Here is a 57,671-nt window from a genome sequence, read left to right as displayed (position 1 = left end):
AAATGACGGCAAAACTTCTATAAGCTACCTGCAACGCCGTCTTAAAATCGGCTACAATCGCGCTGCAACTATAATAGAACAGCTAGAAATGACAGGCTTTTTAAGCAAACCTGACGCCAAAGGTCAAAGGGAAATTTTAAGGTAAACACTTATTATGCCTATTTATATGTATTATTTAATTTTAAAGTAAAATTCTTGTTTTTTATCATAAACAAATATTTTTTTATCCATTTTATTTGCTTCAAAATAATCAAGTAGCTCGGTAACTTCCGAAAGCATATCTTTACTAATTTCCATATATGATATTTCTTCATTGTGATTTAAATGTTTTTGTTGCACTTCATAAGAATACATTGCAGGCATATTAAAAAACATTATATGAGCCTTTTTTTTAGTAATTAAATGATATTCATCATTGATTTTAATAACTTTTTGCAAATCCGAATATAACTTTTTAGTTTCATCGTCAAATTTGCAAGTAACATAAAAATCTACAAAGTCCAAATGCGAAAGTGTATAGCTAACATACTTTTTACAAGTTTTATAAAATTTATCTCTTTGTTTCTCTAAAATCTTATCATACTCCTTTGTTAGCTTTTCTATCTCATCATCGCTTTTATCTAATGCTTTAAGTTTAGCGTTATAATGGCTTTTTAAATAATACAACTCATAATTTATCAAATCATCTTTCATTGCTTTTATAATAAAAGGTTCTCTAAAAAATAACAAAACTATCGGTAAAAAATATATCATCGCCAATATAGTGATAAATTTAAAAAATTTTTTAACAAATTTACGCAAATTTTTTTCCTAATATTTAAATGACAAAATTCTGACCCTTAATTCACCCTTCGATATAGTTTTTAAGTTTTCGTCCGACTTTTGGGTGTTTTAGTTTTTTGATTGCTGAGCTTTCGATTTGGCGAACGCGTTCTCTTGTTACATTTAGCTCTTTGCCGATTTCTTCAAGTGTTCGGTCGCTTTCATCGTCCAAAAGCCCAAATCTCATACGAATAACCGCTTTTTCGCGTTCATTTAGCTGATCTAGCACTTCATCGATTTGCTCTTTTAGGTCTGCTTTTAAAATTTGATCTATCGGCGAAACCGAGCTTTTATCTTCGACAAAATCGCCAAATTTGCCGTCGTCTTCGTTTCCGATAGGCGCTTCAAGGCTGATTGGCTCTTTTGTGATTTTTATCACCTGTTTTACTTTATCTATGCTAAGCCCCACTTCATTTGCGATAAGAGCGATGTCAGGCTCTTTGCCTTCTTCTTGCATATATTTTCGCGTGATTTTGTTTATTCGGTTTATCGTTTCTATCATGTGGATTGGAATTCGAATCGTTCTTGCTTGATCGGCTATCGCCCTAGAAATGGCTTGACGAATCCACCATGTCGCATAGGTAGAAAATTTATAACCCCGTTTGTATTCAAATTTATCCACAGCTTTCATAAGCCCGATATTTCCTTCTTGGATCAAATCCAAAAACGGCAAACCACGATTTGTGTAGCGTTTTGCGATACTGACGACTAAACGCAAATTTGACTTTGCCATACGGGCTTTTGCGTCATCGGAGATTTTTTTGCCCCGTTTGATTTGCTCTAAAATAACTTTTAGCTTTTCAGGCTCTAAGTCAAAGCCTTGCTTGCTAGCTTCTTTTGTAAGGAAAAGTTTTTTAATATCCACATAGGTTGATACCATTGTAGCTTCCGGAACACGCGCGATAATGTCTTCTTTGCTTAGTTTTGTAATATCTTTTAAAATGCTTTGGTGATTTTTTTTCAGCTCTGCGCTAAACATAGGAAGTTTGTATTCCAAGCGTTTTAGCTCTTTTTCAAATTCGCTATCGCTTTTTAGCGCTGTTTCCATTGATTTTACGATTTCTGTTATGAGTTTGCTAGTAGGACCCAAATCCATTAGTTTTTCTTTTAAAACTTTCTTTTTGAAAGCTAAATTTAGTTTTGCTGAGATACTATCGCTTTCTTGAATTTCGATTGCATTTTTATCGGCAAATTTTTTCCAGTCTTTTTTTGCTTTTTCGAGTGCCTTAAAGCTTTCTATAACCTTTTCGGCTCGTTTATCGTTTTTGCGATTTAGTTTTTTCTTTTCTTCTTGATTTTCTTCTTCGTCTTCGGCGTATTCGTCTATATCGATGTCTTCTTCTTCGTCTTCTTCGCCTTCATCAAAGCTCTTAAAAAGCTCTTTTACGCGGCGTTCTCTGTTTATCAAAGGCTCTTTGTATTCTAAAATAAAATCTATCAAAAATGGCACAGAGCAAAAAGCATCGATGATAATATCTTCGCCAAGCTCGATTTTTTTGCTGATTTCGACCTCTTCTTCTTTTACGAGAAGCGGAATTTGACCCATTTCGCGTAGATACATACGCACCGGGCTATCAGAACGGCTCCACTCCATAAGCTCACTATCATTTGTTAGGTCAAATTCGCCGTCTAATTCGTCATCAAGTAGCTTTCTTTGGGCGTCTTGGCTGTTTTTAGCGTCTTCAAGGTTTTTGATTTTTGCTACTTCTGCCGATGAGATTAACTCAACATCGAATTCTTTGGCTAAAATTTCGATTTTTTTAACATTTGTCGCAGTCGGTGCTTTGTCAAAAAATTTGATAAGTCGTTCGTAGGTAATGTAACTTTTTTGGTTTTCGCTGAAAAATTGTTCCACTTTTGAAAAAAAATCTTTGGAAGTTGCCATGTAAGATTGCTCCTTTTTTGCAGTAAAAAAAGGCTATTATACCGAAATATTTTTAAATTTTATTAAATTAATTAAAATTTAGGAATTTAATTAAAATTTCAAAATTTCAAAATTTATTAAATTTGGTAATAAATTTAGCAAATTTAAATTTTTAAAAGGTTATAAAAAATTAAGTTCAAAAGTGTTAGAATTCGCCGAATTTTTACCGGAATTTGGCGGAATTTATGGATTATTTTTTATTTATTGCAACTTATGCTCTTATTTCTATTTTGCCCGGAATCAACATGATGTTTGCGATGAGTATCGGACTTAGTTTTGGCTTGAAAAAAGCGTTGATTGCGATATTTGGTCTGCTTATATCACTTGGAATTTTATCTTTTATCTGTGGCGTTGGTATCGGTGTATTGATAGTAAAAATTCCGATTTTTATGTTTTTGATTAAAATTCTAGGCGGGGCGTATCTTTTGTATATGAGTTATAAAATTTATAAAAGTTCTGCAAATTTAACGCTTCAAACTATACCAAATTTAAGCAAAAAAGAGCTTTTTACGCAAGGATTTATCTGTAATATGGCAAATCCAAAAGCGTGGATTTTCATCGGCGCTTTGCTTCCGAAATTTTTAGATAGCCAAAATATCTTAAGCGCAAGGCTTTTTATTTTAATCGCAATTATGCTTATAATCGAGTTTTGCTCGTTGATGATTTATGCTACGGGCGGGGCAGCATTTCGCAAATTTATGAGCGATAAAATTTCTATTATAAGCAAATTTTCTGCGATTTTAATCGCACTTGTAGCGATTTTGTTAATTTTTGAGTAGAATTTAATATTTTTTTAGTTAGAATAGTTGCCGAATTTTAAATTTATAAGGTTAAAAAATGTCAAAAGTTTGGAAATTTAAAGACAATATCGACACCGATATTATCATTGCGGCTCGTTATTTAAACACTTCTGATCCTGCGATTTTAGCAAGTCATGTTATGGAAGATGCAGATAAAGATTTTTCTAAAAAAATTTCACCGGGCGACATTATCGTCGCAGGGGAAAATTTTGGCTGTGGAAGTAGTAGAGAACACGCTCCTATCGCTTTAAAAGCAGCAGGAATTTCGTGCGTCATAGCAAAGTCTTTTGCTAGAATTTTCTACCGAAATAGCTTTAATATGGGATTACTTATTTTAGAATGCGACAAAACAGATGAAATCGGCGAAGGCGATGAGCTAGAAATCGACCTTGATAATGGCATTATCAAAAATTTAACGACAAAAAAAGAGTATAAATTCTCTCCAATGCCGCCGTTTATGCAAGAACTTTTGCAAACGGGCGGTTTGATAAATTATGCAAAATCAAAAATGTAAAAGGAAAATTTGTGAAAACTTATAATATTTGTGTTATCAAAGGCGACGGAATCGGCCCTGAAATCATCGAAGAGGCAATTAAGGTTTTAGATACCGTAAGCCATAAATTCGGCTTTGAGTTAAATTATGATTACAAGCTAATGGGCGGAGCAGCGTATGATGTTTTTGGTGAGCCACTCCCTGATGAAACGCTAAATGCAGCAAAATCAAGCGACGCCGTGCTTTTTGGGGCGATCGGTGGCGAAAAATGGGACAATTTACCACGCCATTTGCGACCTGAAAGCGGTCTTTTAAAAATTCGAAAAGAGCTCGGCGCGTTTGCGAATTTACGCCCTGCGATTATTTTTGATGAGCTTGTAAATGCTTCATCATTAAAGCCTGAAACAGTTAGCGGTGTTGATATTATGGTTGTTAGAGAGCTAACGGGCGGAATTTATTTTGGACAACCACGCGAAAAACGCGAAAACGACGCATTTAACACGATGGTTTATAGCCGTGATGAAATCGTGCGTGTTTCAAAAGTCGCTTTTGAAAGTGCGATGAAACGAAATAAAAAAATCACAATGGTCGATAAGGCAAATGTGCTAGAAACTAGCCAACTTTGGCGTGAAGTAGTAAGCGAAATGGCAAAGGATTATCCGCAAGTGGCATTAGAATTTATGTATGTGGATAACGCTGCAATGCAGCTTGTGCGCGATCCAAAACAATTTGATGTTATTTTAACAGAAAATCTTTTTGGCGATATTTTAAGCGATGAAGCAAGTATGGTTTGTGGCTCGATCGGACTTTTGCCAAGTGCTAGTATCGGTGGCAAGGTAGGAATTTACGAGCCTATTCACGGCTCAGCGCCTGACATAGCCGGGCAAGGAATAGCAAATCCGATTGCGACAATTTTAAGTGCTGCGATGATGTTAAGATACGCATTTAACGAAAACGAAGCAGCAGATGCGATAGAAAAAGCGGTAAAAGCAGTTTTAAAAGACGGATATAGAACGAAAGATATTGCGAGATTTGACGCAAAAGAGGTCTGCTCGACAACCGAAATCGGCTCAATCATCGCAGATTACGCAAATAAAATATGAACGAAATAATTTTAAAAGCACTTAGGTGCGAAGCAAACGGCAGATTTTACGAAGCTTTGGCGATTTACCGAAGTTTGATTCGTCGTGGAGACGAACAAGCAATGCAGTATTTTGATAAACTAAAATCAAAAATGCTTATGAAAAACAAGGTAAATTTAAAAATGCTAGATCTTTTTATGAGTAGCGATAAAAAGGATACTAGCGAGTTTAAAAGGTGGCTTTTACAACTATGAAACTAGAAGACATTGCAAAAACCGTAATCAAAGATTTAGAGAAGTTGGAGCAAGAAAAAAAAGGTTTAAATGAAAATTTGCAAGTTAAGAATTTTGAGCAAAATTCGGCGAATTTTAGTCAAAATTCGGCAAATTCTAACGATAAATTTTTAGATGACGATTTGGAAATTTATTCTGATATTGTGTTGCCAAATACCAAAAAAAGCGACCTAATAGCTTTTAATTTTCATTTTGAAAGTCTAAATTTTGGCTCTTCAAAAGATGAAGAAAAAAATCAAAACAAAAACGAAAGCTCAAATCTTGAAAATTCGAATTTAGCAGATGAAAAATATGATTTTGCCGATGAAAAATATGATTTTGCCGATGAAAAATATGATTTTGCCGATGAAAAATATGATTTTGACGATGAAAAAATAGATGAAACTTTACAAAATGTAACCCAAATTTCAAAAGATGAAAATTTGCAAAATGAGTTTGAAATTCCAAAAAACGAAAGTTTAAAAAGCGAATTTGAAATTTTTGAAAATGAAGATTTTAGCGAGATTTCTGACAATGATATTATAAATGATTTTGATGATGAAAAATTGGAAATCATAAGAGATGAGAATTTTGAAAATTTAGAAGATATGGATTTTAGTCAAAATCTGCAAGATCAAATTTCGCAAACGGAGCAAATTTGCGATAGTGAAAATTTGCAAAATTTAAATGCCGAATTGTCTGCTTCTATATCGAAAATCAACGAGCTTTTGGCAAATTTGAGCGAAGTTAAAAACGACGAAGTTCAGTTTTTAAGCGCCTTAAAAGAGCGAATTTTAGTGCTTTTTGAAGGCTTAAATGCTTTTGAAGGCGATTTGGAAGCTAGGGTTGAATTAAGTATCAAATTTATGGAATTTTTACTTGCAAGTATCGACAACAGAGTTGAAAATTTATCAAAATAGCGATTTTAAGGCTATTTTCAAACTTTTAAAAAAACACACAAAAAGAGCGTATTTTGTCGGTGGTTTTGTGCGTGATTTTTTCTTAAAGCGTGAAACCAGCGACATTGACATTGAAGTTTATGATATAAATCCCCAAAAATTCGATGAGATTATGAGTGAGCTTGGCGCACAAGGCGTAGGAAAAAGCTATTTTGTCTATAAATTTAAAAATTTTGACATTTCCCTGCCACGCACCGAACGCAAGGTCGGAGTAGGGCATAAGGCGTTTGAAGTCGAAATCACAAATGACGAAAAAATCGGTGCTAGGCGTAGAGATTTTACCATAAATTCGATGATGATAAATATTTTTTCGCTCGAAGTGCTGGATTTTTACGGCGGCGTGGCTGATTTGCAAAACCAAATTTTGCGCATGGTCGATAGCAAAACCTTTGTGGAAGATAGTTTGCGCGTATATCGTGGCGTGCAGTTTGCGGCAAGATTTAATCTAAAAATCGAACAGCAGAGCTTTAAATTTATGCGTAGTATCGATACGAGCGATTTAAGTGTCGAGCGAATTCGGGGTGAGCTAATGAAGCTTTTTGGTGCTAAATTTGCTGGTTTGGGGCTAGTAATCTTGCATGATTTGGGGCTTTTTGAGAAAATTTTTGGCGTGAAAATTTCTGGGGAGCAATGCGAAAAAATCGCAAAATTTATCGACAACGGACGAAAATTTGTAAAAGATGAAGCGTTTTTTTTATATGCTGTTTTAAATTTGCTAGGCTTAGACAAAAAGCAAATTTTAGAAAATTTAAAGCTAAATTCGCATTTCAAACGCATTTTAACCGAGCCGTTTCATAAAAAAATCGACGATGAAAAACTAATGCAAATCGCCTTGCAAATGCCTATAAATTCGTGGCTTGGAGCATATAATAAAACTCGCATAAATCGCGCTAAAAAACTTGGAATTTATGAGAAAAAATTTGCTTCAAAAGTAGGAAGCGAAGCCGTTATAAACGACGGATTTAAAGGTAAAGAAATCGCAAATGAAATCAAACGCCGTCAAGAAATAGAGATAAATGAGTATTTGAAAAATGTCAAATTTTTCTAAATTTTTATTTTATAGTGCTTACTCCATATATTTTTTAGCTATTTTGGCTTTATCCGCGATTGCTTTTATTGCAGTAGCTATATTGCTATTTTTTACAATCTATATAACAAGCATACATGAAACCAACTTTGTTAATGTAAGGCATAATAATTTATATGAAATTCGGCAATTAGGTAATTATAATCCAAAAGAACTTCTTTTGTATCGCAGAAAAATGCCTTTTAAACATGATAATATCAAAATTTGCTATGTAAGTTATATAAAATTAGATAAAAAACATGATATAGTGTCATCTAAACTGGAACAAAATGGTTTCGTGCAAGTTGAGCGGTCGGATTGTGTTGCAGATGCCAATGATTTGGCAAACTTAAATTCGAGTTTTATTACTCCAAATTTTCACTATTTGGGAACCGATGCGTATAAAAAAATGTTTTTAGTCTATGGTTCCATGAAAAATTTAAATATTACTTCCATTAGCGATACAAAAATACAAATTTGGCAGAAAAAAGGTTATGAAATTATATTTTATCCACAAAAAGATATTATTAGGGTCAATCGATTTGGCTTTGATTGTTTTAATCCGTCTGGTCTATGCGACTAAAAGCGTAAATTTAGCCTTTTTTAGCTAAAATAAAAGCTTTGTAAATAAGGGCAAAAATAATGAAAAAATATATTTTAAAAATCGATTGCAATGACGAAAAAGGCTTGATTTATCGTATCGCTGATACTGTTTTTAAATTTAATCTAAATATCGCAAAAAACCACGAATTTGTCGATCACGGCGTGGGGCGATTTTTTTTTAGAGCTGAGATTGACGCTGATGAAAAGCTCGATGTAGCAGGATTTTGCGGACTTTTAAATGCAGTGCTTGGTGGAAAAGCAAACATTAATTTCAAAGAAGCAAAAAAGAAAAATATCATCGTCCTAGCGACCAAAGAAACGCACTGCTTGGGCGATTTGCTTATCAAAAATCAAAGCGGCGAAATAAACGCAAATATCCTAGCGGTCGTGGCAAACCACGATGATTTGCAAAGCTTAGTTGAAAAATTTGAAATTCCGTTTTTTTGCGTTAAAAGCGACGGCATTGAGCGAGAAAAGCACGAAAAAATGGTGCTTGAAGTGATGAGCAAATTTGATTTTGATTATGCAGTTTTGGCAAAATATATGCGAATTTTAAGCCCTGAGTTTGTCAGCCATTATGAAGAAAAAATCATAAACATACACCACTCGTTTTTGCCTGCTTTTATCGGTGCAAACCCTTACAAACAAGCCTACGAACGGGGCGTGAAGATTATCGGTGCGACGGCTCATTTTGTCAATAACAACCTTGATGAAGGACCAATCATCACCCAAGATGTCGTGCGTGTTAATCACGAGATGAGCTGGCAAGAAATGCGTCGAGCTGGGCGAAATGTGGAGAGAAATGTCTTAGCAAGCGCGTTAGATCTTGTTTTTGATGATAGAATTTTTGTTTATAATAACAAAACGGTGATTTTTTAGATGTTTAATATAGTCTTAGTTAGCCCACAAATTCCGCAAAATACAGGCACTATCGGGCGTTTGTGCGTAAATGCAAATTTGAAACTGCATATCATTAAGCCAACCATTTTTGATTTAAGCGATAAAGCTGTAAGAAGAGCAGGGCTAGATTACTGGAAAAAGCTAAATCCCACTATTTGGGAGAGTTTAGACGAATTTATGAGTGCGAATTCGCATAACCTGCACCGATTTTTTTTCGCCACGACCAAAAGCGAAAAGCCTTATTTTCAGGCTGAATTTCAAAAGGGAGATTTTTTGTTTTTTGGCGGTGAAAGCACGGGACTTCCAATGGAGCTAATGCAAAAAAACTGGCAAAATGCCATAACAATCCCAATGGGAAAAGACGGCAGAAGCCTAAATTTGGCTATAAGTGTAGGTATTGTGGCGTATGAAGCGATAAGACAAAATTTTAGCGAATTTGGAGCAAATTTATGAAAAAGATTATCGTTTTTTTGCTTTTTAGCGTTTTTGCGTTTTGTGGTGAGCTAAAAATTGCAACCTACAATGTCGAAAACCTTTTTGACGGCGAAAACAACGGCAACGAATACAGCGATTATAAAGTTTGCAAAATCAAAACAAAAGAGTGTTTTTCCGAGTGGGACGAAGCAAAATATAATAAAAAATTAAAGCAAACTGCCGAGATAATAAAAGAACTAAATGCCGATATAATCGCACTTCAAGAGATAGAAAACAAAGCAGTTTTAAAAGAGTTGGCAAATTTAAGTGGTTATGAATTTTATGAATTTTCAGCTTCTAAAAATTCGCCAGTTGGCGTTGGATTTTTATCAAAAATAAAACCTAAAAATAGCAAATTTTATAGAAGCAAAGAGATAAAAACAAGAGATATTCTAAGGCTTGATTTTGAGTTTGAGGGCGTGGAAATCGCCGTATTTACGACACATTTTTTAAGTGCGAAAAACTCATTTTTAGATCGACGAAAAAATACGATTTTCTTAGGCGATAGCGTAAGCGGTATCAAAAATGCCGTTATTTTGGGCGATTTTAATACAGATTATGGTAAAAGTTCGCTTTTAAGAGAGATTATCGATACGCAAAATTATACTGATTTGTGGGATTTTATCTGGTTTAAAAAAAGCTCACATATCACAGGCAGGGCGTTAGATCATATTTTGCTAAGTTCTGAGCTTTTTGGTTTTGCAAGACTTGGCTATAAAAAAGATAGTTTTAAGGTTTTTAGAAGTAGCAACAACTCTTCCGATCACGACCCGATTTATTTTGTTCTAACGAGCGATAAAGATAAGGTTGTCAAAAAAGAATTTAAACAAATCATAATTGATGAGCAAAAAACGCAACCAAAAAAGGAATTTTCGTTTTTCAAAAAATCGCCAAAAAGTGTAAATATCGATGAAATTTACGGACAAGCGAATTTGAAAAATGAAGTTAAAATTCAAAATGCTGTGGTTAGTTTCATCGACAAAAAAGGCTTTGCTATCGCAAAAGACGGACGGGGCGTTTTTGTTTTTGGCGATAATAAAGCCGTGCAGGTTGGCGATAAAGTCGATATTTTGGTAAAAAAAGCTAAAATTTATAATTCAAATTACGAAATAAATGAATTTGAAATTCTTAAAAATCACGGAAATGACGGCGATTTAGAAAAGCATTTATTTAAAGGCGATTTTGCGAATTTGCGAAGCGGCGATGTTGTTGGCAAACTAAAAGGCGATGTTGAAAATGGAGTTATAAAAACCAAATTTGGCGAATTTTTGATTTATGGAAAAAACGGAAAGGTAAAAAACGGCAAAAATTTGGAATTTGAAAACGCATTTTTTACGATTTACAAAGGCAAAAAGGAATTTATTGTTCAATGATACATAAAATTTTACTGATTTTATTTGTGATTTTTATGATTTTTTTGGTTGTGGGTTTTAACAAACAGATGATAGAAAAAAAAGAAAAACGAAAACAAAATAAAAAGGACGAAAATGGAACTATTGATTGAAATCGGAGTTGAAGAGCTCCCCGCGATTCCCTTTTTAAAGGAGTTGCCAAATATCAGGGGCAAATGGGAAAGCATTTTGGATAAAAATTTGCTTGGTAGTGAATTTGAATTTGAGTATTCGCCTCGCAGACTTGTGATTTTTCACAAGGATTTTATGGAATTTGCACCCGATAAAGAGATAGAAAATATCGGTGCGCCAAAGGCTGTGGCGTTAAAAGACGGCGAATTTACAAAAGCGGCACTTAGCTTTGCCGCAAAATGCGGAATAAGCCAAGACGAGCTTAAATTTAAAGAGATTAACGGCAAGGAAGTTTTGTATCATAAATCGATTCAAAAAGGCGCAAAAAGCCGTGAAATTTTACCTGTTATGATAAATGAATTTTTGCAAAGTTTAAATTTTGGCAAATCTATGCGCTGGGGGACGGGCGAGTTTGAATTTATTCGCCCTGTACGGAGTGTGGCTTGTCTGCTTGGAAGCGAATTCTTAGACTTTGAAATTTTTGGCGTAAAGTCGCAAAATGGCTTTTTTCCACACAGAAATTTTGGCTATGATTTGATTAAATTTAACTCTTCTAGCGAATATTTTTCGCTTTTGGCTAAAAACGGCGTGATTTTAAAAGATATTATGCGAAAAGCAAAAATTTTAGATGAATTTGAAAAAATAGAGCAAGAAACCGGCTTTAAAATAGAAATCGATGAAGATTTGCTTGATGAAGTTGTAGCTATTACTGAGTATCCGACTGCCTTGCTTGGGGAGTTTGAGAGCGAATTTTTAAGTGTTCCAAAAGAAGTAATTATCACTTCGATGAAGGAAAATCAACGATATTTTCCTGTGTTTAAAAACGGCGAGTTAAGTAACCACTTCGTCGTCGTCAGCAACGCAATCAGCGATGATAGCGAACTTATCGTAAAAGGAAATGAAAAAGTTTTAAGAGCGCGTTTAAGCGATGCGAAATTCTTTTGGGAGAGCGATTTAAATGCCGAATTTAACGCAGAAAAGTTAAAAAGCGTGGCTTATTTAAATGAGCTTGGTAGCGTTTATGATAAAGAGCTACGCGAAGTAGCTGTCGCAAAAGCCCTTGCCGGGCGTTTTGATAGCGAGCTTAGGGCTGAATTTGGCGGAGATTATAAAGAAGCGTTAGAGCGAGCCGTAATGCTTAGTAAAGCAGATCTTACAAGCACAATGGTTGGCGAATTTAGCGAACTTCAAGGCATTATGGGAAGTTATTACGCAAATGCTAAAAATGAACACGCTCTTGTGGCAAAAGCTATAAAAGAGCAGTATTTGCCTAGTGGCGAAAATAGCGAGTTGCCAAGCGGAATTTTTAGCTCGGTTGTGGCAATGGCGGTGAAATTTGAAACGCTTTTTGCGCTTTTTAGCATTGATAAAATTCCAAGCGGAAACAAAGATCCTTACGCGCTTCGCAGGGCAGCTTTGGGGATAATAAAAATAGCGTTAAATTCGGATTTAAACTTAGATATTAAAAGCCTAAGCGATGAAGTTTTGGCTGGTTATAAAAAATTTGATACGCAAAAACTGCTAAATTTTATCAAAGATCGCCTTTATACGCTTTATGATTTTAATCCGTCTGTGGTAAAAGCGTGTATAAATAGTGGCGAAAATGATATTAAAAAGCTTGATAGCGCGATTAACGCACTTGGCGAGATTAGCGTTAGTAGCGAATTTAAGGACAATTTCGCCACTTTTAAACGCCTTGCAAATATCATAAAAGATGAAAAAATCGGTTCGCTCGATGAAAGTTTGTTTGAAAATGACGCAGAAAGGGCATTAAATTCGGCGTTTAAAGAGATTAAATTTAACGGCGATTACAAAGCTTATCTAAATTCGCTTTTTGGCTTAAAAGGCGTGATTGACGAGTTTTTCGATAAAGTTATGATAAATGTAAATGACCCAAAAATCAAAGCAAATCGCATAGCAAATATCGGTCAAATTTACAATGCGTTTTTGAAAGTCGCTGATATTAAAGAGATTAGTTTTTAAATTTTTAATAAAGGAGCAGGTATGAAAAAGCTATTTTTAGCAATTGTTGCAATGCTGTTTTTAATCGGTTGTGGCGGCGGCGGTGCCGAAAATGTGGCAAAAAGCTTCATAGAAGCTGCTTATAAAGGCGATACCAAAACAGCTGTTAGCCTAGTATATCTTAGCAAAGAGGATATGGAAAACGAGAGTGCCAGACCTACATTAGAGGGCAAAGTGGGTATGTTGGTAGGTGATGCTATGCAAGTAGCCAAAAAACATAACGGTCTAAAATCGATTGAAATCGTAGATAAAAATCTCGGCGAGGATGTCGGCACGGTGAAAGTGCGGATAGTTTTTAAAGACGGCAAAACGATAGATGATATGATGAAAGTGCGCAAAAATCACAAAGGAGCGTGGAAGGTGGATATTTTCTAAATTTATGAAATTCAAAATTTCGCTTCTTATTTTTTTGGGATTTGTGCTGTTTTGTGTGGTGCAAATCCCACAAATTCGCCAAATTTTTCCAAATTTTACTCTTTTTAAAAATTCAAAATCTAAAACCCTAACTCGTGAAGATTTGCAAAATTTGCCAAATTTTGAAGTAGGGGATTTGATTTTTCGGCTTGGTGATGAGTTTGATAGTTTGCTAATCGCACGCATCAGCGACTTTCGTTACTCGCATATTGGTGTGGTGATAGATACTGCCCCGCTTACTATCTTGCACGCTACTGTGGGCGGCGGCGAGACAGACAAGGAAAATGGAGCCGTGATAAAAAGTAGCTTTGATGAGTTTTTGGCACACGCTAGAAAAATTGGCGTGGCTAGGATAAATTTTTTAACTCAAACGCAAAAAAACGAGCTTGTGCAAAATTTAAAAGCCAAGCTTGGCGAAAAATTTATTTTAGCAAAATCGACTGAGCCAAATTTATACTGCACCACGCTCATTGAGCGTGAAATTTTTAAAATTTATCCAAATTTTACCCCAAAATATACACAAATTAATGCACCTATTTTTAAAGGTTTGTATCTTACACCAAAGGCTTTTTGGGAATATGACGGAGTGGAAATTTTATACGAGAGTTGGTAAAAGAAATAAAAAAAGCCGAGATTTCTCTCGGCTAGATTTACAAAACGATAAAAAAAGAAAATTATTTTCTTACGCCTTTATTATATGGGCGATTTGAAACAATCGGCTTTCCGTTTTGATATTTTTTAGCAACGGTATTTATAGGTGCTACGGCTTTTGCGTCACCTACATTGTAAGCCTGAGCGTTTGAAATATATTTTCTAAGTGTATCTTTTAAATTTCTAGTATATTTTGTAGCTTTTGGAGAATCATTTAAAATATCTTCATAATCATAAATTCTACCATAATAATCATTTGTTAGTTGATCGTCGATTACGATTCTAGCGTGATCTAGTGAAGCACCAACAAAAACACCTGTTTGTTCGCCAGGACTTACCATCCATGCTGAAATGTCAGGTAAATCAGTCGCTGCACCACTTCTATAACCTTCACCGATAGTTGCACCAGCATTTACTTCTAGTGTTTCCATGCCGTTAAATATGTCTTGATAAGATTTTGTAGTTTGAAAAAGCATTACAACATCACTTGTTTCATATCCTGCTTGAATTCCTGCGCCAAAACCGCGATATTTGATGAAAATCGGAGCGCTCCACTCGCCGTCTTCGCCTTTTACGCTAAAAATTCCGTCGCCGTATTGGATAGAAGCACCGGCTGCAAGGCGTTTAACATCGGTTAAAATAGCAACGGCTTTTGCATTTTTAATATATTGTGCAGAAACCCCAAAATTTTTGTCATGTGCAAACGATTTTACAACATTTGTAGCTGCAATTACTTCTTGGTTTGCGCTTACATCTGCATGTAAGTAACCACAAAGAACTAAGATTGTAGAAAGTAAAAGTTTTTTCATTTTTAATCCTTTTAAAATAATGCTTTCGCTATTATAGCAGTAAATTTGCGTTTTTGCGCCAATTTTTGAATAAAAATTCAACAAAAAATAACGAATTTAGGAAATTTTATGAAAAATTTAGTGATTTTAGCCCTTTTTTTAGTAAATTTGTTTTCGCACGAGATTATAAACGGCGATGTTTTAATACTTAAATTTGACAAAAAAAGTGTCAAAAGTGCCTTTTTGGACAAAAAAAAGATAAATTTGACTATAAATCCGCAAAACGATAGCGAATTTATCGCAATTTTACCTGCAAATTATCGCCAAAAAGATGATTTAAATTTAAAAATCACTACGATTTGGGGCGAAGAAAATGAAGTTGTTCATTTAAAACAAGGCGAGTATAAAAAAGAAGTTTTAAGTGTCGAACCAGCCAAAGTAAATCCGCCAAAATCCGTTCAATCTCGCATAAAAAAAGAGTATGATGAAGCTGTGGCGATTTATGCAAAAACCACGCCAAAATATCTATTTAACGAGCCTTTTATCGTGCCTTTGGATAGCAAAATCACTTCGAATTTTGGCAACGGACGCATTTTTAACGGAAGCGTAAAAAGCTATCACTCAGGCACTGATTTTCGCGCTGCTATCGGCACCAAAATCATCGCTGCTAACGACGGCATTGTAAAAATCGCAAAAGATAGGTATTATGCGGGCGGTTCTGTTATCATCGATCATGGCGGTGGAATTTACTCGCAGTATTATCATTTAGATAAAATTTTGGTTAAAGTTGGCAATAGCGTAAAAAGGGGCGATTTAATAGGACTTAGTGGCGCAACAGGGCGTGTGAGCGGTCCGCATTTGCATTTTGGTATCGCCATAAACGGAACTAGTGTCAATCCGATAAATTTCGTGGAAAAAATCAATAGAGCGATTTTTGAGGAGTAAATTTGCTAAATTTTAAATCAAATTTGTAAAATTTTAATAAATTTGGCAAATTCAACGCTAAATTTAGCTAAAAATCAAATTTGCTAAAACCAAAACCCAGCAAATAACTGCAATTGTAATGCTTAAAAAAACCCCTGCTGAACCGGCGTCTTTGGCTTTTCCTGCTAGTTCGTTCCACTCGGGGCTTACTAAATCTACAATCCGCTCGATAGCAGAGTTTAAAATTTCAGTTATCAAAACGCCAAAAAGTGCCATTTCAAGCACCAAATGAAGCGTTAAATTTATCGGCAAAAATAGATTTACAATGCTAAAAATCACGACAAAAACAAGCTCTATGCGAAAGCTCATTTCTGTTTTTAAAACATCGCCCAAGCCCTTCATAGCATAGCCCCAGTTTTTAAAAAATTTATATTTTATCTTCATAAAGTTTGCCTTTTTTAGATCGAATTATAGCAAAATTTCGATTTTAAACACTTAACCGAGCTTTAACAAAAATGATTTATAATTCGACTAATTTTTTACGAAAGGATAAAAAATGAAAACAAAATTTTTAGTTTTAGCTGCCGTTTTGGCTACTTCGTTAGTTGCGGCTGATTTTAGCGGTAAAACAAACGCAGAAGTTATCGCTTCAACAGATAGCAAAAGTCCTGCTTCACTAGCAAATTCAGCTTTTGAGTTAGATAAAAGAATCGGCGCTCAAAAAAAGGAAATAATGGAAACTTGTTTTAAATTTCATAATTTAATGAAAAATGAGCTAAACGGCAAAAGCCCGGAAGAAAAGAAAAAATTTATGAACGAGTTTCGCAAAGCTTATAATGCACAACTTGATTCGCTTTCAAGTGCCGAAAAAGCAGAATTTAATACACAGGCTTGTAAGTTTGGTTCAAAAAATGATAAAATAAAACATTTTAAAAAGGACGGTAAAGGCGGTTTTGGACATGTGCCAAAATTTGGAAAAGATTTTAACGGCACGAAGCCGGTAAGACCAAAATTTGGTAAAGGTGATGCTGAAATTCCGCCACAACCAAAACCAAAACTTGAACCAAAATAAGGCTAAAAATTTAAAAAGGAGACCGGGATGAATAAAATTCTTGTCTTGGAAGATGAAAATATGTTAAATGATATGATATGTGATTATCTATCATCAAAGGGTTTTGTTGTAACAGGGTGTAAAAGTTACGATGAAGCCCTTGACTTGGCTTACGAAGGAAATTTTGATCTGTGGATTTTTGATGTTAAGATTATCGGTGGAAACGGCTTTGAGCTTTTGCGTGAGCTAAGAGATGCCGAAAAACTCACACCTTGCATTTTTGTAACTTCCTTAAATAGCTTGGACGATTTAAACAAGGGCTTTTTAAGTGGTTGTGATGATTTTTTGAAAAAGCCGTTTGAGTTAGCCGAGCTTTTACTTCGTGTAAATAATCTTTTAAAGCGAAATTTTGCTCACAAAATTAACAAAAAAGATGATTTGGGCGACGGATATGTTTTTGATATTTACGACAAAATTCTCTACAAAGACGGAAAAATGATAAAACTATCCAAAAAAGAGCTTGATTTGCTTGCACTTTTGCTTCAAAAACGGGGACAATTTGTCAGCAGAGACGAAATTTTCAATGCCATTTGGAGTTACGATGAAATTCCAAGCGAGTTAAGTTTGCGCGTTTATATACGCAATCTTAGGCTCTATCTAAAAGATAAAATCGTATCTAAATCAAAGGTCGGTTACTCTTATGCAGATTAGAAAAAATCATGCTTTGCCGATATTTTTGTTATATATTTTGACAAGTTTGGTCTTTTTGGTTGCTTGTTCGTGGTTTTATTACTCATCGGCAAAACAAAATATCCAAAGAGAATCGGCAAAAGAGATTTTAAGTGCGCTTAGAGAAGTCGATATAGGGCTTAAAACCGGTGGAATAGAAAATATAAATTATGACGAAATTGACGATGACTTGCGTATTGATATAACGCCTAGTTCAAAAGAAAGCCCAAAACTAGGGCGTTTAAGTAAGGACGAATTTAAAAAGATAAAAAAATCTGAAAAAACCGATAAATTTAAAGTGGAAGACGGAAAAATGACCTTTAAGACATTTATTCCGCTTAGGCACGGCAGTAGTTATGAAGTATATATCGAAGATAGCGAATACGGCGAAGAAATTCGCGAAGTAATCGTTCAAATTGCCATTTTTGCGGTGGTTTGCGTGGTAGCATTTTTGCTTATTTCATATTTTATTATTCGTCTTTCATTTCGTCCGCTTTATCATCAAATAAATTCGCTAAAATCGTTTATCACGGACGCTACGCATGAAATAAATACGCCGTTAAGTGTCATTTTAATGAGCGTAGAAATGTTTGAAGCCAATCCAAAAAAATATCTTGCAAACATAAAAACTGCAAGTAAAACGCTTTCAAATTTGTATGATGATTTGGTAAATTTAAATCTTAAAAACGAGCCAAATGAGTTAAAATCGGTTGATATTAAGGTTTTGATAGAAGAGCGAATTTCGTATTTTAATATTATGCTAAATGATAAGAATTTGCAAATTAAAGCAAATTTAGAAGAGCTAAATTTACAAACCGATGAGAATAAATTTAAGAAAATTTTTGATAATATTTTATCAAATGCCATAAAATACTGCGATGAAAACAGCGAAATTTGCGTAAATTTGACAAAGAAATATTTTGAAATTCAAAACACAGGCGAAACCATTTCACAAGAAAATCAAGCTAAAATTTATGAAAAATTTGCCCGTTTTAATAAAGAAAAGGGCGGTTTTGGCATAGGACTAAGTTTGGTTAAAAAATACTGCGACGAGTTAAAATTTAAAGCAATCTGTCAAAGCGAAAATAAAATTACTAAATTTAGAATTGAATTTTAAATTTAATGTGTTTGTCGCAAGAATTTGCTAGTTTGCAAATTCTTGCGAGATGAAATTTAAAATATACTTGAATTTGAGTTTGGATTTAACGGGTCTGGTCCGTAATCATTTCTGCCGTTGTCGCCTTTTAGAATTTCCATAACCAAAATATAAATCGAAAATCCTATACTTGCAACAGCTAATATTAGCGCTAAAATAGGAATTCCGGCAAGTATCGAAGCAACAATCAAAAGAATAAACGGCACAAATATATACCAGCCGGGTAAATTTCTATCATGCAATCTTCTAAAAGTCACGGCAAAGCATGGCAGAAGTAGTGCTAAACTTACGATAGTGGTGATGATGCCAAGTATTTGTGGATTTCCGTATTTATCCACACCAAGTAAAATCTCCGTGCCAAAAACAGCGTCCAAAATGCTAGTTACAATACCAACTAAAACCATAAAAAGCACAAACCACCAATACTCGCTTCTACTAGCTCTGCCGCTAAATGTTAGAAATTTCTCTTTAAGGCAAACCCTAACTGCCTGAGTAAAACTCATCATTTTTTCTCCTTGTGTAAAAAATTATCTATTAAGTTCTGAAAAGTGAAAACTTAAATTTTTTAAATAATAACTATTGTTTGAAGCGTTAAATTCATCGCTTTCTTTTGTCGCTGCGATGATAAAGAGCGAATTTGCGATACTAGCAACGCCAGATAAAATAAGAGCTAAATTCGCGTTAAAAATGCACAGCGCAAAATGGGCAATCGTAAAAAACGCACATACAAAAAACGCCTGAGTGAAAATTTTGCGCCCCGAGCAATCATATAGCTCTTTATAAATAAACATTTCATAAATCACTATTAAAATGGTAAAAATCGCTCCAAAAGCTAGATATATCGCACTTTTATTGCCAAATAAAATCATCATCAAAGGGACTATGTTTATTAGTTCGATTATATTTAAAATGATAACATTTCGCATAAGTGTGCGAGAGCAAATTATATCGCTTACAAACCAAATTCCAACAGCACAACACACATAGCCGATGATTTGCGTAAATTTAAGAGTTTGAATTTCTATGCTAAAAAGCCTCAAAACAGCCATTAAAATCAAAATTCCACAACCGATATAAAGCAAAGTTTTAGCTGAACTTAGTTTGCTTTGCGTTTCGTTTTGGCTGAATTCATAGTGCAAATTTTGCAAATTCTCACTCGTCTTAACCACGCCTTTTTGGGCATTTGATTCATTTACCATATTTTCCAAACGAAAAAAATCGCTAATAATCCAAAGCAAGTAGATTAAATTTGGCAAGGCAAAGACGGTGGTTGATTTGATAATCTTACTTACGAATTTTTTATCTTCGGGGTTATTTAAATCAAAATTTAAATTAGGAATTGTGCTATTTAAAAATTCGATTGTATCGGGACTTGAAAATAAAAAAGCCACAAAAATAAAACCACTCCAAATCAAAAAACCAAATGCGCCTAACATTTGAAAAACTGCACTCACGGGACGACTCAAATAAAATCTATGTGCGCTAAAAAATCCCAAAAGCAAGTAAAACATATAAGCCGTATTTAGGCTATATTGTGCCGGATTTTGAATTCGTTGGCTTTGAATTTGCGAGTTTTGATTATTTTTGTCAAGGGGCAAAGAATTTTCTTTATTGTTATCAAAGGACAAAGAGTTGTCCTCGTTTTGCTCGTGCATTTGACTTCCTTTTTGTATTAAAGGCGAAATTCTAGCGAATTTAGAGTTTGAAATATCTTAAAATTTTTATTTACTTCAATGCAAATTAATTGGAAAAATTTAAAAATTTACTTCTTTTTCGGTCTAAAAACTTTCATTTTGCTTTCGTCTGTTATTATGTATGCTCCGCCGATGAGATCTATGCAGTATGGCACGGCAGGGAAAATAGGCTCTAAACACTCTTTTATCGCTTTTGGCTGACCGGGTAGATTTATGATGAGCGATTTGCCACGCACTCCTGCCGTCTGGCGTGATAAAATCGCCGTCGGGACAAATTTTAAACTCTCACTTCGCATTAACTCACCAAAGCCGGGTAGAATTTTATCGCACACGGCGACGGTCGCTTCTGGTGTTACATCTCTTGGAGCAGGTCCGGTGCCGCCTGTGGTAACGACCAAATCGCACCCAAATTCATCGCAAAATTTAATCAAATTTGATTTTATACTCTCAAAATCATCGCTGATTACTTCGTAAAAATACTCGTGTTCGCCGACAAGCCACTCATCTAAAATTCTCTTGATTTCAGCCCCGCCTAAGTCTTCGTAAATGCCCTTGCTGGCTCTATCACTTGTGGTTAGTATGCCGATTTTTACCATTATTCATCGCTTTCTTTTTGATTTTCAATTTCATTAGTGAAAATTTCTTTGACTTTTTCGTAGTCGATATACTCATAAACAAAAATTTGCTTTGAAATTTGAGTTAGTTTGCTTTGAGAATTGCGTAAAATCTCGCTAACTTCGTCAAAGCACTCATATAAAATTTTTGTTACATTTTCGCCGTTTGGTATGAAACTATCGCCCATTGCGTATTCAAAAACCATTTTTTGGGCTAGATATGTTGCGTATTTTATATCTTCGCTTCCGTTTGTAAATGTGTCGTTTTTATGAATTTTAAGTGCCGCGACACCGCTAAGTAGGACTTTTATTTGATTTAGTATTTGTGTTTTTGACTCGATTTCAGCTTCAAAACCGATGATTTTATCTTCCAAAAGTCCAATTCTATCAAAATCAAGCGAAAACCAAAACGCACTAAGAGCCTTTGCGCCTTGGTAAAAGCTTTGAATTTCCTTTTCGTATTCGCTTAAAATTTGCGACTTTTTGCTACCGAAAAGCACCTTTGTTTTTACATTTTCAAAATCGATTTGCTCGATAGTTTTGCTTTTGCGTTTTAGCGCGTTTATGGCTGCTTCATTGACAAGTGTAGCGATCCCTGCGCCACTAAAACCGACACTCATACGGCTGATTTTTTCTAAATTTACATTGCATTTTTTATCTTTTAGATAAATTTTCAAAATCTCAATGCGATCGTGGTAGTTTGGAAGAGAGATAAAAATTCGTCTATCAAATCTGCCTGAGCGAAGTAGGGCTTCATCGATCATATCGATTTTGTTTGTTGCAGCGATGACGATAACTCCGCTGTTATCTTCAAAGCCGTCCATTTCTGTTAAAAGTTGATTTAGCGTAGTTTCTCGCTCGTCGTTGCGACCCTCGCCACGACTTTTTCCTACGGCGTCGATTTCATCGATAAATATGATAGAAGGCGCATTTGCTTTTGCTTTGGCAAAAAGCTCTCTAACTCTTTTTGCGCCAACGCCTACATAAACTTCGGCAAATGTAGCTCCGCTTTGGTAAAAAAACGGCACCCCGGCTTCGCCTGCGACGGCTTTTGCGATGAGAGTTTTTCCAACTCCGGGAGGTCCGGCCATAAGAATTCCTTTTGGAAGTTTTATGCCGAAATTTTTGTATTTTGACGGATTTTTTAAGAAATCAACGATTTCTATAAGCTCGTCTTTAACTTCGCTAATGCCTGCAACATCTTTAAATTTAACTTCTGAAATGACGGAATTTATGACGGTAGTTTCGCTATTTTTCATCATTTGAGATTGAATTTTTTCCATTTTCGCCATTTCTAGCTTTCGGCGTTTTGCATTTATCGTTTCAAAATAATAAATCATTAAGAAAAAGAAAAATGTTATCAAAATGAGTTCAAATATCAAATACGAAGTATCCGAACTCTCGCTTTTTGTGATTAAAACATGATTTCCAAGCTCTTTTAAATCGACAATATCTTTTAAAATCGAGTATTTTCTGCCGTTATAAACGATTTGCAAAGTGTCGCCGTCGATATTGGCTTTTTCAATCAAATTTGATTCTACTAGCTTTTGATAATCTTCAAATTTTATATAATTTGTATCATTTTTAAAATAAACAATGCTAAGCAAAACAACCAAAACAAGGGAAAAAAATAAAATTATGTTTAATTTGTTAAACCTAAATTTCTGCCAAATTTGCGTTAGTTGTGATTTCATATTTTTTAATCTCCACCCATTTTTTTGCTAAATTTTGATTAGATTTTACCAAAATTTTATTATAAAATTGATCAAAACCTTCGTAAAATTCACCATTTTTACGCTCGATTAAAACATCTAAAAATTTATTATAATGTTTTTTTCTGAATTCTAAATTATTTAAAAGCACGATATTTTGAAGCATTTTTAGCCGTTTTTTAGCCGTTTCGCCGTTTATGTCGTGCGGAAGTGTCGCCGAGTGCGTGTTATCGCGTGGCGAAAAGATAAAAGCGTGGATATGCGTTATCGGAAATTTTTTGAAATTTTCGACTGCTTCGCTCCAAATTTCTTCGCTTTCTCCCGGGTGAGCGACGATAAAATCAGTCCCAAGAGCAAATCCAAGCTCTGCTAACTCGCAAAAAAGTTCTAAGTCTTTTAGCGCTTTATTTCTACGGCGCATTATGCTTAGCATTTTTTGCGAAGTGTGTTGAAGTGCGATGTGTAGGTGCTTTTCAAACCAACTCTCACGCAAAATTTCTCTAAAACTGCTATCGATTTGACTTGGCTCGACGCTTCCAAGTCGGATTCTTTTTACGCCTTGAATTTTGCCCAAATTTGCAATTAATTTTCCAAGAGTGGAGTTTTTATCTTTGCCGTAACTACCGATATTTGTGCCTGTTAGCACGATTTCAGAAAAACCATTTGCGACTAGCTCTTTTGCTTCGTTTATGATTAAGCTTTCATCGATACTGCGAGATTTGCCACGCACGGACGGGATAATGCAGTAAGCGCAGTTAAAATCGCAACCTTCTTGAATTTTGATAAAGGCTTTTGTGTGATTTTCGTAGCTTGTTACCAAATTTTTATCGCTGAATTTTAAATTTCCAAGCTCAAAAAATTTCTTTTGCGAATTTACAAATTCGCCGACTTTTTCCTTTTCGCTCATGCCAAAAACGCCAAAAACGCTACCTTTTTCAAAAAGCTCTTTTCCGCGACTAACTACGCCACAACCGGTTAGTAAAACCTTTTTGCCAAGCCGATTTGCTCTGTTTATGTAGTTTCGTACATCGCTATCTGCGCCGTTTGTAACGGTGCAAGAATTTACGATGATAATGTCGGCTTCTTTTTCATCGTGCGTTAAAACGGCACTTGTAAGCTCTTTTTTTATAAGTTCGCTATCATAGATATTTGTGCGACAACCAAATGTTTTTACAAAAACTTTCAAAAGAGCGTTCCCATATTTTCAGACATTTGCGCTATTTCGGGCGGAATTTTTTCTTTTTTTCCACGCCAAAGTGTGTAAGACGGATAAGCGATAGTTATGTCATCTTCTTTTTGTAGGGCTTCAAGGATTTCGCTAGAAATATTGCTTCTAAGTCCCAAAGTAGCGTATGAATTTGTCATATACCAAACTGAAATTTGAATTCCATAAGGCTCAAAAAAGCTAAAAATTCTAGGCTCCACATTTGGATTTTTTATGCTATATTGCGAACGCAGTTTTGACATTTGTTTTTTGGCTATGTCGGTGTAACCTTTTGAATATTTTCTTGCTATATTTTTTATTATATACATTGCTTTTTTGTGATTGCTATCAAAAGTTAGCATTATATCAATGCCGTCCCAAACGGTTTTCATACCGCTATGAGAATAATTTGAAATAAGATCTGTAAAAATATAGTTATTTGGTATAAAAATTATCCGTCCGGCTCTTTTGTTTTCCTTCCAAGTCGTATAGGTAATATCTTCATAAATGGTAATCCTAAGCACGGAAATATCGATAATATCGCCGACATACACAACTCCGTCTTTTTTGACCTTTATGCGATCGCCGACTCTAAATTCGCCCCCAAAAACGATAACAATCCAGCCAAGCGAACTCATAAACATATCTTTCATCGCAATAGCTAAACCAGCAGATGCAAAACCAAGCACAGTTACAAAATAGCTCATATTTTCGATATACGAAAGCAATAAAATAAGCGCAATTACCGAGAAATTTATGACATTTATGATTTTATTTGCGAGATAGAAATTTTCGTTATCTTTGATATATTTTTTCGCAATCGCCTTAAATAAAAATGATATTAAAATCGTTGCGATTATCAAAATAGCGATATTTAAAGCTCTTTTTGCCTGAGTTTTTATATCGCTTGTAAGAGTTGAAATTTGCTCATCGATTTTCTTTTCATACACGCTGTAAGTGGTATTTCCAAGCCTAAGGGCTGATTTAAATTCGCCAAGTTCAAATTTTAAATCCGAATATGCTTTTGAATTTTGAGAATTTGGTTCAAATTTAAGCAGTTGAGCAAAAATTTCTTCTTTTTGTTCTAGTCTTTCAGTTACTTGTTTTAGGCTTTCTATGCGGGATTTTTGTTCATTTTTAAGCGATTGTAAATTTTTGATATTCGAATAACCTGAAATAATAGCAAAAGGGTTTTTTATGCGTGAAATTTCATCGATTTCAGGCATTTGTACTACGCTTGAAAACGGAGTTTTTTCAAATTCGCTAAGAAGCGAAATTTGCTCTTGTAGATTTTGAATTTTGCGTTCTAAATCCGCTGCTTCTTCTTTATCTTTGGTGATTTCAAGTTTTTTTTGGCTTTCATTTAGAGAGTTTTCAAGCTCGTGATAGTTAGAAAAATTTGCAAATCGTATCAGCCAAACATCATCTTTTAGCTTTTCATCTATCGCTTCTATTTGTGTTTTTAATTCAGAAATTTGCGTAGCATATCTATTTTGCGTATCATCGCTTTGATTTTCATCAGCGTGTAAAAAACTAAAAAAAATCAGACCAAAAAATATAAATTTCAATGCTCTCATGCAAAATCTCGCAATACTTCTTTTACTAAAACTTCGCTAATATCATCTTTTATGATGAAATTTCCTATGCCATTTGGCAGGATAAATTTGATTTTTTTATTTTCGCTTTTTTTATCTAAGAAAAATAAATCATAAAATTCATCGACATTTTCTACTCTAAATTTACTCGGTAAATCAAATTTTTGCAAAACTTTGCGAATTCTTTCACACTCATTTTGAGTGATTAAATTTAATTTCAAAGCTAGGTTATTTGCCATTACCATGCCGATTGCGACTGCTTCGCCATGCAGAAATGTTTTGTAATTTGTCAAATTTTCAATCACATGAGCAAATGTGTGTCCATAGTTTAAAACGGCACGAATTCCTGCTTCTTTTTCATCTTTTTCGACGACACTGGCTTTGATTTTAACGCATTTTGCGATTAAATTTGCGATTTGCGAACTATCTTTTAAATCAGATTTTTCAAAAAATTCAAAAAATTCTTTATCAAACATAACTGCCATTTTAACGGCTTCGGCGATTCCTGCTGCAAATTCTCGCTTCGGCAAGGTCGATAAAAATCTGCTTTCGCAAAAAACGGCTTTTGGTTGATAAAATGAGCCGATTAAATTTTTGCCAAATTTGCAATTCACGCCTGTTTTACCGCCCACACTGGCATCGACTTGCGCTAAAAGCGTTGTTGGGATATTTATAAAATTTATTCCCCTTTCATAAATACTAGCGCAAAATCCAGTTATATCGCTGATAACACCACCGCCAAGAGCGATAAGTGTGCTTTTTCTATCTAGGCGAGAGCTAAAAAGTTGTTCTAAAATTTGACTAACGCTACTCATGTTTTTATACTCTTCGCCGTCGGGAATGCTAATGATAAATTTTTCATCGCACTTTAAATTTGATAACAAAAAATCAAGCCACAAACCACTTACTTTGGGATTTGTGATGATTGCGACTTTGCCTTTAAACTCTAAATTTTTAAACTCATCTATAAAAACGCTGTATGAATTTTTGCCTAAATCTATTTTAACTTCCATTTTTATGCCTTAAATTTTAACAAAATTGTATCATAAATTTTCATATTCATACCCACTTGGGATAAAAATTTGATAATTATTTTTAAGTTTTGGATACATTAAATCCAAATCTTTGCTAAATGCTGCTGTTAAATTTTTGCCTAAAATTTTCTCATCAAACGGGACGAATTGTAAAAATTTACTATCTTTGCATAGTGTTAAAATCGGATTTTTGTTGCTATCATCGCAGATATGAAGCTTTTGCCTGAAAAGCTTTGCTAAATTTTTATAATTTTCTATAAAAGCCTGTTTTGTATTTAAATTTTGATTGAAAAAATATAGATAAATATCTAAATTTAATTGAGCACTAATGTCGAAAATAACGCTAGATTCCTCCGTTGCGTTTGCTCCTGCTGTAACTACAACGCTTTTTGTAATATCCTTAAAATCGCACTCGCCGGTTGTTAAAATCGGTATGTTTAAGATATAAAATTTATCTTTAAACATTTCAAATAGCGAATTTTCTGTGATAATCAAACCGATGTTGTATTTTTGTGTTTCATTTAAAAAATTTAGCTTTTCTTTTGTGGAATAATCGATTAGAATTTCGATTTTATCATTATCTTTAAGCATTTTTAAATTTTCAAATGTTTCATTTATGGTCGGATTTAAAATTCGCACAAAAAGTTTATGATTTTGTAAATTTTCGTTTAAAAGTTGTGCTGTTTGTAAAATTTTTTCGATTTGAGATTTGCTTATATTTTTCATATCAATCAGTGCGTATAAATTTAGCCCAAAAGGCGAAGGAAACTGCCCGATTTGCTTTTTAATCGTTCTAAAAAGTGTTCTAAGCGCACTTGGCTCGCCCACAACCAAAATGCTATCATTTGGCATAATGACTGTGTTTGCGTTTGTTACGATATAGCTATTGTGGCGATAAATCATAGGAATTTGAAATTTTCCCTGAGCTGTTAAGAGACCGACTTTTTTATAAGCATACGAGCTTCCGATTGGCACCTTTACTTCCATTATCTCGCCCTTTCCTATGCCTATATTATCGGCATAAACGGGGCTATCCGGTAAAAAGCCGATTAGGCGAGAGCTACAAAGCGAAAGAGCGTTTAAAACTTTTATATGATCTTCGTTTTTATACTCTTTTGCAAAGCCCCAAAAATCGACTATATAAAGCTCTAACTCAGGCGAGATTTCTTTTAAATTTGCAGTGGTTATTTTAGTATCAAATTCGCTTTCCATAACAACAATACACTGCATAAATTCGCTCTCAATTACTATTTGGCGCAGTTTTTCAAGGCTTGTAGGATCAAAGCTGTGAATTAAAAAATTTTCACTATCTTTTAACTTTTGTGGCACAAATTCGTCGCTTTTTGCGATTATTACATAATTATGCAAAACATTTTTTATCTTAAATACTCTTTCTAAGAAATGTTTTGCTAAAATACCGTCGCATATAATTAAAATTTGCTTCATAAAAACTCCAAAAAATAAAGGGAAATTATACAAAAAATGGAATTTAAAATAGATAAAACCGACGGAAATGCAAGGGCTTGCACTATCAAAACCGCTCACAGCGAAATTTTGACGCCTGTTTTTATGCCTGTGGGGACAGTCGGAGCCGTAAAAAGCCTAGATGCCTTTGATATGAAAGAAATTTTGGACGCAAAAATAATACTCGGAAATACTTATCATCTGTATTTGCGACCCGGTTCTAAAATAGTGCGTGAGTTTGGCGGACTGCATGGATTTTCTAAATTTGATAGAAGTTTTTTGACTGATAGCGGCGGATTTCAGGCATTTTCTTTGAGAGCCAATACCAAAAACGATGACGGCGGGATTAAATTTAAAAGCCATATTGACGGAAGTTTGCACTATTTTACGCCAAAAAGTGTGCTTGATACGCAGTATGATTTAAATTCAGATATTATGATGATACTTGACGATCTTGTCGAGCTTCCAAAAAATCCAAATTTACTTGAACCATCTGAAAAAGCAAAACTAAAAAAACGCATTGATTTAAGCGTCAAACGCACGGTGTCTTGGGCAAAAGAAGCGATTGAATATCATAAATTTAATCAATCTCGTGGCATTGGCGTAAATCAAAATATTTTTGGCATTATTCAAGGCGGAACGGACTACGGGGCTAGAAAAATTTGCACCGAAGCTTTGTGCGAAATGCCATTTGATGGCCTTGCAATCGGCGGACTTAGTGTGGGCGAAAAAAATGAAATAATGTATGAAGTGGTCGAAAATTTAATGCCATTTTGTGATAAAAATCGCCCAAGATATTTAATGGGGGTCGGCACGCCCGAAGATTTGGTCGAAAATGTGGAGCGGGGCGTTGATATGTTTGATTGCGTTATGCCTACAAGAAATGCAAGAAACGGCACTTTATTTACTAGTTTTGGCAAAATTTCAATCAAAAACGCTAGCTTCATAAACGACCACGAGCCAATCGATGGTGAGTGTGACTGCTACGCGTGCAAAAACTATTCGCGTGGGTATTTAAATCACCTTTTTCGTGCAAAAGAGCTTACTTTTTATCGTTTGGCAAGTTTGCATAATTTGCATTATTATCTAAATTTAGCAAAATCTATGCGAGAAGCGATTTTAAATTCAAAATTTAGTGAATTTAAAAAGGAATTTTACGCAAAAAGAGCAAAAAACTCTTAATTTTAAATTACCTAAAAATGGTGGTTTGGAATTTAGGCAAAATTTTGCTAAAAATTTGCTTAATGTTACACCTATATGTGAATAAAATTCAATTTTGATAAAAGCCCATTTTTAGGGCTTTTGTGTAAATAAATTTTAAAAATTTAGCGAATTTACGGGAAAGTTATTAACCGATTTATTCACATGTGAATATCTGAATTTTCTCTTAAAATTTTAGAATTTAAAAACTAAATTTTATGACTTTTATCGAATTTGCTAAACTTATGAAAAAATTTATGATAAAAAATATAAAAATAATCAACACAAGCGTTTTAAACGATTTTTTATTTTTTAAATTTTCGGATTGTTGCATATATTCTTGCGTTGATTTTTGCATATCATTTTCGTCCCAAAAGTCGTCATCTTCGAATTTATCGCTATTTTCTTTGTAGTTGTTTAAATTTAGGCTTTCAAAAGCGTTTTGTTTTTCTTTTTTGTCTGAATTTTCAAATTTATGCGAATTTAAATTGTCGTATCTATTTTGCCAAAGTTTTTCATCTGATGAATTTATCGCAGAATTCGGCTTTTGAGATGGGGCGGATTTTTCTATTAGTTTTGTTATTATCGCTCTGCTACCTTTTGGCGTAAATTCGACAATGTCGCCAAAATCCGCACCGATTTCGCGTAAATTTAAACTAGTGCAAAAATACTCTTTTTTATCATCTTGCGATACGAGAGTGTTTTCGCCAATAATCTGCCCAAACAAAATCTTACCTTACATTCCAAATATTTCTGCTGTCATTTTCGATTTGATTAACCATTATATACGAAATAATATAAAGCAGGGTTGCAAGTATGATACCGCCGAGTGTAAAAATTTTGAATTCTTGATAAGTATTTAAAATTTCAATAGCTAAAAAACCAGCAACACAAAGTAATTCAATCAAAATGGCGACAAAAAATAGCCAAATGCCTGAAATTTTACTAGCTTTATAAAACATTTTTAATTTATAAAAATATGTCAAAAGCAAGAGTAGCGCGATACCGCCGACGACTTCGAGCGAACTCATTAGGCTATTAAATCCAAAATAATATCCGCATCCGATAATGGCTAAAAATGTAAGTATAAAAAACATATTAAAATTCACATTTTGCTTTAAAATCGAAGTACTTCTGGAAGCATACGAAAAATTTGCAAATGCTGAGTGTAAAGGTATGATATGCGATAAAATCACAACCAAAAAACAAATCGCAATAAGTGCCAATAAAACAAAACTTTCACTTAGCATACCGATGTAGGCTAAGCCAAATTTAATGACTTGCGTTAATTCGTCTATAAAAAAGAAAATCGCTCCGATACAAATAAGTGGTAAAATCACCGAAAAAATACCAAATTTTTTAATATTTGAAATATAACTTTGAGTTAGAGAATTTTTCTTTTTATTGCGCTTTTGCGCTTTTTCGTCCATAAATTCAAATCCTGCAACCTTTGGATTATTGTTTGAATTTGTAAATTTTGATGAAACTTTTTGCGTAGAAGCATTTGGTGATGGTGCAAATGTATCTCTACGCGCAGCACTTGCTGTATCAAATTTTTCTATTTCAACAGCTCTTACACCCTGTGCTATAAAAGTTACTATATCGCCGTTTTTAAGCTCTTTATTTCCCATAACATCAGCTTGTGCATAAATATACATTTGATTGCCGTTCTCGCTAACAATCATCTTGCCATCAACTCTACCTCGCAGTTTTGTATCCACTTGTATATCCTTTATTCGACGGTTACGCTTTTTGCTAAATTTCTTGGCATATCTACATCGTTTCCTAGTCTAACTGAAATTTCAAGTGCAAAAATTTGCAAAATCAACATCATTTCAAAAAATTCGCTCATAGCGTGATTTTGTTCGCTTGTTTTTATAAAATCATCGCTTAGCTTAAATTCGCTCGGAGAAATCGCCAAAATATAAGAATCCCTTGCGGCTAACTCTTCGACATTGCTTTTTGTTTTATCGTATAAAATATTTTTTGGCATTAAAGCGATTGTAAAAAGCTTTTCATCGGCTAGTGCGATTGGTCCGTGTTTCATCTCGCCTGACGGATAACCCTCGGCGTGAAGATATGAAATTTCTTTTAGTTTTAAGGCGCCTTCAAGTGCAAGCGGATAAAAAATATCTCGCCCGATAAAGAAAAATCCATGTCCGTGTAAATAGTGCTTACTAAGGCGATGAATTTGATCGACCAAATCATCTTTTACATTTAAAATTTGCGGAATATGCTTCATAGCGGCGATTTCTTTTTTGATTTCGTCTTTGCTTATGGTTTTTCGCAAACTTGCCAAATACACAACCAGCATCCACAAAACCATAACCTGCGTTGCAAAAGCCTTTGTGCTAGCAACCCCTTTTTCGATTCCTGCGCGAGTTAAGATTACGCTTTCGGCAAGGCGAACAATAGAGCTATTATCGACATTGCAAATAGCAAGAGTTTTTAACCCTGCGTTTTTTGCGATTTTAAGAGCTTCGAGCGTGTCGGCAGTTTCGCCACTTTGAGAAATAACGATAAAAAGCGAGTTTTTATTTAAAAACGGCTCTTTATAGCGAAATTCACTAGCGACTTCGACTTTGGTGCGAATTTTTGCCATGCGTTCAAAAAGATAGCTTGAAACAAGTGCTGCGTGATAGCTTGTGCCACACGCACAAATGGTGATTTCATCAATATCATCAAACAATTTTTTATCAAGTTCATCAAATTTGATTTCATTTGCTTTAACGCGACCCATTTGTGTTTCGCCGATGACTTGACTTTGTTCGAAAATTTCTTTTTCCATAAAAAATCTAAAACCCTCTTTTTGGGCAAAACTTTTATCTTTTGGCAAATCCAAAAATGCCGTTTTAATCTCTTTTTTATCTTTGAAAATTTTGATTTCACCGGCTTTTGCATAGCCATACATGCCGTCTTCAAGGTAGGTTGCTGTTTTTGCTAGACCGATGAGTGGCGCATCTGATGAGCTAAAAAATATTTCGTTTTTGTCATCTTTGCCGATTATCATAGGGACTGCATTTTTAGCAAAAAATATAGTATCGCTTTGTGCTTTTGAAATGAGTAAAATCGCAAAAGAGCCTTTTAAGCGTCTAATCGTAGCTTCAAAAGCTTTAAAGGGATCTTTCATTTCGTTATTAAATTTTTCAAAGCTATGCACGATGACTTCGGTATCTGTTTGACTTAAAAATTTAACGCCAAATTCTTCAAGTTCTGCTTTGATTTCTGCGTAGTTTTCGATAATTCCGTTATGAATTACAAAGCTATATTCGCCTAAATGCGGATGAGCGTTTAGTTCGGTTGGTTTGCCATGCGTCGCCCACCTAGTATGCCCGATAGCCACGCCAAAACCGCTGCTAGAAAAATCTTTGGTTTTTTCTCTTAAATTGTCTAATTTTCCGACAGCTTTAAAATATTTTATATCTTTACCTTTATCGCTCATTACGGCGATTCCTGCGCTATCGTAACCGCGATATTCAAGTTCTTTTAAACCATTTATTATGATTTCTTTTTTTTCATCTTTGCCGATATAACCGACTATTCCGCACATATAAGACCTTTTTAACAAAAATTTGCTGTTATATTACTATGTTTAAAATTAAAAGTAAATATATCTAAAATATTCAAAAAATTTGCCTTTTTATAAGCAAAAAATGTATATAATTCCGCATTAAAATTTATAAATTTGGAAAAAATCTTGGAACTTATCGAAAAATTAGAAAATCAAGTTAGATTAAATTTTGACGAAGCTGTGAAATTATGGGATTTGGATTTGCTCCAACTAGCTAAATTTGCCAATAAAATTAGAGAGCAAAAAAACGGCAAAAAGGTTTATTTTAACTCAAATCGCCATATAAATCCGTCAAATTTGTGTGCCGATACCTGTAAATTTTGTGCTTTTTCAGCTCATCGCAAAAATGAGAAGCAATCTTATACGATGAGCGAAGAAGAGATTATGGCTATCGCAAGAGATGTCGCGGGGCGTGGCGTAAAAGAGCTTCATATCGTAAGCTCACACAATCCAAACATAACGCCAGAATGGTATTTTGGGATTTTTAAAAAAATTAAAATCGAATTTCCAAATTTGCATATTAAGGCAATGACAGCAGCAGAAGTGGATTTTTTCAAACGAAAATGGAAAATGCCTTATGAAGAAACGCTAAAAGCTATGATAGAAAGTGGCGTCGATAGTATGCCGGGCGGCGGTGCTGAGATATTTGATGAAGGCATTAGAGAGCAAATTTGTAAAGGAAAAGTTAGCTCAGAAAATTGGCTAGAAATTCATAAAATTTGGCATAAAATGGGTAGATGGAGCAACGCAACTATGCTTTTTGGGCATATTGAAAATTTTGCTCATCGCACAGATCACATTTTGCGAATTCGCGCTTTGCAAGACGAAGCTCTTAAAAACGGCAACGGTGGCGGATTTAACGCATTTATCCCGCTTGTGTATCAAAGAGAAAATAATTTTTTAGAAGTGCCAAAAGCTATGGGCTCGGCTGAGATTTTAAAAACGATTGCCATTTCTCGTATTTTGCTTGATAATGTTACGCACATAAAGGCGTATTGGGCGACTTCGACACTAAATTTGGCGTTAGTGGCGCAAGAATTTGGTGCTGATGATATTGACGGCACGATTGAAAATGAAAGCATACAAAGCAGTGCTGGTGCAAAAAGCAAAAAAGGTCAGAGCAAAAAAGATTTTATCGATATGGTGCAAACGGCAGGATTAATCCCAGTAGAGCGCGATAGTTTGTATAATGAAATCCAAATTTATGATAATTAAAAAATTTATTTAAGAAGGACAGAAAATGTTGAAGTTTTTTGAGTTGGACGAGAATAAAACTTCCGTCAAGCAAGAGTTAAATGCGGGAATTACCACATTTTTGGCGATGATTTACATCGTGCCTGTAAATGCCATTATTATGAGTGGCACAGGAATGCCCTATGAAGCCTTAATCACCGCAACCGCGTTGATTACTATTTTGGCGACACTTTTTAACGGGCTTTATGCAAATACGCCCGTTGCGTTAAGTGTTGGTATGGGACTAAATGCCTATTTTACATTCGGGCTTTGCAAAAGCGCTGAAATTCCTTGGCAAACTGCACTTGGGATTGTGTTTTTAAGTGGGCTTTTATTTACGATTTTATCTTTTACAAATTTCCGAATTTGGGTTATAAAATCTATTCCGCTTGATTTACGCCGTGCAATAAGTGCTGGTATTGGTGCGTTTATTTGCTTTATTGGGCTAAAACAAATGGGCGTGATAGTCGAAAACCCTGCTACTTTGGTAGGTCTTGGAAATTTAAAGGATCCAAATGTTGCACTTGGAGTTTTTGGGCTTTTAATCATAATTGCACTTTTTGTTTTAAAGGTTAGAGCTTCGTTTATTTTGGGAATTTTGATTACTTCTGTTGTGGCTTGGGTTTTTGGAATTTCGCCTAAACCAGAAGGCTTAGTTTCGCTTCCGTCATCTGTGGCTCCTATTTTTGGGCAACTTGACATAAAAGGAGCGTTACAACTAGCATTTTTGCCGTTTATCATCACATTTTTTGTAACTCATCTTTTCGATAGTATCGGCACACTCACAGGCGTAGGAAATAGGGCGAAAATTTTTAGCGATGAAGATCCAAAAGGTATGAAAAAACTTGCACGAAATTTAACAGCCGATGCCGTTGGCTCAGTCGGTGGAGCAGTTATGGGGACTAGCACGGTTACGGCTTTTGCAGAAAGCGCAAGTGGTGTGGAAGCCGGTGGTAGGACTGGACTAACTGCTGTATTTGTCGCACTTTGCTTTATTTTGACACTATTTATGCTTCCGCTTTTTAAAGCAATTCCAAGCAATGCGATTTATCCAGTGCTAGTAATGGTTGGAATTTTAATGTTTTCTGAGCTTGGAAAGCTTGATTATAGCGATGTTGGAATCTTAATACCTGCGTTTTTCATCGTTATGCTTATGCCTTTTACTTACTCAATTACAAATGGTTTAAGCTTTGGATTTATAAGCTATTTGTTCGTTAGACTTCTTCAACGCAGATTTAGCGATATAAATTTGGGTGTTTTAGTCTTAGCAGGAATTAGTCTGCTTGTGTTTGCGGTCGCATAGGGAGTAGGGCGATGAGATATTATGGATTTGAAGAATTTGATAAAGATGTAAGAGAGATTTCAAAACGCGTCAGGGACGAATTTGCCCCTGATTGTATAGTTGCGATTGCTAGGGGTGGGCTAACTTTTGCTCACGGTATTTCAAATGCACTAAATTTAAGGAACATTAGTTGTATAAATTCTATCCATTACAGCGATGTTTATGAAGAGATGCGAAAGCTCGATACAATCGAAGTTTTTAATATCCCTGATCTTAGCAAATTTAATAAAGTCGTCTTAGTCGATGATATTATCGATAGTGGCGATAGCATGGTTGAGATCAAGCGAATTTTGTTGGAGAGATTTCCACATATTGACCTTAAAACGGTTGTGATTTTTTATAAAACTAATGCTTTGATTAAGCCTGATTTTGCGGTTAAACAAACGGACGAGTGGATAAATTTTTTCTGGGAAAATATAACGATTTAGCAAATTTGGAGTGTGAATTTGAAAAATTTTAATTTGCTCATTTTGTATTTTTGCACGGTTCTTACGATGTGCGTCATGTATGCCACGCAGCCGTTGCAACCACATTTTGAGCAAATTTTAGAGATTTCTAAATTTCAAGCCTCCATTTTTACAACTGCGATTTTAGTTCCACTTGCGTTTGCGTCGATTATTTATGGCTATTTTTTGGAAAAAATTTCTATACGAAAAGTGCTAATCGGCGTATTTTTTATATTTTCTGTGAGTGAATTTATCTTTGCATTTTGCGATTCATACGCTGTTATGATTAGCATTAGGATTATGCAAGGTTTTATCGTTCCTGCTGCGCTAACAGGCATTATGAGTTATATTTCGCAAAGTGTCAGCCACGCAAAAGTAGCTTCTGCGATGGGAGCTTATATCGGTATTACCATTGCCGGTGGTTTTATCGGGCGGTTTTTAAGCGGATTTTTTACAGATGTTTTTGGGTGGAGATTTTTCTTTATTCTGCTTGGAATTTTAACGCTCATTGCTTGTGTTTTATTGCTTAAAACGCTAGATGAAATAAAGACCAAATTCGTAAAACCGCGCCTTAGAAATATATCGCAAATTCTCTCAATCCCACGAAATATTTATATTTATTTAGCGATTTTTGGCGTGTTTTTCGTTTTTCAAGCCGTTTTAAATATATTGCCTTTTGAGCTAGTCAGGCTTGATGGCGCATTTAGCGGATCAAAAACAGGCTTTATGTATGTAGGTTATATTATCGGAATTTTTATATCTTTTAATGTAGCAAAAATCGTAAATTTAAGCAAAACTGCGAGCAATGCTATTTTTATCGGCATTATTATTTATATCATTTCGCTTGGATTTTTGATGATAGAGAGCTTTTATGCTATCTTTGCTTCTATGCTTGTTTTTTACGCAGGAAGTTTTACTGCTCACTCGGTGGCAACGGCACATGTAAATAAAAAAGCGACTTCGCACAAAGGCATTACAAACGGACTTTATGTTAGTTTTTACTATGCAGGCGGCGCACTTGGTAGCTTTGTGCCAGGTGTGATTTATGAATTTGGCGGTTGGAATATGTTTTTGAGCGCATTGGCGATTTTGCTGTGTGTTTCGCTGTTTTTTATTTGGAAGTTGAAAAAATATGAAAAATCAAAAAATTTATCATAATGAAATTTTCGTAATTTCGCTTTTATTTGTCGTAAGTTTTGGCTTTTTGCTTTTTGCGATTTCAAATTTAAGCATTAGTTTTTACGAAGCCGACATTTTATATAATGAAAAAAGCCTTACTTCGCTAGTGGCGAATTTATCGTGCAAATTCTTTGGCCACAACGATTTTGCTTTGCGAATTCCTTTTATTTTCATACATTTTGCAAATTGTATTTTGCTTTATAAGGTTTCCAAATTTATGCTAAAACGCAGATTTGATAGGGTTTTAAGCCTTATTTTGTATATGTGTTTGCCGGGCGTCCTAACGAGCGCAATCGTCGTAAATCCCGCAGGAATCGTGATTTTTATCACGCTTTTGATTTTATATTTTGAAAGCAAAAATTTGCAAATTCCGCTTTTTATTTCGCTTTTTATTTCGCTTTTTGTCGATAAATCTTTTTCTATTTTCTATATTTGTCTATTTTTGTATGCGGCGTATTATCGCAAAAAAGAGCTTGCGATTGCGTCGATTTTGCTTTTTGTAAGTAGCGTTATTTTTTATGAAGTCGGCACGAGTGGAAAACCGCGTGGGTATTTTTTAGATACGATTGGCATTTACGCAGCTGCCTTTTCCCCTGCCGTGCTTTTTATTTTTATTTATACGATTTATAGAATTTGGCTAAAAGATAGAAAAAATTTGCTTTGGTTTGTCGTAAGCGGGACATTTTGTTTGAGTTTGATTTTCTCACTTCGTCAAAAACTAGAACTTGGGAGCCTGCTTCCTTTTTGTGTGATTTCAGCACCGCTTATGGTGCGTGTTTTTTTAAATTCATATCGAATTAGACTTCCTGAATTTAGAAAACCACATAAAATTTCAGCCGTTATTGCGATTTTATTTTTGCTAATTAGTGCAAATTTGATTATTTTTAACCAAATTTTTTATCCTATTTTGTTTAAGGATAAACCACAAAAACATTTTATTTTTAAATATGACATTATAAAAGATTTAAGTTTAAAGTTAAAAAAGCACGGAATTTATGAGATAAATTGTCAAAATTATGAAACGCAGTTGCGTTTGAAATTTTATGGGATTGAAAAAAATCCAAATTTAATGCTTTTTGAAGATGAAGTAGATTTTTATGATAATAAGATTGAAGTGCGTAAATTTGGGAATTTAGCCGATGAATTTTATATCAAAAAGGCATTTTAATCATTTTTATGCTAGAATAGGGGGCAAATTTTTATAGAGGTAAAAATTATGAAAACTTTTAGAGCTTTTACGATGATTGAGCTTGTTTTTATCATCGTTGTTGTCGGAATTCTAGCCGCAGTTGCCATACCAAAGGTAGAGCGTAATGGCTTAATCGAAGCAGCAGATCAACTCTCTTCTCATATTCGCTATACGCAACAACTTGCGATGAATGATAATAAATTCAATGCAAATGATGATAATTGGCATAGAAAAGGTTGGAGAATTGAGTTTGACGGAACTAGATATTTTATTTATAGCGATATTGACGCTAGTGGAACCCCGCAAGCTAATGAATATGCAGTTGATCCGATGAATCCTGCTAAGTTTTTAACATCGGCAGGGACTGGAACTGACGCTACTAATCAAAATAAAAAATTAAATTTAGCAAATACATATTCTATAACAAATATAGCTCTTGAAAGTGGTTGCGATGGAGAAAATCACATTATGTTTGATTTCAAAGGTCGCCCTATGGCTGATAATGAAAATTTATATGACGGGCTATATACTGCTACTTGCACTATAACTTTGACAAATGAAGCAGGGCAAACAGCGACAATCTATGTTCAACCAGAAACAGGCTATGTGGGAGCAACTTCTACACAAAGTCCAAACGGCGATATTTTATACGCTGGACCTGGATTTTAATATTAATGAAATTTGCTGAAGCCTTTACGATGATAGAGCTTGTCTTTATCATCGTAATCGTCGGCATACTTGTAGCCGTTGCGATTCCTAAAATCGAACGCAACGGTTTAATCGAAGCAGCAGATCAAATCGCTTCTCATATTCGCTATACTCAACAACTTGCGATGAGTGATAATAAATTTAACGCAAATGATCCAAACTGGCATAGAAAAGCTTGGCGAATTCAGTTTCACAATCACAATTCGCAAGGTTCGGCTTCTGGTTGGCGTTATACCATTTTTTGGGACAATTTCAATCCTACAACTGATAATGCAGGAAATCCAAATAGCGAAAACGAACTTGCCGTTGATCCTATGAATCCAAATAAATATCTAACTTCTGGTTTCGCAAGACAATCTTTTAATAAAAATCATGCAAAAATGAATAAAAAGCTTAATATACAGGAAACTTATAGTATAACAAATGTAGTATTTGGCGGGGCTTGTGCTAGAATGACTACGATTTCTTTTGACGCAAAAGGTCGTCCTATGGGGCAACTTGCAAATTCTGCGATACCTTATGACAAGCTCTTTCATAGCGATTGCACTATTACTATTTCAAACGATAACGGCGATAGCGCCGTAATCACAATCACAAAAGAAACAGGATATGTGGAATATACGCTAAATTTAAGATAAATTCATAAAATTTTACGCAAAATTTTATGAATTTTAATAAAATATTCGCTCTAAATACAGCCCATTTGGCGGTGCAGGTATGCGTGTGAGAGCTTTTTTGAAATTTATTTTTTGCCCCGAATTAAGTGATTTTAGGGCGTTTGCCACCATTAAGCGAACTTGACTTCGCAAAAAGCCGTTTGCCTTAAATTTGATAATCGTCAAATTTTTGTGTCTAAAAGCATAGGCTTTATAAATTTCTCGCACGGGAGATTTTATTTCGCTTCCTGCTTTCATAAACACGCTAAAATCGTGTTTGCCGATAAAATTCGATAAAGCTAAATTTAGCAAATTTATATCCAAATTCGGATAAAAATGGCAAAAATCAGCCAAAAACGGATCAAATTTGCCGTGATTTAGTATATACCTATACGAACGAGCCTTAGCAGAAAATCTCGGGTGAAAATTCTCATCAACAAATTCAAGCTTTTTTATATAAATGTAAGGAGTAGCGTGGCGATTTATAAGCTCTTTTAAACGGCGTAAATCCCAAAAATCAGGGCAGGGCGTGGTGCTAACCTGAGAAAGCGCATGAACGCCTTTATCGGTGCGAGAACTTGTGGTTAGTGAGCCAAAAAGCCCAACATGGCTAAGGGCTTCTTTTAGGGCATTTTCTACGCTTAATCCATTTGGTTGGCTTTGCGAACCACAAAATTTTGCGCCGTTGTAAGAGTATGTGATTTTTAGCAAATTTTCGCCCAAATTTAGCGAATTTTTAGTAACGAGAGGCAATTTTAACCTTATAATAAATATATGAAGCAATCAAACTTATAAAAAATGTTACAGGCACTGCAACTTGCGGTATCTTAGCTAGTATCATAATGAGTGCAAAATATACAAACAAAACGCCAAAAATTCCGCCATACACGAAGCCTTTTTCGTAGCGATAAGTTACAATCCCAAAGCTTAGCGCAAAAAACACACTGGCAATCGGAAATAGCGAAACTAGCACATAAATGCTAAAATCTTTTTTGCGTTTTTGGCTGTTTTTCATATCTTTCCAATACTCCACAAAAGCACCGACTTCGCGGACACGAGAGTTCGCCAAAGTGCGGATAATCAGGCTTTCAAACTCCGTTATATGCCAGCTATCACTTCGCATAGTGTAGGCTTTTCCGTTTTCAAGTTCGACCAAAAAATTTGCTTTGATATGCTTAAATTCGCCATTTTCGGCGATAATCATCTGCTCGTTTTCGTTTTTTTTACCCGGATTATACATAACTAAATTTTTGTAAATCGTGCGACCGTTTTCGTTTGCTTCATTTTCGATAAAAACAAGCCAGTCGCCGAATTTCTGCCCAAATTCGCTAGATTTTATATTTAGCGTTGCTTTTGCTTTTTTATAATCAATAAAATTCTCTTTTAAATTCTCTGCTATCGGCATCATTACAAGCGAGATAAAAAGTAAAAAAGCAGTAGTTATAAATGCAACAAAAAAGAAAAACGAAGCGATTTTGCGTGTTTCGTATCCGATAGTAAAAATGACGATAGTTTCGTTTTCTTTTGAAAGGCGAAAAAGCGCCATAGTAAGGGCAACGAAAAAGGCAATCGGCACGGTAAAGATAAGAATTCTAGGAAGCATAAACAAATAAAGTTTTATAAGCTCACTCAAATTTATCTCAATAAACGATGTAATGCGTGCGATTTGCAAAAAAAACACAATCGACATTATGATAAAAAGTGTGCTAAAAAGCGACGCAAACGAACTTACAAAATTCGAAAACAGATACTTTCTCGTTCTATCCATTAGATCAAAATTCCCACATCTTTTAAAAATGTAACGATTTTTTCGCCAAACATATAGGTTATGAGTAGCCCAAGTGCCAAAAACGGCACAAACGGAAGCTCATAGTTTTTTTGATTTGCGATTGCAAAGGCGGGAATTGTAAGCAAAGCACCGATTAGTATGGCTAACGAGCCTTGCGAAAGCCCTAAAATCGCCCCCATAACAGCGACTATGTAAATATCTGCTTCGCCTAAGGCTTGTTGTCCTTTGATTTTCCAAACGATTTTGCCAAGTAGCCAAAACGCAAACGCAAAAATCGCACCCGCGATAATGCCGTCGAAGCTAAATTCGAATAAAAGCGAGTAAATAACGGCTAAAACCAAACTTACATAAAGAAGCGAATCAGGAACTGCTTTGTATTTAAGGTCGATCGCCGAAAGAGCTAAAAGCACGATAAAACAAAGCCCTAAAATCGCGGCTTTGATTAAATTTGGTTCAAAATAATATGCAATCCACATAAGCAAACCGCCCAAAAGCTCGACAAGCGGATATTGAAAGCTGATTTTTTCTTTGCAAAATGCGCATTTTCCGCGTAAAAATATCCAAGAAAAAAGCGGAATATTGTGATAAAATCTCAGTGGCGTGTTGCAACTCGTGCAGTGCGAAGCGGGGAAATTTATGCTTTCGTTTCGTGGCAAACGATAAATCAAAACATTGCTAAATGAGCCGATACAAAGCCCTAAAATAAAAAAAACTACGCCGTAAAGTGTGTCTAATTGCATTTTAAAATCCTAAATTTAGTAAATTCGCAAATTCTTAAATTTGCAAAATATTATTTTACAATGATTTGGCTAAATTTTGGGCAAATTTGGTTTTAAATTTGAAAATTTAATGCAAATTTAGGCTTAAATTTTTCAGACTACTTTTCGCAAAATAGGAATTTTTGAGAGTATAAATGCCAAAAGTGCAGAAATCGTAAAAACTGCCAAGCTTAAAAGTGGAACCATTATTATAGGATTTAGCGTGGTCGTCGTAATTTGCATTTTTTTAACTATAAAATCTAAAATCGCAGGATGAATAAGGTAAATTCCAAAACTTAATGCCGAAAGCTTTGTTATGATTTTTGCAAATTTGCTGTTATTTTGGAATTTTGCAAATAAATTTTTAAAGAAAATAAAAACGCCGAAGCTAGTTAGCATGGTGCTTAAAATTTTATAACCATAGAAAAAATCCTTTTTCTTTTCGTGGTGCAGGGCAAATTCTGAATTTACATAGGTGGCAAAAATCAGTCCGATAATAGCTAAAATGTAAAAAATAGTTCTAGTTCTTTTAGAAATTTCAAAATTTGCAAAGTAAAATCCGGCTAAAAAATATATCAAATAACCACTGAATTCAGGGACACTTGAACGAAAATATAGAGTTTTATTTAGAAAAAATTTCAAAAATATATTAATAAAATCATAACCACAACAAAAAATCGCTAAAACAATGAGTAAAAGTTCAAAATCTTTTTTGCTTAAATTTCGCACCAAAACTTGCAAAAACGGGGCCAAAAAATAAAGTCCGATTATCATATATAAAAACCAAAGGTGAAATTTTGTGCTTTTAAATAAAAAGTCGGTTAATCTAAATGGATTAGTGTCAAATTTATTTGATAAAAACATATCGAAATATATATAAAAAATACTCCAAACAATGAGCGTAACGGATAATCTAAAAATATTTTTCTTTAAAATTCGGTTGAAATTTTCGCTCACGCTTTCACTATATCGCTTGAAATCAAGCAAAAACATACCGCTAACCATAACAAAAACAGGCACACACCAACGAACTAATCCGTCGTAAAAATTAAAAACCTGCCACTGGAAAGTATTTGGCTTAAAAGCATACCATTTATATGCAGCTACATGCAAAAATATAACCGCAAAAATCGCAAAAACTCTTAAAAAATCAGGATAAAAAACCCTTTGCGGTGTGTGTGTGTGTGTGTCAGAGACTCTGTTGTGTTGCGTATTTTGTGCCGTAGAATTATTCAAATTTTCAAATTTTTCATCGTAAGCCCTTTGCGTTTTTTGAAACATTCTTTGTGTTTTCCAAGCCATAATTATAATCCTCCAAATCTGCGATTTTTGTTTTTAAATTCGCTGATGATTTGCGATAATTCTTCGTTAGAAAATTCAGGCCACAAAGTATCGCTAAACGCAAGTTCAGCGTAACTTGCCTGCCAAAGCAAAAAATTTGAAATGCGCTTTTCGCCACCTGTGCGGATTAGCAAATCCACATCGCCGCTTCTAGCGGTATCCAAATGTGCTGAAATTTCGCTTTCGCAAATTTCGCCATTATTTGCTAAAATTTTTTGGCAAATTCGCACGATTTCATCACGCGCGCCGTAATTTATCGCCAAATTTAGATTTAAATTCGCACAATTTTGCGTAAAATTTTGTGTATTTTCAATCTTTTCTTTTAAATCATCGCTAAATTTCGTTATATCGCCGACAGCTTTGAAATTTATGCCGTTTTTTAAAAAACTCTCTTTTTTATCAACCAAAAATTTAGCCAAAAGTTTCATCAAAAAATCAACTTCGCTTTTTGGGCGTTTCCAGTTTTCGGTGCTAAAAGCATAAAGCGTGAGATTTGGGATTTTTTCTTTTATGCAAAATTCGCAAATTTGCTCGACTACCAAAGCCCCTTTTTCATGACCCTTAGTGCGAACGAGCGCGTGGGCTTTCGCCCAACGCCCATTGCCGTCCATTATGATAGCAAGATGATTTAAATCGTTCATTTATAGGCTTTTTGTAAGTTTTGCGATTTGAAATGCTACTTCATTTTTAGTTGCAGTTTTGATTTCGGTTTCACCTGTTTTGGTTATATAGGTTATGCGAGTAACATCGCCGCCAAATTTAACCACATCGTCTAAGACATTTAAACAAACCGCATCAAGCCCTTTTTCATTTAGCATTTTTTTAGCGCCGTTTAATGCGCTTTCTTTGTCAGTTTCAAGCTTAAAGCCTATTTTTTTAACTCCCATTGCTCTAAAACTGCTGATAATATCGTCATTTAAACCAAGCCTTAAATTCCAAATTTCGCCGATTTCTTCTTTTTTCATTTTTTCTTTATAGCGAACCTTTGGAATATAATCACTTACGGCTGCTGCCATTATCAAGTATGAATTTTCTCTAAATTTGGTGCTTTCTAACGCACTTTTTAAACCAATCGAGCTTTCAAATTTGACAAGTTTGTATGGAAGTTCGTCGTATTCGATACTAGAAATTAAAATAACTTCTGCACCCAAATAATAAAATGCATCGGCCAAGGCTTTTGCTAATTTTCCGCTTGAAAAATTTGTTATACCGCGCACATTGTCGATTTTTTCGATTGTAGGACCACCGGTAATGACGACAAGTTTGTTTTTATAAAATTTATCTTCATAAATAGCTCGTTTGACTTCGCTAACAATCATCTTAGGTTCAGGCAATGCACCTTTTCCAAATTCGCCACACGCCAAAGTTTTTTCAACAGGATCTATAAGAATCGCATTTGTTTTGGTTTTTAAAATCTCAATACAATTTTTTGTGATAGGATTTTCAAGCATTTTTGTATTTGCGGCAGGTGCGATGATGAGTTGCGCTTTTGTCGCGATTAGGGTTTGCATAAAGACATTATCACAAACGCCCCAAGCAAGCTTATTTATAGTATTTACACTAGCAGGAGCGATTAACACCAAATCAACTTTGGCATATTCTATATGATTTACGCCCTCTTGCCAATCTTCCGTTTGAGAACAAAGTACAGGGTGATCGCAAAGTGCCTCGTAAGCTTTGTAATTAACAAATTTCAAAGCTCCTTCGCTAAGCATAACATAAACATCGAAATTTTCTTTTTTTAGCCTTGAAAGAATTTCAAAAGATTTATAAAAACTAATACTTCCGCAAACTGCCAGTAAAACCTTCTTTTTTGCCATTATTCACTCCTAAAAAATTTATAAAAAAACTCTTTTTTATTTTCTTGTTTTGTTCTTGAAATCGCCAAACTTCCCTTTGGCACATCGCTAGTTACCGTCGTTCCTGCTGCGATTAGGACATCGTCTTCGATTTTTACAGGCGCGACGAGTTGGGTATCTGAACCGATAAATACATTTTTACCAATGATAGTTTTATATTTTTTCTTTCCATCATAATTGCAAGTAATCGTGCCACAGCCGATATTTGTACCGCTATCAATCTCGCAATCTCCCAAATAGCTTAAATGTCCTGCTTTTATATCATTTACTTTGGCTTTTTTTAGTTCTACAAAATTTCCGATATGAGTGCCACAAATTTCGCAATCAGGGCGAATATGCGCCATAGGGCCTATGTCTGAATTTTTTATAACGCTACTTTCGATAACGCTACTACTTTTTATAATGCTATTTTCGATAACGCAATTTCCGATAATGCTGACATTTTCTTGCAACTCGCACTCGCCGATAAATTTGGCGTTACAATCGATATAAATCGTATGCGGAAGTCGCATTAAGACACCTTGTTTCATCAAATTTTCTTTGATTTCATCTTGCATGATATTTTCTGCGATAGAAAGTGCAAATTTATCGTTTATCCCCATAAAATTTTGCTCATCGACCATTACGGCGTTGCATTTTAAGCCCATATTTTTGGCAATCTCAATCGTATCGGTCAGATAAAACTCTTTTTGCGAATTTTCATTTTTAATCATAGGTAAAATTTGCTTTAAAACTTCGGTTTTAAAGCAGTAGCAACCCGCATTTACCGAATTTACAGCTTTTTCGCTCTCGTTTGCGTCTTTTTGTTCGACGATTTTTTGGATTTCGCCGTTTTTTATGATAACCCGTCCGTATCCGTAAGGATTTTTCGCTTCAAAAACGCTTAAATTTATGTCAGCTTCCCCACTAGAAAGCCTTAAAAGTTCAGCCGTTTTGATTAATGGCATATCGCCACATACGATTAAGGTTTTTTTTGCGTTAAATTCGACATCTCTTAACGCTCCTGCGGTGCCGGGAAATTTCTCAATATCTTGTTTGTAAATTTTTGTATTTGGAAAATTTTTTAAGATTATCTCTTTGATTTCGTCAAATTGATGAGATAAAATAACGCTAACATTATCCGTGATTTCATACGATTTTTGCAAAATATGACAAATCATTTCCCTGCCACAAAGTTTAAATAAAACCTTTGATTTGCTTGATTTCATACGAGTTCCAAAACCCGCAGCTAAAATTATTACTTCTAAATTACTCATATAAATTCCTAAAATAAATCTCACTATTTTACCAAAAAAAGGTATAAATTTATATAAAATTATCAAGAAAAGTGCTAAAAATCGGCAAATTTCTTATAAATTTTCAAAATTTATTAAATTTGAATTTAAAACAGCTAAACTTAACATAAATTTCAGTTTTTTATTTTAAAATTATCGTAAATTTTTTATTAAAGAGTAAAAGATGAATAAAAAGATTAAATTTATCATTGTTTTAGCTATTTTAGCGTTATTTGGATACTTTGTTTATTCTAAATTTTTTGTTAAAGTTGAGACTCCAAAGGTTATTACAACACAGCTTCAAAAAGGCGACATACGAAGCATAGTCAGTGCTAACGGCGAAGTTTATGCTAGGGATTTGGTCGATGTCGGTGCACAAGTCAGCGGTCAGATTAAAAAACTTTATGTCGGAGTAGGCGATGTCGTCAAAAAAGGCGATATGATAGCCGAAATTGATTCTGTTAAACAAGAAAATGAGATTTCAAGACAAAGAGCGCAACTTTTGATACATGAAGCAAATTTGGCTGCAACTGAGATTTCTGCCAAAAATGCCAAAGTTAAATACAATCGTGAGTTAAATTTGTATAATAAAAAAGCAACTTCGCTTGAAGCTGTGGAAAATGCTAAAAATACAGCCGCTTTGCAAGAAGCAAATTTAAAGCAAATTCAGGCGCAAATCGAGCAAACTAAGCTTGCCTTAAATACCGCAGAAACCGATCTTGGCTATACTAAAATAACCGCTCCAATCGACGGCACGATAGTTTCGGTTCCTGTTGAAGAGGGAAAAACGATAAATGCAAACCAAAGCACTCCGACAATCGTAAAGATTGCTGATTTAACAAAAATGGAGATTAAAATGGAAGTCGCAGAAGGCGATATTTCAAAAATAAAAAAAGGCATGAAGGTCGAATATACAATCCTTTCGGATTTAAAAAATGTAAAACACTCGGTAATTTCTACTATTGATCCGGGTCTTACTACGCTAAGTGACGGAAGTTATGGAAATTCAAATTCGGCAAGTTCAAGCAACAGCGCTAAATATTTTTATGTAAAAGTTTTGGTTGAAAATGACGACGATTTCCTAAAAATCGGTATGACAACAGAAAATTCAATCATCACAATAGAAAAAGAAAATACTTCATATCTGCCGACCTCTGCATTAAAAAGAGACAAACAGGGCGATTTTGTTTATGTATTAAAAGGTGCAAAAACCGAAAAAATTTATGTTAAAACCGGTGCTAGTGATGATTCGAATACCGAAATTTTGGAAGGTTTAAACGATGATGATATTATCGTTTTAAGCGGTGATATAGGCGGAGCTAAATTCGCAAGTGACGGACGGGGTGCCAGGAGTGGAACACCGCCGATGAGATTTTAAAAATGATAAAGCTAGAAAATATAAATAAAATTTTCACACTCGGTGAGAATAAAGTCCATGTCCTAAAAGATATAAATTTGCATATAAAAAAAGGCGAATTTATTTCTATCATCGGGCAGTCAGGCTCTGGCAAATCGACACTTATGAATATAATCGGTTGTCTTGATACGCCAAGTAGCGGCAGTTATTTTATTGACGGAAAAGATGTGGCTAAATTTAGTAGTGATGATCTAGCAAATTTACGGAGCAAAAAATTCGGTTTTGTTTTTCAACGCTATAATCTAATCGCAACTATGAGTGCGGCTGCAAATGTCGCACTTCCTGCCATTTATGCAGGTATGAGTGCAGAAATTAGAGATAAAAGAGCAGTAGAGCTTTTAAGCGGACTTGAACTTGGCGATAAAACGCAGAGCTATCCAAATAAACTAAGCGGCGGTCAGCAACAAAGAGTTAGTATCGCGCGCGCCCTTATGAACGGCGGAGAAATCATACTAGCAGATGAGCCAACCGGGGCACTTGATAGCAAAAGCGGCGAAACTGTTATGCAAATTTTGTGTGATTTGCATAAACAAGGTCATACAATCATAATTGTAACACATGATAAAAATATCGCTGAACACGCAGATCGCATAATCGAAATCAAAGACGGCGAAATTCTAAGCGACAGAAAAAAATCAGAAAACATTTACGAACTTAAAAAAGAAAAAGTAGGTGAAAAAAATGCTTTATTTGCCTACAAGGATCAATTTTTAGAGAGCTTTAAAATGTCTGTGAGTGCGATATTTTCGCATAAACTTCGCTCAATGCTAACTATGCTTGGTATTATTATCGGTATAGCTTCTGTTATCTGCGTTGTTGCCTTAGGTAATGGCTCACAAGAGAAAATTTTAGCTTCGATTAAGTCTATCGGAACAAATACGATCACCGTTCAAGCAGGAAGAAGTTTTGGAGATATGCGAGCAGGGTTTGTTAGCACTCTAACCATTTCTGATTCAAATGCTTTGGCAAGACAGCCGTATATTGATTATTCGACGCCAAATGTAAATTCAAGCGGAACGCTAACTTATGCAAATTTTAACTCTCGAACCGAAGTTAGGGGCGGTGGCGAACACTCGCTTTCTGTTAGCGGAATAGAAATAGAAAGCGGACGAAATTTTAGCGCAGAAGATATAGAAAGCTCTGCTTCTGTGGTCGTGATAGATCAAAATACGAAAAAGCAGTTTTTTAAAAATGAAAATCCGCTTAGCAAAACTATCACATTTGCAGGAAAACCGCTTCGCATTATCGGCGTTGCGGCTGATGAAAAAAATGCTTTTGGTGTAAGCGAGAGTTTGCGAATTTATGTGCCGTATTCGACTTTGATAAATAAAATTTCAGGCAATCGTAGGATAAATTCAATCACCGTAAAAGTAAAAGACGATGTTGATCCGCAAATGGCAGAAGAAAGCATTACTCAGCTTTTAATGCAAAGACACGGCACGAGAGATTTTCATACACGAAATTCAGACACTATAAGACAAACGGTCGAAAGCACAACAGGAACTATGAAAATTCTTATCTCATCGATTGCTGTGATTTCTCTTATTGTCGGCGGAATAGGCGTTATGAATATCATGCTTGTTAGCGTTACCGAACGCACACGCGAAATCGGCATAGCTATGGCAATAGGCGCAAAAGAATCAAATATCTTGCAACAATTTTTAATTGAAGCCATTTTGCTTTGCTCTCTTGGCGGATTTATCGGCATTTTGCTTGCACTTACGCTAGGATATGGATTTAACAGCATTAGCTCAGATTTTACGATGAAATTTACAACTGCACCTTTTGTGATTGCCTTTGTCGTTTCATCGGCTATCGGCATTATTTTTGGCTATTTACCGGCTAGAAATGCAAGTAAATTAAATCCGATTGATGCACTAGCACAGGAGTAAAAAATGAAAAAATTTATATTTTTTGGAATTTTGGCGATTTTTTTTGTAGGTTGTAGCGTTAAGGGCGACTTAAAATACGAGCCGATTGACAATTATTATGATGAAAATGAAAGCTATATCATCGATACGCAGTGGTATAAAAAATACAATCAGCCATATTTAAACGAACTTGTAGATTTGGCTTTGCAAAATAATTACGATTTAAAAACAGCAGCCCTAAATATCGCCACGGCGTATGCAAATTTAGGTTTAAGTGAAGCTGATTTATTTCCGACAATAAACGGAAGTTTGGGAGCTAGTGCTAGTAGAAATGTCGCCCATAGCGATGATTTTAGCAAGTCGTATCGCGGTGGGCTAAGTGCTAGTTATGAGCTTGATATTTACGGCAAAATTCGTGCTAGTGTAAATTCTAGTCAGTGGAGTGCGATTTCTAGCGAATACACTTATGATGATTTAAGGCTAAGCATTATAAATTCGGTTGTTGGTGGTTATTTTCAAATGCTTTATTTAAATGACGCACTTAAATTTACGCAGCAAAATTTGAAAAATTATGCCGAGCTAAAAGATATAGTCAAAGCCAAATATGACTACGGCAGGGGCGAATTTATCGATGTCGAGCAAATGCAAATGAATATTTTAAGCCTAGAAAATAGGGTGCTAAATTTAAAAAGACAGATCGAAAATAATAGGCTTTTGCTCAGAAATTTGGTAATTCCTGATAGTGCGGAAGCAAATTTAGACAGAAGCGACAGCAAGGTTTTGGTGCCGAATTCGCAAACTGCCCTAAATTCGACAAAATCGCCTTATAGCGTGGCAGGAGATAGATATTTGCAAATTTTAGAATTTGAAAAAAATCTAAATTCGATTAACAGCGTTAAATTTTTAGGCGTGGATTTAGAAGTGCCGTTTTTAGCACTTTCAAATCGCCCCGATGTGCGAACTGCCTTAGCAAATTTAAACTCAGGCTTTTATAATTATAAAGTTTCAAAGCTAAATTTTTTCCCGTCAATCACGCTTGGGGCTGGACTTAGTGGAAGCGGCGCAGAAGTAAATGACGCTTTTGACTTAAAGCTTTTTAACGGCACGCTTAGTGTGAGTTTGCCGTTTTTGGACTATCCAAGGCTAAAACAAAGGTTAAAAATTTCAGAACTTGCATTTGAAAAATCTCGCACTGCGTATGAAAAAACGCTTTCAAATGCAGCAAACGAAGTGCGAAATTTATACGAACTTTATGGCTTGGAGCTAAAAACGCTTGAAAATGCCGAAAAAACCTATAAATCACAAGCACAAATTGCTGAAATTTATCGCACCAAATATGACGCAGGGGCTATCGAATTTAGAGATTTTATAAATGCCCAAACAAGTCGTGTAAATTCGATGATAGATATGCTTTCACAGCGTTATAATGTCCTAAACACCGAAATCGCAATCTATAAAGCAATGGCTGGAAAATTTAGCGCAAAATAGAATATGTATGTAAGAACATAATATTTGGCAAACATATATTGTTTGCCAAGTCATATTTTAGCAATTTTAATTTAAGGTGTATAATGCGAAATTTTTTGAAATTTCAAGGTCTGATGTTTCTAACTCTTCTTGTTTTTGATATTTGCTTTATTTTGATTTTTAGCCGTTATTTTGGTATAACTTTTTGTGTTATTATTTTAGGATTTTTGAATTTTGGCTTTGTATTTAAATTCTGCCTAGCTTTGTGGCAATTTTACAAAGGCACATATAAAGAGCAAAATTTTAGCTCAAAATTAGTTATAAAAGAGTTTGCATTGTATTTTGTAAAGGCTTTATTATTGGGATTTTGGCTTATTGTAGAAGCAATTTGTGCTCTTTTTTCAGCACTTGGATAAAATTTATTGGCAATTTAAAATATAAAAACTATCTTTTTTAACGCCACAAAGGAAATCATATATGTGGCAATGAATGCAAAAAATTTTTAGTGCTTGATAAAAAAAATAATAAAATGGTGCCCGGAGCCGGAATCGAACCGGCACGGAGTTGCCCCCGCCAGATTTTGAGTCTGGTGCGTCTACCAATTTCACCACCCGGGCAGTTTTGATAAATTTAAAAATTCAAAAAACAAGAACCAAATTATATAGAAAAAAATTTAAAATAAAATAAAAAAGTCCCACACGAAGTGGGACTATGAAACATTTTTCAAAATGCTAGAAATTATTTTTTCTTTTTAGCTTTTGCAACAGCTTCTTTTAGTTGTTTTCCAACTTTAAATTTAACAACTTTTGTAGCTGGTGATTTGTAAGTTTTGTTAGTTCCAGGAACTTTACCTTCTCTTGCAGCTCTTTCAGCAACATTGAAAGAACCAAAACCAATAAAGCTAATTGAATCACCTTTTACAAGCAATTCAGATACTACTGCTAATGCAGAATCCACAGCTTTAAGAGAATCTTTTTTAGAAAGACCCGCTTTTTCAGCAACTAGTTGAATAAAATCAGCTTTTTTCATAAAAAATCCTTTAAAAATAAAGTGTTTAACTTCGTCCATTTTACAACACTTTTTTAAAAAAAACAATACTTTTTTAACAAAAAATAGCCAAAATAGGCAAAAATATTCAAATTTTGCTATAAATTTGCCATTTTAAGCCATTTTCAAAACTTAAAATTTTATAAATTTAAAGTATATCGTATGTTATAAGAATTTGATTTTTTATCTTTTTTATATCTTTTAGTTGCAAATTTGTAAAATTATGCGCTAAAATCTTTTTATTTGTGTCAAGTTTATGGATTGCGATCTCTTTTAGCACTTCGCCACGCAGTTGTTTTGCAAAATGGCTTAGAACTTTTCCGTTTTTTATAAATTTCATTGCCAAATACTCTTTTTTTGGTATGTAAAATTTTTCGTAAAATCCCGCACGCAGGTCTAAAATATCATCATTTTCTACAAATTTATCGATTTGAGTGCTAAAATTTTCAAGGTAAAATTCAGGAATTTCCAAATTTAAAAAGCTCTCGCCCTGTTTAAGTTTATAATCCGGTATCTCATCTCTTGCCGATACTACGCCAAATAGATTTGAAAAAATCAAAACGCTTTCATCTATAAATTTTTGCGAATTTGTGTCTAAATTTCTGTATTGTAGTGCTTTATATGCCGTTCCTGCGTATCGTAAAATGGCTTTTGTGCAACCGCTTTTAAAAATATCTTTCCTATAATATAGCAAATCTTTCTCTTTTTTTGTGCCAAAGAGTTTGCAAAGTGCCTTTTCGTCGGCATTTAAAATGAAATCATTATAAAGTGTTACGATTTGTAACCTTTTTTCATATAAATTTGGAAAAATAAAATTTTCTTTTTTTATAAATTTTTCACTTGCAACCCCGGTTTTTAATTCGCTTGGAGAAAATAGGATTTTCATTTGATTTGCCTTTGAAATATGGGGAAAATGGTGCGCCCGAAGGAATTCGAATCCCTGACCTTTTGAACCGCAATCAAATGCTCTATCCAGCTGAGCTACGAGCGCACGATATAAAAGAAACAAAAATTATACAAAATAACAGCTTAAATTTAGCAAAAATAGAGCAAATTTAAAAATTTTTATTTAAATTCAAGCTCAAATTTCTTTACAAATTTAAACTTTTCATAACCGAAAATATAATAGTATATAAAAATTTTTTTCAAAAGGTCATTTATGATACACAAAATTCTTATCGCAAATCGCGGTGAAATCGCCGTTAGGATTATCAGGGCGTGTAGGGACTTACACTTAAAAAGTGTGGCAATTTATACAAAGCCTGATGCGGATTGTTTGCATACAAAAATTGCTAGTGAAGCTTACGAAGTAGGCGATGAGCCGTTAAAAGGCTATTTGGACGCTCAAAAAATCATCGAAGTAGCAAAAGCGTGTGGCGCGGACGCTATCCACCCGGGATATGGTTTTTTGAGCGAAAACTACGAATTTGCAAAAGCCGTTGAAGAGGCAAATTTGATTTTCATCGGTCCAAAACCGGATGTCATCCGCAAAATGGGAAATAAAAATATCGCTCGTTATCTAATGCGTAAAAACGGAATTCCTGTTGTTCCGGGGACTGAGAAATTAAACAACGAAACAATGGATACTATTAAAGATTATGCACAAAAAATCGGTTATCCTGTTATTTTAAAGGCTAGTGGCGGCGGCGGCGGTAGAGGAATCCGCGAAGTTTGGAAGGAAGAAGATTTAGAAAGTGCCTATGAATCTTGCAAAAGAGAAGCTCTAACTTTTTTTAATAACGACGAAGTTTTTATGGAAAAACTAGTCGTCAATCCGCGCCATATCGAATTTCAAATCATGGGCGATAATTACGGAAATATTATCCACCTTTGCGAAAGAGATTGTTCTATCCAAAGAAGACACCAAAAAATCATCGAAATAGCTCCTTGCCCGTCAATCAGCGAAAATTTACGAAAAATTATGGGTGTAGTTGCGATTTCTGCGGCAAAAGCTGTGGATTATACAAATGTCGGAACGGTTGAGTTTTTGCTTGATGATTACAATAACTTTTATTTTATGGAGATGAATACAAGAATTCAAGTCGAGCACGGCATCACAGAAGAAATCACAGGTGTGGATTTGGTTGTTCGCCAAATTCGCATTGCAAGCGGAGAAATCTTAGAACTTGAACAAAGCGACATTAAACCACGCGGTTTTGCTATCGAAGCGAGAATTACCGCTGAAAATGTTTGGAAAGGTTTTGTTCCGGCACCCGGCACTATAACAGGATATTATCCTGCTTTGGGCCCTTCTGTGCGTGTTGATAGCCATATTTACAAAGATTACAAAATTCCGCCGTTTTTTGATTCGCTTGTAGCAAAACTTATGATAAAAGCGACTGATTATGATTTGGTTGTAAATAAACTTGAAAGGGCGTTAAAAGAGTTTAAAATCGAAGGCGTTAGAACGATTATTCCGTTTTTACTTGCTATTAGCCAAAGCAGGGAATTTAGACGCGGATTTTATGATACAAGCTTTGTTGAGACACACATGCAAAGTATTTTAGATAACACAGACGACCCTATGGAGCCAAAACGCAACAACGAAGTTATCGCGGCTACTGCGGCTGCTTTAAAAGATTTGGAAATGCAAGGCGAATAAAATGGATTTTTTAGATAGCTTAAAAGACATAAAAAAAGATATGTTAAAAGAGCAAAAAGCTTCGGTCGCGCCAAAGCCAAAGCCAAAAAAACCAAATCCAAATCGCGACGAATTTAAAGATATTTTCAAAGATGATTTGGAAGCGGATTTTTCAAATGAGAGCGTAAATGGGCGAGAAAATCGCCTAAAAGACGAATTTGAAGAATTTATCAAACACGCAGGTGTTAAGAAAATTTAATGAAAATCATACCTTTTTCGACACTTGATAGCCCCTGTCCGTATCTTTCGGACAGGGCTAGTAGAACCGAATATCACTACATTATAAATTGCGATTTTGCACACAATTCAAATTTAGTTAAACACGGATTTAGGCGATTTGGCAGATATTTTCAAAAGCCTGTTTGTTTTAGCTGTGATGAGTGTAAAAGTGTTCGAATAGATACATTTAACTTTAAATTTAGCAAGTCTTATCGGCGAATTTATCGCAAAAACGAAAAAACAAAAATTTTATATTCTCGTCCGATTTTAGATGACGAACATATCGAGCTTTTTAACAAATATCATGATTTTATGACGGCAAAAAAAGGTTGGCGAGAACATAATATAGATCCGCAAAGGTATTATGAAATTTATGTTGAAGGTTTTGGCGAATTTGGCAAAGAGCTTTCATATTATGATGAAAACGGGCGGCTTATTTGCGTTGATTTGATCGATGTTGTCGATGACGGGTTGAGCGCTATTTATTGTTACTGGGACCCTGATTTTGCAAATTTAAGTCTAGGCAAATTTTCTCTTTTAAAGCAGATAGAATTTGCAAAAAATGCCGGTTTGCGCTGGATTTATCTAGGTTTTTTGGTAAAAGATTGCCCGAGCCTAAACTACAAAGACGAATATAAGCCATATCAAACACTTTTGGATTACTGCGAAGTAGAAATTCCTGCAAAATGGGAGTTTTTAGAATAATAGTGTAAAAAAAATTAAAAATTCACAATATAAGCTTTTTTTGTTTCAAATTCGAAATTTGTAAATATTTATAAGTTTTAAAGCCAAATTTATGTAAAATCCGTAATTTTTAAAAGGGATTAGCAAGTTGAAAACCGACAAATTGCTTTTTTATTTTACAAGCGCACTTATCGCTATTGGCGTAGTTTTTTCGCTATCTCTTAGCGCATATACAGTGCTTTTATTTAACTATACAAATCACTTACACTTTTTTATTATGCAGTTTTGTGTCGGTATGTTTTGCATTCTTCTTATGTGGTCGATTTCAAGACTTAATCCTAATAAATTCCTAACTCCAATCGGCATAAGTCTTTTTTTGCTTATGTTTTTTACCATGTTTTTTATGAATTTTTTGCCCCCGTCGATGGTAACGGAAGTAAATGGCGCGGCTCGTTGGATACGATTGCCCGGTTTTTCTATCGCGCCGGTTGAGTTTTTCAAAGTCGGATTTATATATTTTCTAGCATGGAGTTTTAATAGAAAACTTGATTATTCTAAAAAATCTATCGCCACAGAAATTGCCATACTTTTTCCGTATTTGGTGCTTTTTGGTATTATTGTGATTTTAATCGGCGTTTATCAAAACGATTTAGGACAAGTCGTCGTGCTTTCTTTGGTGCTACTACTAATGTCTATGTTTGCCGGAACCAGTTTTAGGCTCATCGGTCTTAGTGCGCTTGGGATTATTTTTGCTGCATGGGTTTTTATCATAACTAGCGCTCATAGAATCGATCGTGTCAAATCATGGTGGGGCGGAGTGCAAGATTTTGCGTTATCGCTACCTTTTATAAGTCCGGAAGCCGCCGCAAAACTGCGGGTAGAAGATGCCGTTACGCCGTATCAAGTAGGACACTCATTAAATGCCATAAATAACGGAGAAATGCTTGGTAGGGGGCTTGGGTTTGGAAGTTTTAAACTAGGATTTTTAAGTGAAGTTCATACCGATTTTGTCTTAGCAGGAATCGCCGAAGAAATCGGATTTGTAGGAATTTTATTGATTACGCTTTTGTTTTATGCGGTTTTATTTAGAATTTTTCAAATCGCTTCAAAATCCGAAAATAAGGTAAATTATCTGTTTTGTTTAGGAATCGGATTTATGTTTTTGTTTTCATTTATTATGAATGCATACGGCATTACTTCGATTTCGCCAGTAAAGGGCATTGCAGTGCCGTTTTTAAGCTATGGCGGAAGTCATCTACTAGCAGCTTCATTTGCCGTTGGATTAGTTTTAATGGCGTCAAAAAGAGCTAAATTTTAAAGGAATTTAATATGATAGCAATCACAGGTGGCGGAACAGGCGGTCATTTAAGTATAGCAAGAGCTTTGGGAGCTGAGCTTAAAAATAGAGGAATTAAAGTAATTTTCATTGGTTCAACTCACGGTCAAGATAGAGCGTGGTTTGAAAATAGCGATTTGTTTGAAAAAGCATATTTTTTGCAAAGCTCCGGCGTGGTAAATAAAAAAGGTCTTGCAAAGCTAAATTCCCTTTTAAATATTTTTAAACTTGCATTTTTATCTCTTAAAATTTTTAAAACTCACGGCGTTGCAAAGGTTATAAGTGTGGGCGGTTACAGCTCGGCACCTGCGTCATTTGGTGCGATTTTGGGTAGAAAAGAGCTTTTTATCCACGAACAAAACGCACTTACCGGAAAACTAAATAAACTTTTAAAACCTTTTGCGAAAAAATTTTATAGCTCGTATGAAAAGCCAAAATTTGATTATCCCGTAAATTCGATATTTTTTGATACTG

At 34.7% G+C, this 57,671-nt stretch carries 60 protein-coding genes and 2 tRNA genes (2 of these 62 running past the window's edge); 36 read left to right on the top strand and 26 right to left on the bottom strand.

Going from position 1 to position 57,671, the window contains the following annotated elements; all coding sequences use genetic code 11:
- Positions 1-145, top strand: partial view of an FtsK/SpoIIIE family DNA translocase gene (locus PF028_RS02810; RefSeq protein ID WP_270861224.1) — the 3' end only. The gene continues 1,985 nt to the left of window position 1, outside the view; the window shows 145 of its 2,130 coding nt (coding positions 1,986-2,130); its start codon lies beyond the left edge, outside the window; it ends in the stop codon at positions 143-145.
- 26 nt (positions 146-171) lie between these two features.
- Here the strand turns inward: PF028_RS02810 and PF028_RS02805 are convergent, their stop codons facing one another.
- Complete coding sequence (locus PF028_RS02805; protein WP_270861223.1) at positions 172-801, bottom strand: hypothetical protein; 630 nt, start codon at positions 799-801, stop codon at positions 172-174.
- 43 nt (positions 802-844) lie between these two features.
- On the bottom strand, positions 845-2,707 hold the full coding sequence (rpoD, locus tag PF028_RS02800; protein WP_373567001.1) for an RNA polymerase sigma factor RpoD: 1,863 nt from the start codon (positions 2,705-2,707) through the stop codon (positions 845-847).
- Positions 2,708-2,931: 224 nt separating this feature from the next.
- Between rpoD and PF028_RS02795 the strand changes: the two genes are divergently transcribed.
- From PF028_RS02795 to PF028_RS02730, 14 genes are read left to right on the top strand one after another with little or no spacing between them, the layout of a single operon-like run.
- Entirely contained in the window at positions 2,932-3,525 is a 594-nt protein-coding gene (locus PF028_RS02795; RefSeq protein ID WP_270861222.1) for a LysE family translocator, read from the top strand.
- A 58-nt stretch (positions 3,526-3,583) separates the two neighbouring features.
- On the top strand, positions 3,584-4,060 hold the full coding sequence (locus PF028_RS02790) for a 3-isopropylmalate dehydratase small subunit (protein WP_270861221.1): 477 nt from the start codon (positions 3,584-3,586) through the stop codon (positions 4,058-4,060).
- A gap of 11 nt (positions 4,061-4,071) precedes the next feature.
- Complete coding sequence (leuB, locus tag PF028_RS02785; RefSeq protein ID WP_270861220.1) at positions 4,072-5,142, top strand: 3-isopropylmalate dehydrogenase; 1,071 nt, start codon at positions 4,072-4,074, stop codon at positions 5,140-5,142.
- Complete coding sequence (locus PF028_RS02780; RefSeq protein ID WP_270861219.1) at positions 5,139-5,375, top strand: hypothetical protein; 237 nt, start codon at positions 5,139-5,141, stop codon at positions 5,373-5,375. Before leuB ends, PF028_RS02780 begins: the two co-directional genes overlap by 4 nt.
- Positions 5,372-6,313, top strand: a complete 942-nt coding sequence (locus tag PF028_RS02775; protein ID WP_270861218.1) for a CiaD-like domain-containing protein — start codon at positions 5,372-5,374, stop codon at positions 6,311-6,313. The genes PF028_RS02780 and PF028_RS02775 overlap by 4 nt, the downstream gene beginning before the upstream one ends.
- Positions 6,273-7,400 carry a CCA tRNA nucleotidyltransferase gene (locus PF028_RS02770; protein WP_270861217.1) on the top strand — a complete coding sequence of 376 codons (1,128 nt, stop codon included), beginning with the start codon at positions 6,273-6,275 and terminating at the stop codon, positions 7,398-7,400. Before PF028_RS02775 ends, PF028_RS02770 begins: the two co-directional genes overlap by 41 nt.
- A complete protein-coding gene (locus PF028_RS02765) occupies positions 7,384-8,001 on the top strand; it encodes a hypothetical protein (RefSeq protein WP_270877206.1) in 618 nt (205 codons plus the stop codon). Before PF028_RS02770 ends, PF028_RS02765 begins: the two co-directional genes overlap by 17 nt.
- Before the next feature lie 59 nt (positions 8,002-8,060).
- A complete protein-coding gene (gene purU, locus PF028_RS02760; protein WP_270861215.1) occupies positions 8,061-8,900 on the top strand; it encodes a formyltetrahydrofolate deformylase in 840 nt (279 codons plus the stop codon).
- Positions 8,901-9,374: a tRNA (cytidine(34)-2'-O)-methyltransferase gene (locus tag PF028_RS02755; RefSeq protein ID WP_270861214.1), complete on the top strand. Its 474-nt coding sequence runs from the start codon at positions 8,901-8,903 to the stop codon at positions 9,372-9,374.
- Positions 9,371-10,768 carry an endonuclease/exonuclease/phosphatase family protein gene (locus PF028_RS02750; RefSeq protein WP_270861213.1) on the top strand — a complete coding sequence of 466 codons (1,398 nt, stop codon included), beginning with the start codon at positions 9,371-9,373 and terminating at the stop codon, positions 10,766-10,768. The genes PF028_RS02755 and PF028_RS02750 overlap by 4 nt, the downstream gene beginning before the upstream one ends.
- Positions 10,765-10,899: a hypothetical protein gene (locus PF028_RS02745; RefSeq protein WP_270861212.1), complete on the top strand. Its 135-nt coding sequence runs from the start codon at positions 10,765-10,767 to the stop codon at positions 10,897-10,899. Before PF028_RS02750 ends, PF028_RS02745 begins: the two co-directional genes overlap by 4 nt.
- Entirely contained in the window at positions 10,883-12,901 is a 2,019-nt protein-coding gene (gene glyS / locus PF028_RS02740; protein ID WP_270861211.1) for a glycine--tRNA ligase subunit beta, read from the top strand. Before PF028_RS02745 ends, glyS begins: the two co-directional genes overlap by 17 nt.
- A 21-nt stretch (positions 12,902-12,922) precedes the next feature.
- Positions 12,923-13,315 carry a DUF4878 domain-containing protein gene (locus PF028_RS02735; RefSeq protein ID WP_270861210.1) on the top strand — a complete coding sequence of 131 codons (393 nt, stop codon included), beginning with the start codon at positions 12,923-12,925 and terminating at the stop codon, positions 13,313-13,315.
- Positions 13,316-13,319: 4 nt separating this feature from the next.
- Entirely contained in the window at positions 13,320-13,967 is a 648-nt protein-coding gene (locus tag PF028_RS02730) for a YiiX/YebB-like N1pC/P60 family cysteine hydrolase (RefSeq protein ID WP_270861209.1), read from the top strand.
- A 61-nt stretch (positions 13,968-14,028) separates the two neighbouring features.
- On the opposite strand, the gene PF028_RS02725 is transcribed toward PF028_RS02730, so the two are convergent.
- On the bottom strand, positions 14,029-14,814 hold the full coding sequence (locus PF028_RS02725; RefSeq protein ID WP_270861208.1) for a lipid-binding SYLF domain-containing protein: 786 nt from the start codon (positions 14,812-14,814) through the stop codon (positions 14,029-14,031).
- A gap of 108 nt (positions 14,815-14,922) precedes the next feature.
- On the opposite strand from PF028_RS02725, the gene PF028_RS02720 reads away from it, so the two are divergent.
- Positions 14,923-15,738: a M23 family metallopeptidase gene (locus PF028_RS02720; protein ID WP_270861207.1), complete on the top strand. Its 816-nt coding sequence runs from the start codon at positions 14,923-14,925 to the stop codon at positions 15,736-15,738.
- Positions 15,739-15,801: 63 nt separating this feature from the next.
- Here PF028_RS02720 and PF028_RS02715 read toward each other — a convergent pair whose 3' ends face one another.
- Positions 15,802-16,161: a diacylglycerol kinase gene (locus PF028_RS02715; protein WP_270861206.1), complete on the bottom strand. Its 360-nt coding sequence runs from the start codon at positions 16,159-16,161 to the stop codon at positions 15,802-15,804.
- Positions 16,162-16,273: 112 nt separating this feature from the next.
- Here PF028_RS02715 and PF028_RS02710 point away from each other — a divergent pair, with 112 nt between their 5' ends.
- From PF028_RS02710 to PF028_RS02700, 3 genes are read left to right on the top strand one after another with little or no spacing between them, the layout of a single operon-like run.
- Positions 16,274-16,789 (top strand): DUF1104 domain-containing protein, encoded by a 516-nt coding sequence (locus tag PF028_RS02710; protein ID WP_270861205.1) that lies wholly within the window; start codon positions 16,274-16,276, stop codon positions 16,787-16,789.
- A 27-nt stretch (positions 16,790-16,816) separates the two neighbouring features.
- Positions 16,817-17,479, top strand: coding sequence for a response regulator transcription factor (locus PF028_RS02705; protein ID WP_270861204.1), 663 nt, complete (start codon positions 16,817-16,819; stop codon positions 17,477-17,479).
- Positions 17,469-18,614 carry a sensor histidine kinase gene (locus tag PF028_RS02700; protein WP_270861203.1) on the top strand — a complete coding sequence of 382 codons (1,146 nt, stop codon included), beginning with the start codon at positions 17,469-17,471 and terminating at the stop codon, positions 18,612-18,614. The genes PF028_RS02705 and PF028_RS02700 overlap by 11 nt, the downstream gene beginning before the upstream one ends.
- A gap of 56 nt (positions 18,615-18,670) precedes the next feature.
- On the opposite strand, the gene PF028_RS02695 is transcribed toward PF028_RS02700, so the two are convergent.
- The 8 genes from PF028_RS02695 to PF028_RS02660 all read right to left on the bottom strand — a co-directional run bounded on the left by PF028_RS02695 (position 18,671) and on the right by PF028_RS02660 (position 27,952).
- Complete coding sequence (locus PF028_RS02695; RefSeq protein ID WP_270861202.1) at positions 18,671-19,159, bottom strand: DUF805 domain-containing protein; 489 nt, start codon at positions 19,157-19,159, stop codon at positions 18,671-18,673.
- A gap of 21 nt (positions 19,160-19,180) precedes the next feature.
- Positions 19,181-20,308 (bottom strand): TM2 domain-containing protein, encoded by a 1,128-nt coding sequence (locus PF028_RS02690; protein ID WP_270861201.1) that lies wholly within the window; start codon positions 20,306-20,308, stop codon positions 19,181-19,183.
- Between the two features lie 107 nt (positions 20,309-20,415).
- Complete coding sequence (mog, locus tag PF028_RS02685) at positions 20,416-20,946, bottom strand: molybdopterin adenylyltransferase (RefSeq protein WP_270861262.1); 531 nt, start codon at positions 20,944-20,946, stop codon at positions 20,416-20,418.
- A complete protein-coding gene (locus tag PF028_RS02680; protein ID WP_270861200.1) occupies positions 20,943-22,655 on the bottom strand; it encodes an AAA family ATPase in 1,713 nt (570 codons plus the stop codon). The genes mog and PF028_RS02680 overlap by 4 nt, the downstream gene beginning before the upstream one ends.
- Entirely contained in the window at positions 22,618-23,859 is a 1,242-nt protein-coding gene (gene mtaB, locus PF028_RS02675; protein WP_270861199.1) for a tRNA (N(6)-L-threonylcarbamoyladenosine(37)-C(2))-methylthiotransferase MtaB, read from the bottom strand. Before mtaB ends, PF028_RS02680 begins: the two co-directional genes overlap by 38 nt.
- Positions 23,856-25,454: a mechanosensitive ion channel domain-containing protein gene (locus tag PF028_RS02670; RefSeq protein WP_270861198.1), complete on the bottom strand. Its 1,599-nt coding sequence runs from the start codon at positions 25,452-25,454 to the stop codon at positions 23,856-23,858. Before PF028_RS02670 ends, mtaB begins: the two co-directional genes overlap by 4 nt.
- Positions 25,451-26,485: a 3-dehydroquinate synthase gene (aroB, locus tag PF028_RS02665; RefSeq protein WP_270861197.1), complete on the bottom strand. Its 1,035-nt coding sequence runs from the start codon at positions 26,483-26,485 to the stop codon at positions 25,451-25,453. Before aroB ends, PF028_RS02670 begins: the two co-directional genes overlap by 4 nt.
- A 30-nt stretch (positions 26,486-26,515) precedes the next feature.
- Positions 26,516-27,952 (bottom strand): TrkA C-terminal domain-containing protein, encoded by a 1,437-nt coding sequence (locus tag PF028_RS02660; protein ID WP_270861196.1) that lies wholly within the window; start codon positions 27,950-27,952, stop codon positions 26,516-26,518.
- Between the two features lie 36 nt (positions 27,953-27,988).
- Between PF028_RS02660 and tgt the strand changes: the two genes are divergently transcribed.
- Positions 27,989-29,152, top strand: a complete 1,164-nt coding sequence (tgt, locus tag PF028_RS02655) for a tRNA guanosine(34) transglycosylase Tgt (RefSeq protein WP_270861195.1) — start codon at positions 27,989-27,991, stop codon at positions 29,150-29,152.
- A gap of 220 nt (positions 29,153-29,372) precedes the next feature.
- Here the strand turns inward: tgt and PF028_RS02650 are convergent, their stop codons facing one another.
- The 3 genes from PF028_RS02650 to glmS are packed head-to-tail and all read right to left on the bottom strand — an operon-like array spanning position 29,373 to position 32,720.
- On the bottom strand, positions 29,373-29,897 hold the full coding sequence (locus PF028_RS02650; RefSeq protein ID WP_270861194.1) for a hypothetical protein: 525 nt from the start codon (positions 29,895-29,897) through the stop codon (positions 29,373-29,375).
- A gap of 4 nt (positions 29,898-29,901) precedes the next feature.
- Positions 29,902-30,891 carry a hypothetical protein gene (locus PF028_RS02645; RefSeq protein ID WP_270861193.1) on the bottom strand — a complete coding sequence of 330 codons (990 nt, stop codon included), beginning with the start codon at positions 30,889-30,891 and terminating at the stop codon, positions 29,902-29,904.
- 11 nt (positions 30,892-30,902) lie between these two features.
- Positions 30,903-32,720, bottom strand: a complete 1,818-nt coding sequence (glmS, locus tag PF028_RS02640) for a glutamine--fructose-6-phosphate transaminase (isomerizing) (RefSeq protein WP_270861192.1) — start codon at positions 32,718-32,720, stop codon at positions 30,903-30,905.
- A 144-nt stretch (positions 32,721-32,864) separates the two neighbouring features.
- Between glmS and mqnE the strand changes: the two genes are divergently transcribed.
- From mqnE to PF028_RS02605, 7 genes are read left to right on the top strand one after another with little or no spacing between them, the layout of a single operon-like run.
- A complete protein-coding gene (gene mqnE / locus PF028_RS02635; RefSeq protein ID WP_270861261.1) occupies positions 32,865-33,956 on the top strand; it encodes an aminofutalosine synthase MqnE in 1,092 nt (363 codons plus the stop codon).
- A 28-nt stretch (positions 33,957-33,984) separates the two neighbouring features.
- Positions 33,985-35,277, top strand: coding sequence for an NCS2 family permease (locus PF028_RS02630; RefSeq protein WP_270861260.1), 1,293 nt, complete (start codon positions 33,985-33,987; stop codon positions 35,275-35,277).
- Positions 35,278-35,288: 11 nt separating this feature from the next.
- Entirely contained in the window at positions 35,289-35,744 is a 456-nt protein-coding gene (locus PF028_RS02625) for a phosphoribosyltransferase (RefSeq protein ID WP_270861191.1), read from the top strand.
- Between the two features lie 18 nt (positions 35,745-35,762).
- Complete coding sequence (locus PF028_RS02620; protein WP_270861190.1) at positions 35,763-36,920, top strand: MFS transporter; 1,158 nt, start codon at positions 35,763-35,765, stop codon at positions 36,918-36,920.
- Positions 36,895-38,109 carry a hypothetical protein gene (locus tag PF028_RS02615; RefSeq protein ID WP_270861189.1) on the top strand — a complete coding sequence of 405 codons (1,215 nt, stop codon included), beginning with the start codon at positions 36,895-36,897 and terminating at the stop codon, positions 38,107-38,109. Before PF028_RS02620 ends, PF028_RS02615 begins: the two co-directional genes overlap by 26 nt.
- A gap of 48 nt (positions 38,110-38,157) precedes the next feature.
- Positions 38,158-38,799 carry a pilus assembly FimT family protein gene (locus PF028_RS02610; protein ID WP_270861188.1) on the top strand — a complete coding sequence of 214 codons (642 nt, stop codon included), beginning with the start codon at positions 38,158-38,160 and terminating at the stop codon, positions 38,797-38,799.
- A 5-nt stretch (positions 38,800-38,804) separates the two neighbouring features.
- Entirely contained in the window at positions 38,805-39,476 is a 672-nt protein-coding gene (locus PF028_RS02605; RefSeq protein WP_270861187.1) for a pilus assembly FimT family protein, read from the top strand.
- Positions 39,477-39,509: 33 nt separating this feature from the next.
- Here the strand turns inward: PF028_RS02605 and truA are convergent, their stop codons facing one another.
- The 7 genes from truA to glmU form a co-directional block, all read right to left on the bottom strand.
- Positions 39,510-40,247 carry a tRNA pseudouridine(38-40) synthase TruA gene (truA, locus tag PF028_RS02600; protein ID WP_443101037.1) on the bottom strand — a complete coding sequence of 246 codons (738 nt, stop codon included), beginning with the start codon at positions 40,245-40,247 and terminating at the stop codon, positions 39,510-39,512.
- Positions 40,231-41,262, bottom strand: coding sequence for an LptF/LptG family permease (locus tag PF028_RS02595; protein WP_270861186.1), 1,032 nt, complete (start codon positions 41,260-41,262; stop codon positions 40,231-40,233). Before PF028_RS02595 ends, truA begins: the two co-directional genes overlap by 17 nt.
- Positions 41,262-42,023: a prepilin peptidase gene (locus tag PF028_RS02590; RefSeq protein WP_270861185.1), complete on the bottom strand. Its 762-nt coding sequence runs from the start codon at positions 42,021-42,023 to the stop codon at positions 41,262-41,264. The genes PF028_RS02595 and PF028_RS02590 overlap by 1 nt, the downstream gene beginning before the upstream one ends.
- A 132-nt stretch (positions 42,024-42,155) precedes the next feature.
- Entirely contained in the window at positions 42,156-43,343 is a 1,188-nt protein-coding gene (locus PF028_RS02585; RefSeq protein WP_270861184.1) for an acyltransferase, read from the bottom strand.
- 2 nt (positions 43,344-43,345) lie between these two features.
- On the bottom strand, positions 43,346-44,023 hold the full coding sequence (gene uppS / locus PF028_RS02580; protein ID WP_270861183.1) for a polyprenyl diphosphate synthase: 678 nt from the start codon (positions 44,021-44,023) through the stop codon (positions 43,346-43,348).
- Positions 44,024-45,202 carry a bifunctional phosphopantothenoylcysteine decarboxylase/phosphopantothenate--cysteine ligase CoaBC gene (coaBC, locus tag PF028_RS02575; protein ID WP_270861182.1) on the bottom strand — a complete coding sequence of 393 codons (1,179 nt, stop codon included), beginning with the start codon at positions 45,200-45,202 and terminating at the stop codon, positions 44,024-44,026.
- On the bottom strand, positions 45,202-46,497 hold the full coding sequence (glmU, locus tag PF028_RS02570) for a bifunctional UDP-N-acetylglucosamine diphosphorylase/glucosamine-1-phosphate N-acetyltransferase GlmU (RefSeq protein ID WP_270861181.1): 1,296 nt from the start codon (positions 46,495-46,497) through the stop codon (positions 45,202-45,204). Before glmU ends, coaBC begins: the two co-directional genes overlap by 1 nt.
- 202 nt (positions 46,498-46,699) lie before the next feature.
- Here glmU and PF028_RS02565 point away from each other — a divergent pair, with 202 nt between their 5' ends.
- The 4 genes from PF028_RS02565 to PF028_RS02550 all read left to right on the top strand — a co-directional run bounded on the left by PF028_RS02565 (position 46,700) and on the right by PF028_RS02550 (position 51,686).
- Positions 46,700-47,893 (top strand): efflux RND transporter periplasmic adaptor subunit, encoded by a 1,194-nt coding sequence (locus PF028_RS02565; protein ID WP_270861180.1) that lies wholly within the window; start codon positions 46,700-46,702, stop codon positions 47,891-47,893.
- A 2-nt stretch (positions 47,894-47,895) separates the two neighbouring features.
- Positions 47,896-49,824, top strand: coding sequence for a MacB family efflux pump subunit (locus PF028_RS02560; protein WP_270861179.1), 1,929 nt, complete (start codon positions 47,896-47,898; stop codon positions 49,822-49,824).
- Positions 49,825-49,827: 3 nt separating this feature from the next.
- Positions 49,828-51,291, top strand: a complete 1,464-nt coding sequence (locus PF028_RS02555) for a TolC family protein (RefSeq protein WP_270861178.1) — start codon at positions 49,828-49,830, stop codon at positions 51,289-51,291.
- 83 nt (positions 51,292-51,374) lie between these two features.
- Complete coding sequence (locus tag PF028_RS02550) at positions 51,375-51,686, top strand: hypothetical protein (protein WP_270861177.1); 312 nt, start codon at positions 51,375-51,377, stop codon at positions 51,684-51,686.
- A 114-nt stretch (positions 51,687-51,800) separates the two neighbouring features.
- On the opposite strand, the gene PF028_RS02545 is transcribed toward PF028_RS02550, so the two are convergent.
- The 4 genes from PF028_RS02545 to PF028_RS02530 all read right to left on the bottom strand — a co-directional run bounded on the left by PF028_RS02545 (position 51,801) and on the right by PF028_RS02530 (position 53,308).
- Positions 51,801-51,887 (bottom strand) — tRNA-Leu (locus tag PF028_RS02545).
- 121 nt (positions 51,888-52,008) lie between these two features.
- A complete protein-coding gene (locus PF028_RS02540; protein WP_270861176.1) occupies positions 52,009-52,299 on the bottom strand; it encodes an HU family DNA-binding protein in 291 nt (96 codons plus the stop codon).
- Positions 52,300-52,465: 166 nt separating this feature from the next.
- Positions 52,466-53,203: a peroxide stress protein YaaA gene (yaaA, locus tag PF028_RS02535; protein ID WP_270861175.1), complete on the bottom strand. Its 738-nt coding sequence runs from the start codon at positions 53,201-53,203 to the stop codon at positions 52,466-52,468.
- A 28-nt stretch (positions 53,204-53,231) separates the two neighbouring features.
- A tRNA-Arg gene (locus PF028_RS02530) sits at positions 53,232-53,308 on the bottom strand.
- Positions 53,309-53,476: 168 nt separating this feature from the next.
- Here PF028_RS02530 and PF028_RS02525 point away from each other — a divergent pair.
- The 5 genes from PF028_RS02525 to murG all read left to right on the top strand — a co-directional run.
- Positions 53,477-54,919: an acetyl-CoA carboxylase subunit A gene (locus PF028_RS02525; protein WP_270861174.1), complete on the top strand. Its 1,443-nt coding sequence runs from the start codon at positions 53,477-53,479 to the stop codon at positions 54,917-54,919.
- A gap of 1 nt (position 54,920) precedes the next feature.
- Positions 54,921-55,157, top strand: coding sequence for a hypothetical protein (locus PF028_RS02520; RefSeq protein ID WP_270861173.1), 237 nt, complete (start codon positions 54,921-54,923; stop codon positions 55,155-55,157).
- Entirely contained in the window at positions 55,157-55,882 is a 726-nt protein-coding gene (locus tag PF028_RS02515) for an arginyltransferase (RefSeq protein WP_270861172.1), read from the top strand. The genes PF028_RS02520 and PF028_RS02515 overlap by 1 nt, the downstream gene beginning before the upstream one ends.
- A 127-nt stretch (positions 55,883-56,009) precedes the next feature.
- Entirely contained in the window at positions 56,010-57,179 is a 1,170-nt protein-coding gene (locus tag PF028_RS02510; protein WP_270861171.1) for an FtsW/RodA/SpoVE family cell cycle protein, read from the top strand.
- Between the two features lie 11 nt (positions 57,180-57,190).
- A protein-coding gene (gene murG, locus PF028_RS02505; RefSeq protein ID WP_270861170.1) for an undecaprenyldiphospho-muramoylpentapeptide beta-N-acetylglucosaminyltransferase crosses the window boundary here: on the top strand, positions 57,191-57,671 show its 5' end (the start). The gene runs 530 nt beyond the window's last position; the window shows 481 of its 1,011 coding nt (coding positions 1-481); its start codon is at positions 57,191-57,193; the stop codon falls past the right edge of the window.

The organism is Campylobacter sp. CN_NE2, from assembly GCF_027797465.1.
Classification (GTDB): Bacteria; Campylobacterota; Campylobacteria; order Campylobacterales; family Campylobacteraceae; genus Campylobacter_B.
This window is presented reverse-complemented; position numbering and strand designations above follow the sequence as displayed.

Bases quoted from the DNA above. Each gene is read 5' to 3' on its own strand.
- PF028_RS02555 (WP_270861178.1), top strand. From the start codon at position 49,828: ATGAAAAAATTTATATTTTTTGGAATTTTGGCGATTTTTTTTGTAGGT.
- PF028_RS02660 (WP_270861196.1), bottom strand. From the start codon at position 27,952: ATGAAGCAAATTTTAATTATATGCGACGGTATTTTAGCAAAACATTTC.
- glmS (WP_270861192.1), bottom strand. From the start codon at position 32,720: ATGTGCGGAATAGTCGGTTATATCGGCAAAGATGAAAAAAAAGAAATC.
- glmU (WP_270861181.1), bottom strand. From the start codon at position 46,497: ATGAGTAATTTAGAAGTAATAATTTTAGCTGCGGGTTTTGGAACTCGT.
- PF028_RS02725 (WP_270861208.1), bottom strand. From the start codon at position 14,814: ATGAAAAAACTTTTACTTTCTACAATCTTAGTTCTTTGTGGTTACTTA.
- PF028_RS02525 (WP_270861174.1), top strand. From the start codon at position 53,477: ATGATACACAAAATTCTTATCGCAAATCGCGGTGAAATCGCCGTTAGG.
- PF028_RS02520 (WP_270861173.1), top strand. From the start codon at position 54,921: ATGGATTTTTTAGATAGCTTAAAAGACATAAAAAAAGATATGTTAAAA.
- PF028_RS02565 (WP_270861180.1), top strand. From the start codon at position 46,700: ATGAATAAAAAGATTAAATTTATCATTGTTTTAGCTATTTTAGCGTTA.
- rpoD (WP_373567001.1), bottom strand. From the start codon at position 2,707: ATGGCAACTTCCAAAGATTTTTTTTCAAAAGTGGAACAATTTTTCAGC.
- PF028_RS02795 (WP_270861222.1), top strand. From the start codon at position 2,932: ATGGATTATTTTTTATTTATTGCAACTTATGCTCTTATTTCTATTTTG.
- PF028_RS02735 (WP_270861210.1), top strand. From the start codon at position 12,923: ATGAAAAAGCTATTTTTAGCAATTGTTGCAATGCTGTTTTTAATCGGT.
- PF028_RS02695 (WP_270861202.1), bottom strand. From the start codon at position 19,159: ATGATGAGTTTTACTCAGGCAGTTAGGGTTTGCCTTAAAGAGAAATTT.
- PF028_RS02540 (WP_270861176.1), bottom strand. From the start codon at position 52,299: ATGAAAAAAGCTGATTTTATTCAACTAGTTGCTGAAAAAGCGGGTCTT.
- PF028_RS02590 (WP_270861185.1), bottom strand. From the start codon at position 42,023: ATGCAATTAGACACACTTTACGGCGTAGTTTTTTTTATTTTAGGGCTT.
- glyS (WP_270861211.1), top strand. From the start codon at position 10,883: ATGGAACTATTGATTGAAATCGGAGTTGAAGAGCTCCCCGCGATTCCC.
- PF028_RS02515 (WP_270861172.1), top strand. From the start codon at position 55,157: ATGAAAATCATACCTTTTTCGACACTTGATAGCCCCTGTCCGTATCTT.
- PF028_RS02775 (WP_270861218.1), top strand. From the start codon at position 5,372: ATGAAACTAGAAGACATTGCAAAAACCGTAATCAAAGATTTAGAGAAG.
- PF028_RS02750 (WP_270861213.1), top strand. From the start codon at position 9,371: ATGAAAAAGATTATCGTTTTTTTGCTTTTTAGCGTTTTTGCGTTTTGT.
- uppS (WP_270861183.1), bottom strand. From the start codon at position 44,023: ATGAACGATTTAAATCATCTTGCTATCATAATGGACGGCAATGGGCGT.
- coaBC (WP_270861182.1), bottom strand. From the start codon at position 45,202: ATGGCAAAAAAGAAGGTTTTACTGGCAGTTTGCGGAAGTATTAGTTTT.
- PF028_RS02595 (WP_270861186.1), bottom strand. From the start codon at position 41,262: ATGGATAGAACGAGAAAGTATCTGTTTTCGAATTTTGTAAGTTCGTTT.
- PF028_RS02715 (WP_270861206.1), bottom strand. From the start codon at position 16,161: ATGAAGATAAAATATAAATTTTTTAAAAACTGGGGCTATGCTATGAAG.
- PF028_RS02730 (WP_270861209.1), top strand. From the start codon at position 13,320: ATGAAATTCAAAATTTCGCTTCTTATTTTTTTGGGATTTGTGCTGTTT.
- PF028_RS02690 (WP_270861201.1), bottom strand. From the start codon at position 20,308: ATGCACGAGCAAAACGAGGACAACTCTTTGTCCTTTGATAACAATAAA.
- PF028_RS02605 (WP_270861187.1), top strand. From the start codon at position 38,805: ATGAAATTTGCTGAAGCCTTTACGATGATAGAGCTTGTCTTTATCATC.
- tgt (WP_270861195.1), top strand. From the start codon at position 27,989: ATGGAATTTAAAATAGATAAAACCGACGGAAATGCAAGGGCTTGCACT.
- aroB (WP_270861197.1), bottom strand. From the start codon at position 26,485: ATGGAAGTTAAAATAGATTTAGGCAAAAATTCATACAGCGTTTTTATA.
- PF028_RS02550 (WP_270861177.1), top strand. From the start codon at position 51,375: ATGCGAAATTTTTTGAAATTTCAAGGTCTGATGTTTCTAACTCTTCTT.
- PF028_RS02700 (WP_270861203.1), top strand. From the start codon at position 17,469: ATGCAGATTAGAAAAAATCATGCTTTGCCGATATTTTTGTTATATATT.
- yaaA (WP_270861175.1), bottom strand. From the start codon at position 53,203: ATGAAAATCCTATTTTCTCCAAGCGAATTAAAAACCGGGGTTGCAAGT.
- PF028_RS02710 (WP_270861205.1), top strand. From the start codon at position 16,274: ATGAAAACAAAATTTTTAGTTTTAGCTGCCGTTTTGGCTACTTCGTTA.
- PF028_RS02705 (WP_270861204.1), top strand. From the start codon at position 16,817: ATGAATAAAATTCTTGTCTTGGAAGATGAAAATATGTTAAATGATATG.
- PF028_RS02670 (WP_270861198.1), bottom strand. From the start codon at position 25,454: ATGAGAGCATTGAAATTTATATTTTTTGGTCTGATTTTTTTTAGTTTT.
- PF028_RS02610 (WP_270861188.1), top strand. From the start codon at position 38,158: ATGAAAACTTTTAGAGCTTTTACGATGATTGAGCTTGTTTTTATCATC.
- PF028_RS02560 (WP_270861179.1), top strand. From the start codon at position 47,896: ATGATAAAGCTAGAAAATATAAATAAAATTTTCACACTCGGTGAGAAT.
- purU (WP_270861215.1), top strand. From the start codon at position 8,061: ATGAAAAAATATATTTTAAAAATCGATTGCAATGACGAAAAAGGCTTG.
- PF028_RS02615 (WP_270861189.1), top strand. From the start codon at position 36,895: ATGAAAAATCAAAAAATTTATCATAATGAAATTTTCGTAATTTCGCTT.
- PF028_RS02720 (WP_270861207.1), top strand. From the start codon at position 14,923: ATGAAAAATTTAGTGATTTTAGCCCTTTTTTTAGTAAATTTGTTTTCG.
- PF028_RS02745 (WP_270861212.1), top strand. From the start codon at position 10,765: ATGATACATAAAATTTTACTGATTTTATTTGTGATTTTTATGATTTTT.
- PF028_RS02755 (WP_270861214.1), top strand. From the start codon at position 8,901: ATGTTTAATATAGTCTTAGTTAGCCCACAAATTCCGCAAAATACAGGC.
- PF028_RS02680 (WP_270861200.1), bottom strand. From the start codon at position 22,655: ATGAAATCACAACTAACGCAAATTTGGCAGAAATTTAGGTTTAACAAA.
- PF028_RS02765 (WP_270877206.1), top strand. From the start codon at position 7,384: ATGTCAAATTTTTCTAAATTTTTATTTTATAGTGCTTACTCCATATAT.
- PF028_RS02625 (WP_270861191.1), top strand. From the start codon at position 35,289: ATGAGATATTATGGATTTGAAGAATTTGATAAAGATGTAAGAGAGATT.
- PF028_RS02790 (WP_270861221.1), top strand. From the start codon at position 3,584: ATGTCAAAAGTTTGGAAATTTAAAGACAATATCGACACCGATATTATC.
- PF028_RS02585 (WP_270861184.1), bottom strand. From the start codon at position 43,343: ATGGCTTGGAAAACACAAAGAATGTTTCAAAAAACGCAAAGGGCTTAC.
- PF028_RS02780 (WP_270861219.1), top strand. From the start codon at position 5,139: ATGAACGAAATAATTTTAAAAGCACTTAGGTGCGAAGCAAACGGCAGA.